The 57,671-nt window shown below is 40.2% G+C and carries 54 protein-coding genes (1 of these 54 running past the window's edge); 14 read left to right on the top strand and 40 right to left on the bottom strand.

What is annotated here, in order from left to right:
• Nucleotides 1-447 precede the first annotated feature (447 nt).
• The 3 genes from J1G40_RS16090 to moaC all read left to right on the top strand — a co-directional run bounded on the left by J1G40_RS16090 (nucleotide 448) and on the right by moaC (nucleotide 2,236).
• On the top strand, nucleotides 448-1,125 hold the full coding sequence (locus J1G40_RS16090; RefSeq protein ID WP_265243686.1) for a class I SAM-dependent methyltransferase: 678 nt from the start codon (nucleotides 448-450) through the stop codon (nucleotides 1,123-1,125).
• Between the two features lie 228 nt (nucleotides 1,126-1,353).
• On the top strand, nucleotides 1,354-1,797 hold the full coding sequence (locus tag J1G40_RS16095) for a molybdenum cofactor biosynthesis protein MoaE (protein ID WP_265243687.1): 444 nt from the start codon (nucleotides 1,354-1,356) through the stop codon (nucleotides 1,795-1,797).
• A 1-nt stretch (nucleotide 1,798) separates the two neighbouring features.
• Complete coding sequence (gene moaC, locus J1G40_RS16100; RefSeq protein WP_265243688.1) at nucleotides 1,799-2,236, top strand: cyclic pyranopterin monophosphate synthase MoaC; 438 nt, start codon at nucleotides 1,799-1,801, stop codon at nucleotides 2,234-2,236.
• On the opposite strand, the gene J1G40_RS16105 is transcribed toward moaC, so the two are convergent.
• Together J1G40_RS16105 and J1G40_RS16110 are read right to left on the bottom strand one after the other, a co-directional pair.
• Nucleotides 2,233-2,946 (bottom strand): hypothetical protein, encoded by a 714-nt coding sequence (locus tag J1G40_RS16105; protein ID WP_265243689.1) that lies wholly within the window; start codon nucleotides 2,944-2,946, stop codon nucleotides 2,233-2,235. The two genes, moaC and J1G40_RS16105, sit on opposite strands and share 4 nt — an antisense overlap.
• A 147-nt stretch (nucleotides 2,947-3,093) precedes the next feature.
• On the bottom strand, nucleotides 3,094-4,032 hold the full coding sequence (locus J1G40_RS16110; RefSeq protein WP_265243690.1) for an NAD-dependent epimerase/dehydratase family protein: 939 nt from the start codon (nucleotides 4,030-4,032) through the stop codon (nucleotides 3,094-3,096).
• Between the two features lie 64 nt (nucleotides 4,033-4,096).
• Between J1G40_RS16110 and J1G40_RS16115 the strand changes: the two genes are divergently transcribed.
• Together J1G40_RS16115 and J1G40_RS16120 are read left to right on the top strand one after the other, a co-directional pair.
• Entirely contained in the window at nucleotides 4,097-4,591 is a 495-nt protein-coding gene (locus J1G40_RS16115; protein ID WP_265243691.1) for a hypothetical protein, read from the top strand.
• 27 nt (nucleotides 4,592-4,618) lie between these two features.
• The gene (locus tag J1G40_RS16120) at nucleotides 4,619-5,710 is read left to right on the top strand and encodes a DUF2652 domain-containing protein (protein ID WP_265243692.1); all 1,092 of its coding nucleotides are present in this window, start codon (nucleotides 4,619-4,621) and stop codon (nucleotides 5,708-5,710) included.
• 122 nt (nucleotides 5,711-5,832) lie between these two features.
• On the opposite strand, the gene J1G40_RS16125 is transcribed toward J1G40_RS16120, so the two are convergent.
• The 4 genes from J1G40_RS16125 to J1G40_RS16140 all read right to left on the bottom strand — a co-directional run bounded on the left by J1G40_RS16125 (nucleotide 5,833) and on the right by J1G40_RS16140 (nucleotide 10,254).
• The gene (locus J1G40_RS16125) at nucleotides 5,833-6,531 is read right to left on the bottom strand and encodes a hypothetical protein (protein ID WP_265243693.1); all 699 of its coding nucleotides are present in this window, start codon (nucleotides 6,529-6,531) and stop codon (nucleotides 5,833-5,835) included.
• Between the two features lie 137 nt (nucleotides 6,532-6,668).
• The gene (locus J1G40_RS16130) at nucleotides 6,669-7,043 is read right to left on the bottom strand and encodes a hypothetical protein (protein ID WP_265243694.1); all 375 of its coding nucleotides are present in this window, start codon (nucleotides 7,041-7,043) and stop codon (nucleotides 6,669-6,671) included.
• Between the two features lie 123 nt (nucleotides 7,044-7,166).
• On the bottom strand, nucleotides 7,167-7,976 hold the full coding sequence (locus J1G40_RS16135; RefSeq protein WP_265243695.1) for an SDR family oxidoreductase: 810 nt from the start codon (nucleotides 7,974-7,976) through the stop codon (nucleotides 7,167-7,169).
• Nucleotides 7,969-10,254, bottom strand: coding sequence for a M28 family peptidase (locus tag J1G40_RS16140; RefSeq protein WP_265243696.1), 2,286 nt, complete (start codon nucleotides 10,252-10,254; stop codon nucleotides 7,969-7,971). The genes J1G40_RS16135 and J1G40_RS16140 overlap by 8 nt, the downstream gene beginning before the upstream one ends.
• Before the next feature lie 116 nt (nucleotides 10,255-10,370).
• On the opposite strand from J1G40_RS16140, the gene J1G40_RS16145 reads away from it, so the two are divergent.
• The gene (locus tag J1G40_RS16145) at nucleotides 10,371-10,841 is read left to right on the top strand and encodes a CBS domain-containing protein (RefSeq protein WP_265243697.1); all 471 of its coding nucleotides are present in this window, start codon (nucleotides 10,371-10,373) and stop codon (nucleotides 10,839-10,841) included.
• A gap of 60 nt (nucleotides 10,842-10,901) precedes the next feature.
• Here J1G40_RS16145 and J1G40_RS16150 read toward each other — a convergent pair whose 3' ends face one another.
• From J1G40_RS16150 to J1G40_RS16180, 7 genes are all read right to left on the bottom strand, one after another.
• Nucleotides 10,902-11,255 carry a hypothetical protein gene (locus tag J1G40_RS16150; RefSeq protein WP_265243698.1) on the bottom strand — a complete coding sequence of 118 codons (354 nt, stop codon included), beginning with the start codon at nucleotides 11,253-11,255 and terminating at the stop codon, nucleotides 10,902-10,904.
• 2 nt (nucleotides 11,256-11,257) lie between these two features.
• Complete coding sequence (locus tag J1G40_RS16155; protein WP_265243699.1) at nucleotides 11,258-11,746, bottom strand: DUF6265 family protein; 489 nt, start codon at nucleotides 11,744-11,746, stop codon at nucleotides 11,258-11,260.
• A 264-nt stretch (nucleotides 11,747-12,010) separates the two neighbouring features.
• The gene (locus tag J1G40_RS16160) at nucleotides 12,011-15,163 is read right to left on the bottom strand and encodes a VPS10 domain-containing protein (protein WP_265243700.1); all 3,153 of its coding nucleotides are present in this window, start codon (nucleotides 15,161-15,163) and stop codon (nucleotides 12,011-12,013) included.
• A 25-nt stretch (nucleotides 15,164-15,188) separates the two neighbouring features.
• Nucleotides 15,189-16,478: a Zn-dependent hydrolase gene (locus J1G40_RS16165; RefSeq protein WP_265243701.1), complete on the bottom strand. Its 1,290-nt coding sequence runs from the start codon at nucleotides 16,476-16,478 to the stop codon at nucleotides 15,189-15,191.
• A 99-nt stretch (nucleotides 16,479-16,577) separates the two neighbouring features.
• Nucleotides 16,578-17,867: a serine hydrolase domain-containing protein gene (locus J1G40_RS16170; protein ID WP_265243702.1), complete on the bottom strand. Its 1,290-nt coding sequence runs from the start codon at nucleotides 17,865-17,867 to the stop codon at nucleotides 16,578-16,580.
• Nucleotides 17,868-17,877: 10 nt separating this feature from the next.
• A complete protein-coding gene (locus J1G40_RS16175; RefSeq protein ID WP_265243703.1) occupies nucleotides 17,878-19,431 on the bottom strand; it encodes a M20/M25/M40 family metallo-hydrolase in 1,554 nt (517 codons plus the stop codon).
• Nucleotides 19,432-19,503: 72 nt separating this feature from the next.
• Nucleotides 19,504-20,061, bottom strand: coding sequence for a GNAT family N-acetyltransferase (locus J1G40_RS16180; RefSeq protein WP_265243704.1), 558 nt, complete (start codon nucleotides 20,059-20,061; stop codon nucleotides 19,504-19,506).
• Nucleotides 20,062-20,324: 263 nt separating this feature from the next.
• Between J1G40_RS16180 and J1G40_RS16185 the strand changes: the two genes are divergently transcribed.
• Together J1G40_RS16185 and J1G40_RS16190 are read left to right on the top strand one after the other, a co-directional pair.
• Entirely contained in the window at nucleotides 20,325-20,657 is a 333-nt protein-coding gene (locus J1G40_RS16185) for a single-stranded DNA-binding protein (RefSeq protein ID WP_265243705.1), read from the top strand.
• Nucleotides 20,658-20,789: 132 nt separating this feature from the next.
• A complete protein-coding gene (locus J1G40_RS16190) occupies nucleotides 20,790-21,203 on the top strand; it encodes a hypothetical protein (RefSeq protein WP_265243706.1) in 414 nt (137 codons plus the stop codon).
• 41 nt (nucleotides 21,204-21,244) lie between these two features.
• Here the strand turns inward: J1G40_RS16190 and J1G40_RS16195 are convergent, their stop codons facing one another.
• From J1G40_RS16195 to J1G40_RS16230, 8 genes are all read right to left on the bottom strand, one after another.
• A complete protein-coding gene (locus tag J1G40_RS16195) occupies nucleotides 21,245-22,240 on the bottom strand; it encodes a GRP family sugar transporter (RefSeq protein WP_265243707.1) in 996 nt (331 codons plus the stop codon).
• Nucleotides 22,241-22,251: 11 nt separating this feature from the next.
• Nucleotides 22,252-23,151 carry a ribokinase gene (rbsK, locus tag J1G40_RS16200; RefSeq protein WP_265243708.1) on the bottom strand — a complete coding sequence of 300 codons (900 nt, stop codon included), beginning with the start codon at nucleotides 23,149-23,151 and terminating at the stop codon, nucleotides 22,252-22,254.
• Nucleotides 23,152-23,155: 4 nt separating this feature from the next.
• Nucleotides 23,156-24,214, bottom strand: a complete 1,059-nt coding sequence (locus J1G40_RS16205) for a nucleoside hydrolase (protein WP_265243709.1) — start codon at nucleotides 24,212-24,214, stop codon at nucleotides 23,156-23,158.
• A 71-nt stretch (nucleotides 24,215-24,285) separates the two neighbouring features.
• Nucleotides 24,286-26,772 (bottom strand): hypothetical protein, encoded by a 2,487-nt coding sequence (locus J1G40_RS16210; RefSeq protein ID WP_265243710.1) that lies wholly within the window; start codon nucleotides 26,770-26,772, stop codon nucleotides 24,286-24,288.
• 9 nt (nucleotides 26,773-26,781) lie between these two features.
• Entirely contained in the window at nucleotides 26,782-28,350 is a 1,569-nt protein-coding gene (locus J1G40_RS16215; RefSeq protein ID WP_265243711.1) for a carboxypeptidase-like regulatory domain-containing protein, read from the bottom strand.
• Between the two features lie 253 nt (nucleotides 28,351-28,603).
• Nucleotides 28,604-30,673 carry a methionine--tRNA ligase gene (gene metG / locus J1G40_RS16220; protein WP_265243712.1) on the bottom strand — a complete coding sequence of 690 codons (2,070 nt, stop codon included), beginning with the start codon at nucleotides 30,671-30,673 and terminating at the stop codon, nucleotides 28,604-28,606.
• A 145-nt stretch (nucleotides 30,674-30,818) separates the two neighbouring features.
• The gene (locus tag J1G40_RS16225; protein ID WP_265243713.1) at nucleotides 30,819-32,513 is read right to left on the bottom strand and encodes a DUF1501 domain-containing protein; all 1,695 of its coding nucleotides are present in this window, start codon (nucleotides 32,511-32,513) and stop codon (nucleotides 30,819-30,821) included.
• A gap of 11 nt (nucleotides 32,514-32,524) precedes the next feature.
• Nucleotides 32,525-34,033 carry a DUF1800 domain-containing protein gene (locus J1G40_RS16230; protein WP_265243714.1) on the bottom strand — a complete coding sequence of 503 codons (1,509 nt, stop codon included), beginning with the start codon at nucleotides 34,031-34,033 and terminating at the stop codon, nucleotides 32,525-32,527.
• Nucleotides 34,034-34,226: 193 nt separating this feature from the next.
• Between J1G40_RS16230 and J1G40_RS16235 the strand changes: the two genes are divergently transcribed.
• Nucleotides 34,227-34,586 (top strand): YraN family protein, encoded by a 360-nt coding sequence (locus J1G40_RS16235; protein ID WP_265243715.1) that lies wholly within the window; start codon nucleotides 34,227-34,229, stop codon nucleotides 34,584-34,586.
• A gap of 100 nt (nucleotides 34,587-34,686) precedes the next feature.
• Complete coding sequence (locus tag J1G40_RS16240) at nucleotides 34,687-35,346, top strand: aspartate kinase (protein WP_265243716.1); 660 nt, start codon at nucleotides 34,687-34,689, stop codon at nucleotides 35,344-35,346.
• 41 nt (nucleotides 35,347-35,387) lie between these two features.
• Here J1G40_RS16240 and J1G40_RS16245 read toward each other — a convergent pair whose 3' ends face one another.
• From J1G40_RS16245 to J1G40_RS16260, 4 genes are all read right to left on the bottom strand, one after another.
• Nucleotides 35,388-36,722, bottom strand: coding sequence for a TlpA family protein disulfide reductase (locus J1G40_RS16245; protein ID WP_265243717.1), 1,335 nt, complete (start codon nucleotides 36,720-36,722; stop codon nucleotides 35,388-35,390).
• A gap of 44 nt (nucleotides 36,723-36,766) precedes the next feature.
• On the bottom strand, nucleotides 36,767-40,198 hold the full coding sequence (gene mfd / locus J1G40_RS16250; protein ID WP_265243718.1) for a transcription-repair coupling factor: 3,432 nt from the start codon (nucleotides 40,196-40,198) through the stop codon (nucleotides 36,767-36,769).
• Nucleotides 40,199-40,253: 55 nt separating this feature from the next.
• Nucleotides 40,254-40,886, bottom strand: a complete 633-nt coding sequence (gene pdeM, locus J1G40_RS16255) for a ligase-associated DNA damage response endonuclease PdeM (protein WP_265243719.1) — start codon at nucleotides 40,884-40,886, stop codon at nucleotides 40,254-40,256.
• Between the two features lie 118 nt (nucleotides 40,887-41,004).
• A complete protein-coding gene (locus J1G40_RS16260; RefSeq protein ID WP_265243720.1) occupies nucleotides 41,005-43,470 on the bottom strand; it encodes a ligase-associated DNA damage response DEXH box helicase in 2,466 nt (821 codons plus the stop codon).
• 173 nt (nucleotides 43,471-43,643) lie between these two features.
• Here J1G40_RS16260 and J1G40_RS16265 point away from each other — a divergent pair, with 173 nt between their 5' ends.
• A complete protein-coding gene (locus J1G40_RS16265; protein ID WP_265243721.1) occupies nucleotides 43,644-44,066 on the top strand; it encodes a TerB family tellurite resistance protein in 423 nt (140 codons plus the stop codon).
• Nucleotides 44,067-44,097: 31 nt separating this feature from the next.
• Here J1G40_RS16265 and fbp read toward each other — a convergent pair whose 3' ends face one another.
• Nucleotides 44,098-45,105, bottom strand: a complete 1,008-nt coding sequence (gene fbp / locus J1G40_RS16270; protein ID WP_265243722.1) for a class 1 fructose-bisphosphatase — start codon at nucleotides 45,103-45,105, stop codon at nucleotides 44,098-44,100.
• Between the two features lie 114 nt (nucleotides 45,106-45,219).
• Here fbp and J1G40_RS16275 point away from each other — a divergent pair, with 114 nt between their 5' ends.
• From J1G40_RS16275 to J1G40_RS16285, 3 genes are all read left to right on the top strand, one after another.
• Nucleotides 45,220-45,699, top strand: a complete 480-nt coding sequence (locus J1G40_RS16275) for a GNAT family N-acetyltransferase (protein WP_265243723.1) — start codon at nucleotides 45,220-45,222, stop codon at nucleotides 45,697-45,699.
• Complete coding sequence (locus tag J1G40_RS16280) at nucleotides 45,696-46,946, top strand: aspartate kinase (RefSeq protein WP_265243724.1); 1,251 nt, start codon at nucleotides 45,696-45,698, stop codon at nucleotides 46,944-46,946. Before J1G40_RS16275 ends, J1G40_RS16280 begins: the two co-directional genes overlap by 4 nt.
• Before the next feature lie 87 nt (nucleotides 46,947-47,033).
• Nucleotides 47,034-48,845, top strand: coding sequence for a lysophospholipid acyltransferase family protein (locus J1G40_RS16285; RefSeq protein ID WP_265243725.1), 1,812 nt, complete (start codon nucleotides 47,034-47,036; stop codon nucleotides 48,843-48,845).
• On the opposite strand, the gene J1G40_RS16290 is transcribed toward J1G40_RS16285, so the two are convergent.
• The 14 genes from J1G40_RS16290 to J1G40_RS18335 form a co-directional block, all read right to left on the bottom strand.
• On the bottom strand, nucleotides 48,842-49,342 hold the full coding sequence (locus tag J1G40_RS16290) for a GNAT family N-acetyltransferase (RefSeq protein WP_265243726.1): 501 nt from the start codon (nucleotides 49,340-49,342) through the stop codon (nucleotides 48,842-48,844). The two genes, J1G40_RS16285 and J1G40_RS16290, sit on opposite strands and share 4 nt — an antisense overlap.
• A 13-nt stretch (nucleotides 49,343-49,355) precedes the next feature.
• Entirely contained in the window at nucleotides 49,356-49,844 is a 489-nt protein-coding gene (locus J1G40_RS16295) for a DUF6428 family protein (protein ID WP_265243727.1), read from the bottom strand.
• 15 nt (nucleotides 49,845-49,859) lie between these two features.
• Nucleotides 49,860-50,183 carry an ArsR/SmtB family transcription factor gene (locus J1G40_RS16300; protein WP_265243728.1) on the bottom strand — a complete coding sequence of 108 codons (324 nt, stop codon included), beginning with the start codon at nucleotides 50,181-50,183 and terminating at the stop codon, nucleotides 49,860-49,862.
• 79 nt (nucleotides 50,184-50,262) lie between these two features.
• Complete coding sequence (locus tag J1G40_RS16305) at nucleotides 50,263-50,700, bottom strand: TM2 domain-containing protein (protein WP_265243729.1); 438 nt, start codon at nucleotides 50,698-50,700, stop codon at nucleotides 50,263-50,265.
• 53 nt (nucleotides 50,701-50,753) lie between these two features.
• Nucleotides 50,754-51,140, bottom strand: coding sequence for a VOC family protein (locus J1G40_RS16310; RefSeq protein ID WP_265243730.1), 387 nt, complete (start codon nucleotides 51,138-51,140; stop codon nucleotides 50,754-50,756).
• Between the two features lie 155 nt (nucleotides 51,141-51,295).
• On the bottom strand, nucleotides 51,296-51,751 hold the full coding sequence (locus J1G40_RS16315) for a DUF1801 domain-containing protein (RefSeq protein ID WP_265243731.1): 456 nt from the start codon (nucleotides 51,749-51,751) through the stop codon (nucleotides 51,296-51,298).
• A gap of 5 nt (nucleotides 51,752-51,756) precedes the next feature.
• Entirely contained in the window at nucleotides 51,757-52,266 is a 510-nt protein-coding gene (locus tag J1G40_RS16320) for a DUF4199 domain-containing protein (protein ID WP_265243732.1), read from the bottom strand.
• Between the two features lie 99 nt (nucleotides 52,267-52,365).
• A complete protein-coding gene (locus J1G40_RS18330; RefSeq protein ID WP_321160207.1) occupies nucleotides 52,366-52,782 on the bottom strand; it encodes a response regulator transcription factor in 417 nt (138 codons plus the stop codon).
• Between the two features lie 9 nt (nucleotides 52,783-52,791).
• Nucleotides 52,792-53,730 (bottom strand): 2-hydroxyacid dehydrogenase, encoded by a 939-nt coding sequence (locus J1G40_RS16330; RefSeq protein WP_265243733.1) that lies wholly within the window; start codon nucleotides 53,728-53,730, stop codon nucleotides 52,792-52,794.
• A 6-nt stretch (nucleotides 53,731-53,736) separates the two neighbouring features.
• Entirely contained in the window at nucleotides 53,737-54,102 is a 366-nt protein-coding gene (locus tag J1G40_RS16335; protein ID WP_265243734.1) for a cupin domain-containing protein, read from the bottom strand.
• A 2-nt stretch (nucleotides 54,103-54,104) separates the two neighbouring features.
• Nucleotides 54,105-55,070, bottom strand: coding sequence for a TolB family protein (locus J1G40_RS16340; protein WP_265243735.1), 966 nt, complete (start codon nucleotides 55,068-55,070; stop codon nucleotides 54,105-54,107).
• 137 nt (nucleotides 55,071-55,207) lie between these two features.
• Nucleotides 55,208-56,560 (bottom strand): magnesium transporter, encoded by a 1,353-nt coding sequence (mgtE, locus tag J1G40_RS16345; RefSeq protein WP_265243736.1) that lies wholly within the window; start codon nucleotides 56,558-56,560, stop codon nucleotides 55,208-55,210.
• Nucleotides 56,547-57,416, bottom strand: coding sequence for a 16S rRNA (adenine(1518)-N(6)/adenine(1519)-N(6))-dimethyltransferase RsmA (gene rsmA / locus J1G40_RS16350; RefSeq protein WP_265243737.1), 870 nt, complete (start codon nucleotides 57,414-57,416; stop codon nucleotides 56,547-56,549). The genes mgtE and rsmA overlap by 14 nt, the downstream gene beginning before the upstream one ends.
• Nucleotides 57,417-57,425: 9 nt before the next feature.
• A protein-coding gene (locus J1G40_RS18335) for a DUF4286 family protein (RefSeq protein ID WP_321160208.1) crosses the window boundary here: on the bottom strand, nucleotides 57,426-57,671 show its 3' end. It continues 402 nt past the right edge of the window; 246 of the gene's 648 nt are visible here — the last part of the coding sequence; its start codon lies off the right edge, out of view; it ends in the stop codon at nucleotides 57,426-57,428.

A 57,671-nucleotide genomic window follows, 5' to 3' on the forward strand; every position in this document is an offset into this window, starting at 1 on the left:
CAGAACGTGCCTCATTCAAGAACAGCGTAGCTATCTCTTGCCACGGCCAAAGCTGCTGACAGCTTTGAGTCTGGTGTAAAAATAATACCAGCTGTTTAGCAGCTTTGTTTAGGTATTTTCAGAACGTGCCTCAATCAAGAACAGCGCAGCTATCTCTTGCCATGGGTATTTTTTAACATGTAAAGAGGCCTAAAAAAGATCAAAAGTAATTGGCTTACAGAGATATACATTTTCTTGGTTTCAAATGATTTCAATTTAAATCATTCATTCGAATTCACAAATCATCAACATTTTTAACTAAATGTTTTCGTAACTTAAAGCGGCTCGTTTTAGTACTGTTAAACCAACGATTTGCAGTTGATCTGACTTTCGTCCTTAACTAAGTTCAGTTTAAAAATGTATAAAATGAAATTGAAGATTCACGAATACCAAAAAACATATTTAGCTATGAGTACAACAAAAAATCTTTTTCTTTTGGCAACTTTGATGGTCTCATGCTTAGCATTTTCTCAGCATAAGCATCATGGTAAAAGCGATAGTACGAATACCGCTAATGAATATATGCACCGATCATCTGTCGACGACTTGATCATGCGATTTGAATCACCGGAGCGTGATGCCTACCAAAAACCGGATATGGTTCTTGAATATCTTGGTGAACTAAAGGGCAAACAAATAATGGATATTGGAGCCGGTTCGGGATATTTTTCGGTAAAACTGGCAGAAAAAGGGGCGCAGGTAATTGCGGCTGATGTCAACGATGAATTTCAAGGGGCATTGAAAATGCGTATTGATGAAAACAAACTTGAAAATATAGAACTTCGAAAAATACCTTACGACAGTCCAAACCTGGAGGACAATGAGGTAGATATGGTGTTGATCGTAAACACCTATCATCATATCGAAAACAGAAGTGACTATTTTTCAAAAGTGAAAAAAGGAATTAAACCGGAAGGAGAATTAGTCATCATCGATTTCTTTAAAAAAGAAATTCCAGTAGGTCCCCCGGTAGACCATAAAGTTTCTTTGGTCACCGTAAAAAAAGAACTAAAAGAAGCTGGCTATACCCAGTTGGATGTAAATGTTGATTTATTGCCTTATCAATTTATAATAAGAGCGAAGTAGGGTATAAGGGGTTTTTTGGAACAAAAGATATAAGCAAAAAGAATTTGTTTCCGGCTGAAGGAGAAGTTAGGAATGCTGTTTACGCGGGGCATCCCTTTGAAAAATAAAAACAACCCCATCCCCAAATACGAGGAGCTAGAATTGTAACTTCACCTTTGCCTGCCAGCTTCGGCGTATTTGGTTCTCGTTTCGCAAATCTTCTTTACCTTAGCAGTCTACATTGCTCAGATGGAAAAACAAAAAATAAAAAACGTATTTATTAAGGGAGCAATTACTCCTGAGTTTATAGCGGAGTCTATTGCTAAGCACCAATCAAAGATTCAGATTGGAGCTCACGATATTTTCCTCGGACAGGTTAGAGCAGATGATATTCAGGGTAAGACTGTTACGGGCATAGAGTATAGTGCTTATGAGGAGATGGCCAACCTTAAGTTTCACGAGATTAAGGAGGCTACGTTTAATAAGTACGAACTCAGTTGCCTGCATATATACCATAGCATGGGAGTGGTTCAAACGGGAGAGATCTGTTTATTTGTATTTGTTTCATCTCCTCACAGAAAAGCAGTTTTTGAAGCTCTTCACACCGTGGTTGAAGAAATTAAGAAAGAAGTCCCGGTTTTTGGGAAAGAACTATTCGGGGACGATTCGTATCAATGGAAGGTAAATAAATAAAATGGTAGACATTACACATAAATCAGTAACATTGAGAACTGCTGTCGCTCAGGCTATAGTGCGAGTGAGTTCTGATGATACTATCACTGCTATCCGGCAAAATACCGTACCCAAAGGGGATGTCTTTGCAATGAGTAAGGCAGCGGGTTTATTGGGGGTAAAGAAAACTCCGGATTTATTGCCAGATTGCCACCCATTACCCATTGAGTATACAGACATTACTTATGAAATTGACGAACTCGAAATAAAAATTCTTATCACTGTAAAGACTAATTATAAGACAGGGGTGGAGGTAGAGGCCATGCACGGGGCCAGTGTTGTAGCATTAAATATGTACGACATGCTAAAGCCCATAGATAAAGGCATAGAAATTCTACAAATTAAATTGTTGAAAAAAACTGGAGGTAAATCCGACATTTCAGCAGCCGGAACCGTCTAATCCCGTCTGGCCCAGATTTCGTACATCGGTGCTCCTTTGCTGTTTTTTCCGGTATGGTGCCAATCCGCTCCTTTTACCTCATAGTTGAAATCTAACTTGGCACCCACTCTATTGTTGTCTCTGGAGAAATAGCCAATATTTTCTATATACTTGCCATCTTTAGAGCTGAATGCACCTCCTCCGGTTCCTGAAAACCTGAAGGTCTCTGTATGATATGCTATCCATTGGAAATGTCCGTTAAGCAGGAATTTTAGTGTTTTTCTGGCCTGGGCTTCCCCTCGTCTTTCCTGGCCTGTGTCCGGACCCCTGGTAGCAAAGAGCCACTGTCCGTCAAGATCCTGTTTTTGCTGAGGGACAGCTTTAAAAGTATTGCCATTAAGGGTCAAATCATCGCCCATCGCAGTATAACCCATCGCAACATTGGTTATCGTGTTTTTCTCATAATCCGAATTGAATTCTAATTTTACTTTTATAGAATCGTTTTCTAAGGTGTAAAACCCACCAACGGTGCTTATAAATTCAGGGGGTTGCTGCTTGAATTTAGTATAAATTAAATACCCGCTGTCAACCTTCAATTCATGGGTAATTGTGGCATCTTCGGTCTGCTCTTCATAGAGAAACACATTGGGTTCTATTTGACCCAATGCCATCTTGGTACAGAAAAGTAGTAGCAGTGGAATTACTGTTTTAAGTGATGAAAAGGCTTTCATAAGACTAGTTTTGATACTTAAAAATAGCCTTTTATCTGATAACTATCCAAGATAAAGGTAGGGACATCGGAAATTTGTTTTTATCCCCTATGAGTTGCAGATATTTTTAGTAAGAGCTGAAATGAATAATTCATCCCCTTTAATAATTCAACTCAAATTATTCAACATCTCTCTGGTGGTAGCTTCCAGATCAAAATCTGGTTGCCAACCCCAATCTTCCCTGGCCCTTGAATCATCAATACTTTTTGGCCAGGAATCTGCTATGGCCTGCCTGAAATCCGGATCATAAGTGATCTCAAAATCTGGTATTTGATCTTTAATTTTTTGAGCAATTTCCTTAGGCGAAAAACTCATAGCAGACAGATTATACGAAGATCTTACACTAATGTTTTTAGGATCACTACTCATAAGGTTTATGGTAGCTCTTATAGCATCATCCATAAACATCATAGGGAGTTTTGTATCCTCTTTTAGAAAGCAACTGTAAGTTTTGTTGGCAATGGCCTCGTGAAAAATTTCAATAGCGTAGTCTGTCGTCCCCCCACCCGGCATTGTTTTCCAACTTATTAAACCAGGGTAACGAATACTGCGCACGTCTACATCGTATTTTTTGTGGTAATAGGCACACCAACGCTCACCGGCTTGTTTGCTAATTCCGTATACCGTGCTGGGTTCCATAATTGTATTTTGAGGTGTTTTTTCGTCCGGGGTGTTAGGGCCGAAAACTGCAATGCTGGAAGGCCAGAATACTTTGGCAATTTGTTTTTCTTTAGCTAGATTGAGAACATTAAAAAGCGAATTCATATTAAGATTCCAGGCGCGCATTGGAAACTTTTCTGCTGTTGCACTAAGCATGGCGGCCATAAGGTACACTTCCTCTATTTCATAATGCATTACAACATCCTCTATGGCTTCGTAGTTTGTTGCGTCTAGTAGTTCAAAAGGGCCCGAAGACATCAGGTTTTCAGCCCCTTCTCTTATGTCACTTGCAATTACCGTTTCACTTCCGAAACGCTCTCTGAGACTCAATGTAAGTTCTGTACCAATCTGCCCGCAGGCACCTAAAATGAGAACGGATTTTTGCATTAAAATGAAGTTAAATGGATATCTGTGTAAATATAACTGATTCTAAAATTTGTACATTCGTCCTATGAATAAAATATGCTGCATATTCATTTTTATAGGACTAGTTGTTTCGTGTAAACAACAACCGCCCGTCCTTGAAATTAATGAGGATGATACCGCAGAATGGTCTGTAGATTCTATACCGAAACGAGCGGCTATGAATTCCAAGGTGTTAGAGATACTAAAGGAATGGCCAGAGTTTAATTCGCTCGATTTAAGCTTTGATGCACTTTATAAGGCCGAAAACAGGGAGGATCTTATTCTGATAGTTGAAGAATTTGTAGAAAAGCAAAATGTAATGGCCGCTTCTGAATATCCTGAAACATTTAACACCCCTCAGATCAAAAGCAGGCAAAAGGTACTAAAGACATATATATTAAAAACAAAGGCAGCCCTGGAGTATCGCACAGATCTTTATGAGCCAGCAAGCGAGTTGATAGTGGCCTACAATGCCATGCGCGAGCAATTTAATGTTACCGTTAATAATACCCTGGAGAAAAATCTTATTTTACTGGAATAAGGTTGAGCTTTTTTGTTAAATATATTCATGATGCCGAATTCCTTACTCTTTATTCCCGACATATCGGGTTTCACCAAATTTATTCAAACTACAGAGGTGGAACACAGTCAGCATGTAATTGCCGAATTGTTAGAGGTACTTATTGAGGCCAATACGGAGGAGTTGCGTTTAGCCGAAATTGAGGGTGATGCCCTGTTCTTTTATAAGGAAGGAGAAGTGCTTTCCCAGGAGCGCTTATTGGCTCAGATGGAAACCATGTTCACCGCATTTCATTCTCATTTAAAGATGTTGGAAAAGAATAGAATTTGCCCGTGTAATGCCTGTTCTTCTGCTCCGGATCTTCAATTGAAAATTGTAGCGCATTGTGGGGAGCTACAGTATATAGAAGTCCAAGGAAGAAGAAAGCCGTTTGGGCAGCAGGTAATTGAAGCACATAGATTACTTAAAAATTCTATCGACAGTGAAAACTATGTCCTGGTCAGCCAAAAACTTGCTGCGATGATAGAACTGCCTGCAGACTATGTTAGCAAAGTATACCAATTTAATGAAGGTACTGACCACTATGATGGAAATGAAGTGGGGTATATGTATGCCATTATCAATAATGATAAACTCAGTCTTAATACAGTACCTAAAGGACATAAAGTACAATTTAATAAATCTCCGAACCTGGTATTGGAAGAGCATATAAAAATACCCGCTGCACTACTCTTAGAATATGTCTCTAACTATGGTTATCGACATTTATGGGTAAAGGGAGTAGATGAATTTATTTATAGCGACAATGAAGTCACAAGGCTGGGGAGCGCGCATTTATGCGTTATAAATGGGAAACACCTAAATTTTGTTGCGGTAACTAAAGACACAGAACCGGGGCAGTATATCTACGGGGAAATGACTACAAGTATACCTATAATGGATGAAGCATATCAGTTTTACATTATTACTCCAACCTCAGAAAAGGGTTGTAGGCTCCAAATAGAGAATTACTGGATGGCGAAATCACCATTTAAAAAATTGTTCATTTTCTTATTTGCGAAAAAACTCTTTAGAAAAAATACCGAGGAAGCTATCAAAGGATTGGCAAAATTTGCTGTCAATAACCCTGTTATCCAATGAATGCCATTTAGAGCTCTTTATCCAGTTAGGTGCCCAAATTGCCTATAGCATCAACCCAGACTTGTAAGGAACAAAAAAAGAGGCATATAATGCCCCTTTTTATTTATATAAATTGGTGTATTCTATTCCTCGGTTTCAGCCGGAGTTGTTTTGCGCGATTCCAGTGCTTGTTTGCTTAAACTCGCAAGGTTAAAGTTTGGATCAATTTTCAACGCCTCGTCAATAGTGGCGACAGCTTCGTCTATATTGTCCTTATTCATATTGTAAATTACCAGTCCTTTTAAATGAATAAAAGCAGCTTTAATAGGCACTTCATAGGGCTGTTGACGCTCGTAAAAGGCATATTTCATCTCGTCATTTGCATTGGCAATGCCGTATTCAATATTTGTAGACGCTCCCTCATTGTCCCCCATTTGTATTTTAAGATCGGCCAATTCGTATGCCAGATAGGGATTTGGAGTTCTTGTGAAAAGAACTTCAAATTGTTCTAAAGCTCTCTTTGGCTGGTTTAGGGCCTTTAAAGAAATTGCTTTTACCTGCACTGCCAGATCAGAATCGGAATCCTTCTTTTCTATACCGATAGTGTTTAACGCCTGCAAATGTTGATTATTATTGGCATATACGTAGGCCAGAGTATCCCTGAGTTCCTGAGAGGGTCTTAGGACATTTAAATGAGTTAGTGCATTGATTAACCCATTTATATCGCCCTGTAACCGCATTTGCTTGTAAAAGGCATCATAGTGTTCTTGTAATTGGGAATTGGTCTGAGCATTCGAAATTGTGCCCAGAGCAAAAAATATCAGTATTACTATCTTTCTCATCTCCATTAATTTAAGTGCGGCAAAACTACTACATTTTTTTCTGTATTATGTAATTGAAAATCTTAAAATGATTGAAGATGCAAAAAAGGATGCCAAACGGCATCCTTTTTTTATGTTGGTTGTCGGTTGTTGATTCTTCAGACGGCGGTCAGCCTGACATCTCTATTGGCATACGATCTCAGTATTCCGGCATAAAATGCCAGACTCTTGTTGTCTGTATCCAGGCAGGATTTTAGAAAATCCTTAAGATTCCCAAACAACAAATTAGCATGAAGTGTCGGGACATTCAGATTAACCGTTCCTGGATCATAAGAGTTGTCATCAATTACAATATCCATGGCTACCCTCTTTCTGTGATAATCTATAGATACATCCGCGGCATTGTAATGTTTCTTTACAATAAGTTGATGAAGGTGCTGAAAACTTTTGGTCATTTTACCTTTGGCACAACTGCGGGAGATGAGACTCTCTATTTCCATTAAGACCATCCCCCTAATACTTGAATTTTCCATGATATTTTGGGATTTAATGTTTAGACAAAGATAAGGTGATGGGTCTAAAAAGCTGTAAATCAACGATATAATTTAACCGTTTATCGATATTTTTGTTGTGAAAATGAAGTTTTGTGTGGTGAATTATTGGGTTATTGGGGTTGAAAAAACATAATTTTTATTAAGAATATTCTTACTTTTAATCAATTTCCCATGTTTTTCTGATTTTTTTAACACATATTCCGGTGCAGGAAGCCCTCTTTTTAGTGCTTCAGAAGTATAATATTCACTTTTTAAAGGGTGGTCCGGAAATACCCCGTTAAAGGTGTCGTTCCAGTAATTATTCTGCAGAACAAATACGATCATCCCAATACAGTCATTCAAATGAATAAGGTTCACATAATCTGAGCCATTCTCCAGGCCTTTTCTCCCGGCTAAAAAGCTAATCGGATGTCTCCCTGGCCCGGTTAATCCACCGAATCGTAATATAGTAACCTTAATATTTTTCGCTTTTCTAAATAGTTCCTCTGCCATCAACAGCTGTTTACCTGATGCTGTAGTTGGAATTGCGGGGGTATCTTCTGTAACTTCACCCTGTATATCGCCATAGACCGAGGTGCTGCTTATAAACACAATTTTTTTTATCCCCGTACTCATTATCGCTGCATATAGCAGTTCCATTTTGCGCACGTAGTTCTCTTTGTGCTTTCCTCTTAATTTAGGGGGTACATTTATAATCAAAATTTCCAGCGGGGCCAAAAATTTGCTTATTGAACCCTCAATATTGTCTTCCCCTAATACAATTCTGAAAGGGATTATACCTTGCTTTTTTATTTCTGCCAGCTTTCCTTCTGAAGTTGTACTGCCATAAATCTGATAGTCTTTTTCTAGCAGTACCCTGGCCAGCGGTAAGCCCAGCCATCCGCATCCGATAATCCCAATTGCGCTACTCAAATCGTATTGTTTTGGTTACCAATACGGCATCATTCAGAACGAAGGGCATCGGTATGTTATTTGCTGGTCTTCTGGGGATAGTAAAGTCCGGATGGTTTAAGAGGTCATTAGAAGCTTCGTATACGGTAATTTCCAAAGGAGTACCTTTTGGGATTTCCACATTAAGTTCGGTAAACTCGTTATCGCTTATATAATGGGTTACCAGTTTCCCGCCTCTTCTATTTTTCAAATAGTAAGGTGAAAGAGCAACTTGATTAATCTTTGCTTTTTTAAGGTTGTTGGTATTAGTAAATATTTCCAGTCTATTTACATTCCTTTTTGGCGTTATTCGAATTTCCAGGATTCGGTTCTCTCCGATTACAGTATCCCGGACTTTTTGAATATCCGGTGGTGGAATCTCTTTTAATGGTGCTTCTGAGGTATAGGTAAACCCGGTGCTGTATTTGCTGCTAATAGTTTTGCCCGAGGCAGTTACAGCTGCTCTGGTGGTAACTTCAACATACTGGCTGGTCCACTCTGCCGGGACATGTTCATAAGTTGCCCACATTGCGCTTTTTTTGTCTGCATCCAGAACATATAAAAGGCTGGTGGGTTTTGCATTGTTTTGATCGAAATCGGAATCAAAATGAGCCGAAACCATAAACCCTATAAAAAGTAGTACACCTAAATATGATAACCGATTTTTATGTTTATAAAAGCCAAACAAGGGAAGTAATAGTAGAAAAATAAGGCTGCTCAGAAGGGTAACCCCAATCATCATTTTTAGGCCTAAGCCAACGGGGAACATTTTAACAAAGGGGGCCAGCATCCAGATAGCCGGGAGGCTAAGCAACACCAGCAAGTAAGGGTTGGGTTCCTCCTGGTTGATTAACACAAAAAATGCTGAGAGCAGTGCAATCAGTGGAATCACAAAAAAGCTTGCGCCCGGGAGATACATAGCCAGTCCTCCACATATGATCAGCCATATTATAATAGGCGCTACCAGCAAATTAGCGGTACTAATTTTCCTCCATTTGTGATAGCTCCAGAAACAGATAGCAACAGACAGGCATACAAATGCAAATATATAGGCGTGTCCGTTATAGGTAAATCCATGCAGAATATCCTTGTATTGAGGATACCACCACTTTAATATCGACCAGCCAAAATATCCGATTATTCCGGTTAGCCCTAATGCTAGTAACATAGGGAGGCTTCCCTTGGCAATTTCTTTAAGATGCAACACCTTTTTTCGAAATCCATGGACCAATAAAACGATAAAAATAAGCAGCACAAATCCAAATATTGGCCAGATCCATTCAAAGGGGTAGCTAACCAATTTGAACAATGGCACATTAAAATAGATATAGTCATTCAGGCTTTTAAGGTTATTGAGATCCGCATCACTAAAGTGCTTCAGCAGCGGCATCAAATAACTCCCCTGATGGGTCAGTGTTTTTTTGTCTAATCGCTCATAACTATCTTTTGCGGTATGATAATCAAAGTGGTCATCGATAAAGGCAAAATTAAATCCTTCAATATCTCCTTCTTCCCTAAATACTGTAAGATCGGTATCGTTTGGCAGCATTTTGTATATGCTATAGGCCAGGGAGTTCGCCACAGGATAGTTTGGATTAGCTTTGGTAAATTCCTTAATTAAGTTTCCGTTTCCCCTGTTAGTTTCAATCAGCATATATCCGGGTCCCCCGCTTCCCCTTGCTTCAAAATTTAAAACAAGGCCAACATCTTTGGCCCAGGGATGCTTATTGACAAAAAGATCAGCGCCGTTAAGTCCTAGTTCTTCTGCATCGGTAATTAAAATAATAATATCATTACCCGGCGTTTTGCCTTCAGACAGGTAGGCTCTCAAACCCTCTAATATTGTTGCGACACCGCTGCCGGCATCACTGGCACCAAGGGATGAATGAGGGCTACTGTCGTAGTGTGTTAGTAGCATCAGAGCTTTTCCCTGCTTTGTGCCTTTAATTCTGGCCAAAATATTGGTTGCCCTGCTAAAATTTGCCCAATCCCCGGCCGTATAACCTTGCTGAATTGTAGGGCGCAGACCTAATTTTCCAAGTTCGCCCATAATATATTCCCTTACTTCTTGATGGGCAGGAAAACCCACTCCATGGGGCTTTTGAGATAATTGTTTAACATGAGATAACGCTCTGTCTGTAGAAAATGAGGTAGCTGTCTGGTTATTATCAGGACGGTATGAGGGCATAAGAGCGCTGAAGCTCCAGTAGACAGCCAAAATAACTAATAAAAGTGTGGTAATGGGGGCAAATTTTTTCATGTAATTATCTTAAACCATAAATGTATAAAATTCCCGGGGATAGTACGTTTAAACGATTTTATTTAAATAATTGCCCGAAAAGCCTTATATTTCATATTAACCAAAACTGAACGGATATGGGTATTAAGAGTTTTATGGGCCGTAGGGCAAAGGCATCTTCGAAGAAAGAATACGATGCTCCAATTCTCGTAGAAGACTATATGACCAGAAAGTTAACCACTTTTAGTCCGGAGCAGTCGATTCTTGAGGTGATGGAATCTTTTGCAAAAAACCGGATTTCCGGGGGCCCGGTTTTAGATGACAATGGTTTTTTGGTAGGCATTATCTCCGAAGCAGATTGTATGAAACAGATATCTGAAAGCCGTTATTTTAACCAGCCTATACTAGACAAAAGCGTAGAGAAATATATGACCAAGAATGTGGAAACTATTCCTCACGATATAAGCATTTTCGACGCTGCGGGCATTTTCGACAAACATAACAGGAGAAGGCTTCCAGTGATGAAAAATGATTTACTGGTAGGTCAGATTAGCCGCAAGGATATTGTGGTTGCTGCTTTAAAACTCTCCGCTCAGAATTGGAAATAAATGTGTTCATCAGGAGCATATTTCATATAAATTGTCATTAGGTAAAGTATACTTAATGCCTTATTCCCTTTTCACTATCATATAATAGTCATTATCCAGGGGCAAATATCCAAGATCGTATACAAAATAGTAGGTTGATCCTTTCTTGGTGGTATATAGATTGGTGATAAACTCAAAATCGAACCCCTTGTCCAATAATCTGGTTTTGGTTGTGCGCGTTTTACCTTCTTTTAAAGGAAAGCTATCCAGAATTCGGTAATTCTTGCGTAACCTGTTATTAATATTCCTGACGAGGTTTTTACTGTCTTTATTGAGCTTGTTATTATAGGCATTGCGGCAATAATCGGAGCAGTATTTTTTATCTATACGACCCCTTATTGTTGTGCCACATTCCAAGCATTTTTTTTCCTCCACTACTATTTCTTATAATTAAACTTCACCTCATTAGTACTCCCTTCTTCATCGCCGATTACGACATAGATATTCATCTCATTTTCGCTGACCTTCTCAAATGTAAAATCGCTAAAATAGATGCGATCTTTTTCTACTTTAACCAACTTAAAATCTACAGTTTCATCCTTTTTTTCCCATCCTTTAAAATTGCCATGAAAATGCTTTAGTTGCAGTAAGAGCGTTTCATTTATTTCTTGTATATGGCCCGCTTCATAGAATTGCACCTTTCCATCTGCAACCAATTTAAATACAAACATCATAGAACCACCTAAGGGAGGGCTCCATATTTCCTCGGTAATGCCTCCGAAGGCCTCTCCTTTCCAATGACCTTCAATCCACTCTACCTCAGAAAGTGAAGCTTTCGGGGAACTACTTCCTTCCTTCAGGGCCAATGTATTCTGGGCAGAAAGGTTAGCAGCAATTAAAAAGAAAACTGAAAGTAAGTATTTCATAGACGAATTACAGATATAAGCTGAAGATACAAATTATCCTATTATACGCCTTGTATGTACTCTGGCAGAAAGTTAGATTTAGCCGGTAATATCCGCAGCTGATTATTCTATCTTTATGTCGTATTTCAGTAACAAACCCTGGATATTCTCTGAGGAGAACCGTGCCTTCTTAAGCCGGTTCATTTCAGGATCAATTTCTAAGATAATTGCGGTTCTGAAGTCGATATTTTAAATGTCTTATCGGCTACAAATGCCTTATCCATGCTATTGTTTGTCATCAAGTATTAATGCCGGTATTCCAAGTTGAGAATACAAGGAATTGTAAGCTTTCATTTCATTATCTACAATTTCGTTTCGTTCTTCTGAAAATGTCTTCCACATTGCCAGGAGATCCCTTAGGCGTTCTTTAGCACCTTCGGTCACTACAGGATCTGCGGTATCTACATAGCCTTTTAAATGCATCAACTGGGCATTGAGTTTATTATTAAAATTAATAACATCCTGGAAGGTTTTTTGCTTGGGTTGTATTAGATGCTGTTCCCAGGTATCAATCCGCTCTATGAGCTCTTTTCCTTTTTCGATGAGCGATGTTGTATTCTCATTATCCTTGAGTAATCTGCCGTAATTTTCCAATTGTGATTTTGCAGATCGCATTTCATTCACGGCTTCATGAATAGCAGTAATAGTACGCTCTATTTGCCCCAGGATCAATTGCTGAGCTTCAAAATCTTTTATAGAGGCCGCTACTTTGGGGTTAGGAAGAATTTGCACCTGTGTTTCAGAGGTTAATCCTTCCAGGGTTAGTCGAAGCATATATGTTCCGGGGCCAACTCTTGATCCGGCGTAATTGCCATAAACGAAAACCTTATCTATTGCGGGGATATTTTCTTTTCTAAAATCCCATGTAAATCGGTTAAATCCCTTTTTTGAAGGAAGCACCTGCGGCTTAGACGGCCCGCCAGGCCAGGATTTAAAGTCTTTGGGTTTCTTATTACTAATAGATCGTATTAACTTGCCATTGTGCATTACCTCTAATTCCAGATCCAAACTGTCGGCTGATTTATCCAGGTAATAATCAAATGTCACCCCTTGTTTGGGATTTTGGCCCAGCCCGGGTATGGGTTTGTCACTACTTCCTCCAAATATTAAATAAGTGTCTTTTGGTGTAAAAATAGCAACGGGCGCTTTGGGGCCCGGACTGTTCTGTATGGCAGCAACATCATCCAATATCCAAAATGACCTCCCGGCGGTTGCGGCAACAAGATCATTATCCTGAAAAATTAAGTCATTAATTGGAACAACGGGTAGATTTAATTGAAACTTCTGCCAGTTTTGTCCGTCGTCAAAAGAAATATACAAACCAGTTTCTGTGCCTGCATAAAGAAGACCTTTTCTCTTTGGGTCTTCCCTAACCACTCTGGCGAACGTATGCGGTCCTGAAATACCATTGACAATTTTTGTCCAGCTTTTCCCGTAATCGTTTGTTTTAAAAATATAAGAATTCATGTCCATGTATTTGTACCTCATGACTACCGCATAGGCTGTGGCAGCATCGTGGGGAGAAAGTTCTATGCTATTAACAATGCCATGGGGCAGATTTGGCGGGGTAATATTCTCCCAATTTGCTCCTCCATCTTTGGTAATATGAATAAGGCCATCATCACTTCCGGCCCATAAGACTCCTTTTTCATGTGGGGACGCTACTAATGCCATCAGGGTATTGTAGTTTTCACCTCCTGCTGCTTCGTTGGTATAGGGGCCGCCACCGGGGCCTTGCTTGTCCTTTTCATCCCTGGTGAGATCCGGACTTACAACATCCCAGCTAATTCCTCCATCAGTGCTTTTAAATACTACATTACCAGCATGATAAATGGTATTTCTGTCGAAAGGAGAACTAATTATGGGCGCATTCCAATTGTACCTGAATTTAAAATCTTTTGGGGCTATACTAAGACCAAGTTCGGGATATTCTTTTATGGCTTTACCTTCCCTTGATGCCCTGACCCATTTTTCTATGATCCCCTGATAACAACCACCATAGACTACTTCCGGATTGTCCGGGTCAAAGGCCAGAAAGGCACTTTCACATCCGGCTACAGAATACCAATCTTTCCAATCTATCCCCTGATCATTAGTTCTGCTTGCAATTGCTATGGCCGAATTATCTTGTTGACCTCCGTAAACATTATAAGGCACTAAATTGTCTGTTATAACTCTGTAAAATTGGGCAGTAGCCTGATTTTGCTGACTGCTCCAGCTTTTTCCGCCATTATTTGAAATGTTGGCTCCACCATCATTAGAATTGATCATTTTTTGATTGTCATATGGATTGATCCATAAATGATGGTTATCTCCGTGGGGAGTAGGCAGGGGTTTAAAGGTTTTGCCACCGTCTATAGATTTAGTGACAGGGGCATTTAAAACATAAACTACATTTTGGTTTTGCGGATCTGCAAGTATCTCCATATAATACCAGGAGCGTGCAATATTGATCCTGTCTTTGTTTATCTGAGTCCATTTTTTACCTGCATCATCGGACCGATAAACACCGCCTTTTGTCCCTTCGGCCTCTATTACCGCGAATACCAGTTCCCCGTTAGCGCGGGACACAGAAATTCCGGCCTTACCAAACGCTTCAGGCAAGCCTTTTTTCATTTTTTCCCAACTACTGCCTCCATCGGTAGATTTATAGAGACCAGAATTCTCGCCTCCGGATTCCATCGTCCACGGATAGCGTCTGTGTTGCCACATTGCAGCATACAGGATCAGCGGGTTATTCATGTCCATTGACAGAGAAGAAGCACCCGTAGTACTATTCAGATACAGTACTTTCTCCCAACTGCCTCCGCCATTTATACTGCGATAAATTCCGCGGTCTTCTGAGGGGCCATATTGTGCTCCCTGTGCTGCGATAAAAATGATATCCGGGTTGGTTGGGTCTATTACTACATCCGAAATATGTCTTGTAAAATCTAAACCAATATGCTTCCAGGTTTTTCCCGCATCAGTAGATTTGTAGACCCCGTCTCCCATAGAAGTCATAACTCCCCTGGCAGCGTGTTCTCCCATCCCGGCAACCACAATATTAGGGTTACTTTCAGATACTGCTATGGCGCCCACGGTACCTGTTTTCAGAAATTTGTCTGACACATTTTTCCAGTTGATACCGTCGTCCGTAGTTTTCCAGATACCACCGCCGGTGGTGCCCATATAATAGGTCATGGGTTGCCCCAGAACACCGCTGGAGGCTACGCTTCGACCTCCTCTGAAAGGCCCGATATTTCTCCATTTTAAGCCATTGTAATTAGAGTCCTGAACCACAATGGGTGACTGATTTTTTTTCTTGCTGCGCTTTTGAGACTGGCCATTTATGGGAATTAATAATAATCCCAAAAAAAGGAGTTGTATTATTTTCATAGGGTTGGTTTTATTGTTCTTTACTTTAATTAAGTTTTTTGTCTAATTCTAGAATGGTATTTAGCAATACGTTGGTGCCGTTGGCCATGTCTTCTGCCGTTGTAAATTCTTTTGGCGAATGGCTTATCCCATCTTTGCTCGGCACAAAGATCATTCCTGTCGGCGCAATTAGTGCTATGTCCTGCGCATCATGCCCTGCACCACTTTGCATTTTTTTAATTGAAAGACCTAGTTTTGCTGATGTTTTTGCAATTTGTTGTTGAATAGCAATATCTGTGAGAGCCGGATCGGCAGTCGTATCGAGTAGCTCAAAGGAAATACCTACATTGGCAGCTTTGGCTATTTCTTCACCTTTCTGACGGATTTTGTCAAATAAGTTGGTTATGACCTCTGAAGATAGATCTCTTATCTCGAGGCTGGTCACCACCTTTCCCGGGATAACATTGGGCGCCCCCGGAAAGGCTTTAATTCTGCCCACTGTGCCCACTTGTTTGCCATCCATACTATTGGTTAGCTCGTTGACCGCTACTATGAACTTTGCTGCCGTAAGGAGGGCATCTTGCCTCAGATTCATCGGAGTGGTGCCGGCATGGTTGGCAAAACCTGTAAATGTAACATTCCACCATTTGAGACCAACAATACCTTCAACGATTCCAATATCGAGGTTTTCCCGATCCAGGATACCTCCTTGTTCTATATGGAGTTCAAGAAAAGCCGCAATTTCACCTGGCATTCTTTGTACTTGTTTCAGTTTAGTAGTATCGCCACCGAGGCGGATTATTCCTTCCCCCATAGAAAACCCTGTACTGTTGACTACGCTTAATGCATTTTTTCCAAGATGCCCGGCCATTGCGCGGCTGCCCATAACGCCTCCTTCTTCATTTGAAAAAATGATTACTTCCAGAGGGTGTCTGGTGCTTATGTTTTTTTCGTTTAACGACAGCATTACTTCAAGAGCGGCCATAGCACCTACACAACCATCATAGTTGCCACCATTAGGCACACGGTCTATATGAGAACCAAAGGCAATTGGCTTCATATTGGCATCTGTTCCTTTTCTGGTTCCAATGATATTTCCCGCAAAATCTATTTTGGTTTCCAAATTCATTTTCTTCATCTCCTCTATCACCCATTCTCTGGCAGCTATATCAGCATCACTGAATGCAACGCGTTCCGTTTCACCATTGTCCTGAAGACCAAATTTGGCGAGGTCAAAGATTAGTTGCTCCAGGCGGTCCTGGTCAACTTTTAACTGAGCTGGTGCAACCAGGGGGAGCATTAATATCCCCAAGAAGATCAATCGTATTTTTTTCATTTATGAATTTATTGGAATTAAATTATTGCGCACTCGTTCCTGCCAAAAGCATTTAAATATTGATGTAAAGTGCAAATCCTGCCTTTAACAGCTGCAACTTCAGTCATCCACCGCCGCAAAAACCATTTGTCTGAATTTCCAGCCGGTGGCATCATTAGTTGTTTGCTGTGTTTGCTTCATTAGTACGCCAATGATTTGTTCCTGGGGGTCCGCAAAATACTGTGTATTAAAATAACCTCCCCAATCAAAGGTTCCCGTACTGCCCTGACCACCCATATCCTGACCTATTGGAGTTACTACCCCAAATGCAAGGCCGTAATGTTTTGGTCCGTTTCCCCAAATATCACCAATTTGGTTGCCCATAATACTCTGAACAGTAGTTCTGCTTAGGATTCTGACCCCATTTAGCTCTCCTCCATTGAGATACATTTGTAGAAATGTAGCATAATCTTTTGCGGTACTTGAGAGTCCGGCACCCCCGGAGAAAAATCTTTTAGCCCCTTTTATCGGGTAATCAGTGTCATAAAAAGTTACCGGGTATTTTTTCCATTTCCCTGAATCAAAATGCTGCACAGTAACCAGACGAGAGTGTTTTTCTTCAGGCAGGTAGAACCAGGTATCGTCCATTCCTAATGGATCAAATAGTCGGGTTCTAAGAAAGTCATCAAAGGGCATCCCGGATACCACTTCAATAAAATATCCCAGTACGTCCAAACCTTCACTATAGGTAAATTTTTCGCCTGGAGTGTGGTGCAACGGGAGCCCCGCCAATTTCTTAACACTTTCACCAATTGAGATATTTTCTGTGGTAAACAGGTCTGTTATACCAGCTTTTTGATATATTTTTTTAAACCTGGGATCGCCATCAATTACACCATAACCAATACCGGAAGTATGAGAAATAAGATGTCTTATAGTAATCTCTTTTTCAGAAGGAACTGTGGTATAACTAGAATCTGCCTCATTAAAGGTATCCAGGACCTGTGCCTCTTTAAATTCCGGAATATATTTAGATATGGGATCATCCAGGCCAAACCTTCCTTCTTCCCAGAGCATCATGACAGCGGTTGATGTTATGGCTTTGGTCTGAGAGGCAATTCTGAATATATCGTCTTTCGCTAGAGCACGCTTTGAAGTATTATCTGCCATGCCATATGTATTGTGAAAGACAATTTTACCATTTCTGGCAATCAGGGCAACCGCACCCGGTATATTATCCTCTTTTACCGCAGCCTCGAGCATGGCATCTATTTTGGCAAGCCGCTCTTCGGACATGGCAACTGCAGATGCACTATCAGCAGTCAGGGGCGTAGATTTTTGGATCGATTTGGTCTGTGCTCCTGCAAAGGCAGTAAAGCATAAGAATAGAATAAATGAAATTTTTCTCATATCTCTTGATTTAGTTTTGGCCGCCACTTCTGTTTGGAGATCTGGTGGATGGCCAGGTACGTTGATTTCCGGTTCGTGTATCCAGGGGTAGACTAGCCTTCTCTCTTGATGTCTTTTCAGGATCCTCACTTGCCATATAGGCAAGGATGGCTGTTAGAATAGCGTTGTTCCTCACATCATCAAAAACAATTTTATCGTAGGTGTCCAGATTGGTATGCCAGGTATAGCTCCCATAACTCCAGCTAAGCGAACTTAACGAAAACGCAGGTGCGCCGGCTGCTACGAAGGAAGCATAGTCAGATCCCCCTCCTCCGGGGGTTCCTGGAAAAGTAGTGGTAATATGTTCCGTAATTTTGTCAGGCACCGCCTCGAGCCAGCTACCCAGGTAGTCATAAGCATGTAAAAACCCTTGTCCGGACAGGCGCACCACGCGCCCTGTTCCATTATCCTGATTAAACAATGCTTGCAGGCCTTTAACTACCTCGGGACGATCTTCCACAAATGCTCTGGAGCCATTTAACCCCTGTTCTTCACTGCCCCAATGCCCAATTATTATGGTTCTTTTAGGATTGGGATATACCTTTTTCAAAATACGGGCAGCTTCCATCATCGTAATTGTTCCTGTGCCGTTATCTGTAGCTCCTGTAGCGCCATCCCATGAATCGAAATGTGCAGATAAAACAACATATTCATCCGGGAGCTCGGTGCCGGGGATGGTAGCAATGGTATTAAAGGTAGGGACAACACCCAGTTCTTTGGATAATGCTACTACTTTAATTCTTGGCCTATTATTGTGTTCCGCCAATCTGTACAACATCCCGTAATCTTCCAAAGAGAGGTCCACCACAGGTATTTTTTTAGTTTCGGCGCTAAATATTTTATTGGCCCCGAACCCATTAGACCATCTGGATTGGATTATGCCGGCTGCACCGGCTTTTTCAAAAGCACTTTTAATATTTCTGGATGTATACCCTGTATTGCGGATACGTTGCCGCCATTCGTCCGCATGTTTTGCTCGGTCTGACTTCATTTTTTCAAATGAGGTTTTGGTAGCAAATTCCTCCCAGTTGTAGTCTGGTCTGCCTGTAAGTTGAAGCATAGAAACCATAACAAACTTGCCTTTGACATTAGGCAGCCATTTTGAGAAGGCCAATGAATCTTCTACTTCAGGGATGATGACTACTTCGGCGGTTATTCCTTCTGGTGGAGTACTTGGGTTCCAGGCCAGTTGGGTGCCACTTAGACTAACATTGCGCGGAGCCACCAGATCTATATGCGTTATGCCGCGCTCCCATCCCCTCCAGGTACCCCATTCTTCCATTTTGGCGTTTATGCCCCATTTTTTATAGGTAGCAATGGCCCATTCATGAGCATTTTTCATTTGAGGTGTGCCTACCAGGCGTGGTCCTATACCATCCAAAAGTTCGTGGGCCAGTAGTTCTAGTTGGGAATTTTCTGTGGCTTCTTTGACAATTTGATCTGCCACTTCTTTATGGCTTTGTGCATTGCTCAAAAAACTGCTTAGACATAGTGCTAAAGCTATTGCACTAAATGCATTTCTCATTCTATTTCTTGTTATTTAATTAGCCTAACGAATATATGTTTTTTAACCTTGCCTTGAAAGTTGTTTTAAGAACTAAAGGGGGCTTGGTGGCTGTGATTCAAAATCTTCTTTTAAAATGGCAAACTCATAATTATCGGACCATCCCGACTGTAGGGGGAGTACTTTCCGTTTCCTGCCTTCGCGTTGCATTCCAAGTTTTTCAAGGACCCTGATAGATGCCAGATTATCTACCGCACAGCCCGCTTCTATCCTGTGTAAATTAAGTTCTTCAAAGCAATATTTAATCAACCCTAATGCCGCTTCGGTAGCATACCCTTTTCCCCAGTACCTGGGAAGAATACTATAATGCAAGGTGGCAAGTCTGTAGCGCGGTGGGGCAAGAGAAAAGCCTAGCTCCCCCATAAAGGTATTAGTGTGCTGGTCTCTGATGGTCCATGAAAAATCGGTTTTGTTATTATCATCGGTTTCTTCCAAAAGGGGCGCTATTACTTTTCGTGTAATATCGATGTCCATAGGGATGCCAATAGTATTAAATTTTGCCACCTCTTCGTTAGAATGCAATAAGTACATATCATGGAGATCATCTTGGCTAAGGGTTAATAGATTAAGGCGCTCAGTTTTTATTATCATGCCATAATTTAATGATTTATTTGAACCGATTTCTTTTATTAAAATAAGTCGGAATTCCTTCTTTTTGACTTTGCATTTAAGTAATTGATATACAACAATATAAACACATACAAATGACAACAAACGTTTACAAGCGAAAATAAATACTTCCTAACCGAGTAGGGTGTTATCCTCAGATTATGTTTGCAGTGTCGGTGGATGGTCTGCCGATAGTATTAACTGTTTAACGCGCCAGTTTATCTACTGGCATTAAAATTAAAATTATGAACGCACTTAGAAACAAAGTACAGTTGATTGGACATTTGGGGCAAGACCCTGAGATTGTAAACCTTGAAAGTGGTAGTAAATTGGCCAAATTTTCCATTGCAACCAATGAAACCTATCGCAACGCCAAAGGAGAAAAAATTGAGGATACCCAGTGGCACAATGTAGTGGCATGGGGAAAAACAGCAGAAATTATTGAAAACTATCTGGCTAAGGGAAAGGAAGTTGCTGTGGAAGGAAAGCTAATTCATCGCTCATATGAGACAAAAGAAGGTGAAAAGAGGTATGTTACAGAGGTTAAATGCAACGAACTTTTGATGTTGGGTAAATGATATAAAACCACTATTTAACGAAAAAGGGGGCTTTTTGCCCCTTTTTCTATGAATTCTTATCTGCTCTTATTAACTTATATAAGCATTAAATAGGGTTATGTCCCATTATTTTTGTGCGTTAAACCTCATAAAATGAGCAATATAGCTAAAATAGGACTGTTTATATTTACAGCGGCATTTTGTTGCCAGGGGTTACTATATGCACAAGAGAAGGATGAAAAACAAAGAGCCCTGACCTTTTTTATGGAAAAAGCGCTGGAGGACGCTATTTATGAACAAAACATTCAAATGCAATTTGCAGAGGATGAAGTAGATTTCTGGAAAGACCAAAGAAACTTTGAACGCGCTCTTAAGAAGAAAAGCTACACTGCCTATCAGGTTTACGTAAATACAAAATTAGAAGCCTATGATAGCCATAGACTGGAATGCAAAACACCACAAAATCACAGTCTGCACTATCTAAAGCAAGGTGCTTTTTATTCCAAACACGGGAAAAGGGTTAAAATTACTGACAATATCACTGCACAACATACGAAAAGTCATTAAGTTAAATCCGTATACTTTGGCAGCTACTCCAAATATTCGTCTTACCTCGCTAAAATAATCAGTGCCAACCCCAGGATATACACCAACAGCATTATATTGAGTAGCCTAGGCACTCCTTTTGGAGCTCCTTTAAATTCTTTCCATACATATATTCCCCAGAGGGCTGCAACTACGGTTGCACCCTGACCCAGACCATAAGAGATGGCCGGTCCGGCTTTGTCCGAAGCCAGTATGCTGAAAGACATCCCAATACACCAGATAATACCACCCAAAATTCCCATTAGATGGTTCTTTGAACCTCCTTTAAAATAATCTCCAAAACTTACTGGAGGACCATCAAAAGGTTTTCTCATGAGGACCGTATTAAACAAAAAATTACTGGCCAATATTCCCAGAGCAAATATGAATACTGCCGTATATGGACTTAATTTACCATCAATAGGGATGGTAAAATCAGGAAACATGGAATTAGCCACATATTTATAAAATAACCCCATTAAACAACCGGCAACAATCGCCAGTACGAGTCCTTTTGTCGGGACTTTATTCTGACTGGCAGATAATTTCTTATAGGCGTTCGCATTTAGTACCATGGCCAATACAATTAGAGCAACCCCTCCAAAAAGCAAACCGGAATTGCCTACGGGTGCATCAATATAATTTACAATTACCCCTATCACCAAGGCCAATCCAATACCCACCGGAAATGCTACAGACATCCCTGCCAGGGTAATGGCAGCTACCAAAAGTATATTGGCTCCATTAAAAAGTACCCCTCCTAAAAAGGCCGAACCTAAATTGGCATTACTGCCCTGGGCAAGATCTTCTAAAAAAGGACGTCCGCCATCGCCCATACTTCCGGCAGAAAAGGCCAAAAGCAATGAAAAAATGACAATTCCAATTACATAATCCCAGTAAAAAAGTTCGAACCGCCAGGTAGAGGAAGCCAGTTTTTGGGTGTTTGCCCAGGAGCCCCAGGCCATCATTGTGATAATACAGAAAATTACAGCAATGGGGTAAGATTCAATAATAAACATAGGTATATGAGTTAGTTAATTTCACTTTTAAAAGGGGCCGATGCCTGGGCTCCCATTTTAGTAACAGAAACGGCTGCTGCCTTATTGGCCTGTTCAATACTTTCTTTCCATCCCTGTCCTTCTGCCAGAAATACGGCAAGGGTGCCATTAAAGACATCACCGGCGGCCGTAGTATCTACTGCGGTTACCTTAGGAGGTTTTATCAGCATTTTTTGGGTTTTATTCATAAAGAAAGCTCCCCGGCTGCCCATGGTAATAATTACATTTTGCACTCCTTTGTCAAAGAAACCTTCACAAGCCATTGCCGCACTTTCCTCGTCGTTAACTTCTATTCCGGTAAGCAGTTTAGACTCCGTTTCGTTAGGTGTGATAAGAAATAGTCCGTCAAGAATGGCATCCGACAGGGGTTGGGCAGGAGCCGGATTCACTATAAAACGCTGGCCAGAGTTTTTACAGATATTTGCCAATTGCGATACAACTTCCATAGGGGTCTCTAATTGTGTAAGTAAAACCTCAGCAGAATTCAGGAGCTCTTTATGCTCCAGGATATGGCTTTCAGATAAGAGATTATTAGCGCCGGATGCGACTACGATTTCGTTTTCGCCTTCTTTGTTAACGGTAATCAGGGCAACTCCGGACGGTGTTCCTTCTGCTTTCAAACAACCTTCTACATTTATGCCTTCCTTCTTGTAGCCTTTAAGGGCGTTTTGGCCAAAAATATCGTCTCCCACACAGCAAATAAAACTTACATCTCCGCCCATACGGGCTGCAGCCACAGCCTGGTTGGCCCCCTTTCCTCCAGGAAACATAAAAAAATCACCTCCTAATATGGTCTCGCCAGGTTCTGGAAATCTTGGGGTTTTCACCACCATATCTGTATTGGAACTACCGACTACTAATATTTTTGTCATTGTTTTAGGGATTTGAAACCAGGATAGGATTTTTCATCGTATTATAAAAATCGGTCAACAGCGCCTCTTTATCAAAATTCTCCCATAGCGTTATTTTTCTATTATTATCCGGACGTTCTACCCATGCATTGTCTATTAGAATTGGCGCCGGTATTTCCTTTTGCTCTCCCCAATTACTATTCTTTAAAATGGCAACGGCAACCATGTCAAACAAGGGGCGCGTCTTCTTATCACCCGGATGTTCTACATGATCAAATATATGTTGAAAAAGGCTAACGGAATAGTCTCCGAAGTTGGCGAATTCTCCTCCATGCCTACCTTTAATAGGCATTTTAGCTATAGGTCCCAGGCCTGGCATTTTTTGGTTGATTTCGTCCTGGGTAACGCTCACAGCATCTGTTCCAGAAGGATCTCCGTAGCGGACGGTAACCATTTCAAAAGGGATACTGCTATTGAGAACGTAATTCATGGCAATGGTATCATTGTCCTGATTATACTCTCCTGGTTGCGGATAGTTAGATCCAAGCCAAACAATTTTTGTGCGCTCAGCAAACCCCGGATCTTTTTTAAGGGCCAGAGCAATGTTAGTTAGTTTGCCGACAGCTACTATTATTACAGCGTCTTTTTTGGTGGTTTCTATAAGAAAATCAACCCCATCTTGCCCGTCATAGTCTTCGGGATTAAAATCTTCTGAAATTTCCTGATAGTTGCCATTGGCACCTTTTAAAAGAGGGATATCTCCTTTTAGATTGGAGAGCTGTAATACCCTTTCTGCCTCGTCAAAATGCCCTTGTATTTCCCCTCCGTTATAGGTGGCATTTACTGTTATTCCGGGAACTTCAAAAGTGTCTCCATTGAACAAAAGATAGGCCAGGGCATGTTGATCGTCTAATTCGTTATTGGCATCAGTGTCAAAAATCACCTTAATTTTATGGGTCTGTACAGCAGTGATAGTTGCTTCTTTTTTATCCGGCTTTTTTTCTGCACAATTGGTGCAAAATAATACAGCTATTAGGGCATACGTCAGCGAAGACCATCTTGCGACAGAAATTGAAGGGATCATATTTGGCAGATTATTTTGTGATTGCTGAATATACAAAAAATTTGATGTTGAAAGATGCCATTTACCGGGACCTAATTAACCACTACTTCCAGGATTTCAGAAACTGTTGTGCCATTATTGACCAGGCCTTCAATTCCCAACTGCAATACCTCAGCACCGGTATCGGGAATTTTAAATATTAACTCCCCAAGGGCATTAAAATGAAGTTGGGGAAACCAACCAACAACCCCATAATCTCTAAAGAAATTACTGGTATATGAATTGTACTTGGGAGTATAGTATCGGCTGGGTTTACTAAAGGTCAACGGTAAGGCATATTCTTCATAGGTCTTATCAAATTTAAATGAAGCTCTATGCACCTTAGAAGGGTCAGTAAATATCTTTATAATTCCTCCGCCACCTCTCATGCCTCCACCCAGGCCATATCGATCTACTTCAATATAATCTACCTGCGACATCTCAAACCTATATAGAATACTTAAGTCTGCCAGTAAAATGCCATCTAAATAAATAGTGGGGATCATACCCGAGGTTATCTGATCCCGAGTTCCTAAAGGGGTAGCAGCTTCGTCATTGTTAGCATATTGAGTATTTGAAACATTACCGGCACCCCCTCTTGTTAATGTTGACTGGATACGGTTGACTATTCTGAACATGCCACTTCCCAAACCACCAATATCTATTTGTTCATAATAACCTTCGTCCACTATATAACCTCTCTGACTTATATAATTGGAGAAGTAGCGGTATTTTACCCTGGTGTCTTCATCAAAGACTTCCACTTTTCCCGAGGTGGCATTTCTGAGTTTTTCTATTCTGGTGTAGGCTTTCTTTTCCGTAAGAATTACTTCGTCAAGTTTTTCTACTCTTTCAAAGCTGGCATCGGGAATAATTTGCGAGTTCAATGAAAAGTTATCCTCTTTGATGAACAGTGATTCCATGCCCACATTTAAGGCCGGAATAGCAGAGGGATTAAAAAGAACATTCAGGCTTGGTTTAACAACTTTACCATCCGGGAGAATTTCACCAATCCTAATCTTGTCTCCGTCTATTGGAAATATTGCACTCCTCTGAAAGGCAGTTTCATCGGTTGATAAGTTAATGATCTCCGTGGCACCCCCTTGATTGGGATAGCGCAATAGCTGAGCGCCTTTCCTATCTCTCAGGTTGGCGGTAAACCCTATCCCATTTTCAAAGTCATAGTTATAATCCGGAGGATCATTGAACACCGTCCTCCAGTTATAACTGCTCCATCCCTGATTCATAAGTAAAAGATCTAAATCGTAATTTCTTTTGGGTGTAATCTCCTCAAAATAATATCTGGCATTTTCTATATATCCACGAACATAAGGTTGTAAACTGGTGTAAGACCTTAAACTATGATGTGCAGTATAACTTTGTGTATTTTTGGGCAAAACAGAAATGCTGACAGCATTTAATGCGGTAGTATCTATTTGCTGATAGCCCAAACGGACCACTAATGAATCTCCCTCTTTTGTAACTTGATGCTTATTGGCCTTTAAGGCCAAAAGCCCGTCATGTTTAAAGAACAGGCGTTCCAGAATAGGTTCATTATACTGGTCCAGGAGTGTAAAAATATTCAGTCCGGGATCCAGGTCGTTATATGGGATTACTTTTAACACTTCCAGTGCATTTTTAGCGAATGCCACTTCAGTAATTTTTAGATTGGCGCCATTGTGAATGGCTAACTGATACCCCCTTCTCCTATCTATGGCAGTTGCTTCATTGGTTCTGAAAGCCAGGGCAACTTTAGTTCTCAAATCCTGAAGTTCTACAACTATTCCTTGGTTTTCTGGCTTATCCAATTGTATCTCATGCTCCTTACCATTTATAGAAATTACTGCATAGTAATTCTTATTTGTTGCCGGCGAAAGATAAAATTTAGAGAAACCCAAATCATTGGTTTTAAATGTGGTAATTAACTGCTTATTTTCGTCGACCACTTTCCCTTTAATTCCGGAAAGACCAAAACCTTTGGCATCCTTTAGAGTTACTCCTACTGTATTTTTAATATTCGCGACCATATGTCCACCCACTGGAAGAAATTGGGCATCAATCTCCTTGTCACTGGTTGCGCCTATTATGGAGCGATTGTCTTCCGGATCCAAAACTTTGAAGTTCTGGATGTAAAAATTCTGTTCCTTGAAATTTCTCATCCAGTTAGTGTAGGCCTTAATTACGTATTGCCCCCCTGTGAAGAGACTGTCAATTTCAAAACTTCCATGGCTACTCCCTTGATATACACGAAATAGCTTTTTCTTTATTTGATGTCCAAGTGTATCGCTAATAGTTATGTACAAATTAGCAGTTTCCGAGGAGAGTTCTCTGGTGTTTTTATCAAGAACATATGCCTGAAATGCCATTAATTCTCCTTTGACATATACGGATTTATTGAGATGTACAAAGGCCACCTCTCTTGGTAGTTCTGTATAATTTTCATACATATCCAAAAGCTGTGCTTCTTTGTAATTCTCCTGGGAAAAAGCTGCCAGCGTAAGACAGCAAAACAGCATTGTAGTTAATTTGAATTTATTCATAGTAATTCTTTATTTAGTCAGCTTTAAAGGCGTGTTTACCCAATAATCTGATTTAGCTTTAAATTTTACTTTTTCTGTATTTGAAAGTGAACTGTTCTTGTTTATAAACTGCCCGTGTAAAGGAAGAGCTTTACCAATAAAAACTTTTTGTACGAACATCTCCCGGAATTGATTAATGGTATTTAGGCTGAGCTTTCCTAATTTTCTTCCCAGCATATCTTCAATGTTCTTAATCTTGTAATTTACATTAGCCATGACTGTCTTATCCATGCTCCCCAATTCTGGGATAGCCCCATTGACCAAGGATACCTTTATGCTTTTGGGTCCTGCACTGCTTACATTGCTGATCTTCAACTTTCTTTTCTTATAGATAAATCTGTAGTTTCGGATATTATTGATTGTTGAGGGTTTTATCGTATTGTTAAAAGTGATAAAAAAAGCATTCTTATCCTGGTCTAGTAAGATCGATTGAATTCTAAAGTTGTCTTTACTTCTCACCTGAAAATTATTGTTGAACGAAATATAATTCAGCACCATTTTGCCGCCTTTTGGCAGGTATTCTAATTCCAGGCTATAGAGAGGATCATATGCATGACGTTCATAACCTCTATAGCTAAACTTGTAAATGCCATAGTTATCTTTTGCTATATAAATTACCCCTTCGGCGGCATACCTGCTTTTTATTTTTTCATACTTGGTCTTAAAACTAAGACGATATATAGGAACGTCATCTCTGTAGGTGATTCCTTCGAGTTTAAAGCTGTGATTTTCCAGAAAATCAGTTTTAAAGATGTGAACAAAGGAGAAACTATTGCGGCTTCTGTTTCTAATGGGATCGTGTAGGTTCAGAATTCCCAGCTCATTACCTCCAAGGCCTGCAATTTTTGCATCTTTTATAAACTTTTCACCAGTTCCGTCATAGTTAGAAGACCAGATCGTATCTCTACTGAAGTCATTGTTTTCTTTGTATTCGAATAAGGTAGTTTGATTATAGGCATCAGAGAATTTATCAGAATTATAACCAGCGTCATAGACTTCTACCAAGGCTTCATTTAAATTGATATAATCGTCTTTAAATAGTTGATAATCCCTGTAATATGCTATATATGAGTAGGGGTTTGTTGGGCAATTGGCAGGGATTCTTTGAATAGCTTTTCTGACAATTTCTTCTGGTTTTAGTGCCGATTTGCCAGAAGGGGAATTGGCCGAGAGTACTACCCCCTGGAGTTCTTCGGTCTTAGGGGTCAACAATATGGTATTGATGATGCCAGATTTTAAGTCGGAAACAGCTAAAGTTTTCGAGCTATATCCAATTGAAGAAACACTAATGAATTCATCTTGATATTTGTACGGTAGTCGAAAATATCCGTCTCTGTCCGCGACTACACCATTGCCATTGTTCTTTAATACTATTGTGGCAAATACGATGGGTATATTGGTTTTACTGTTGAGCACTCGTGCCAGTAATTCGTTACTCTGTACTTCCTGAGAATAAACCCGATGCAGTGAAATAAGAGTAAAGCACATGAAAAAGAAGAAAGCAAGCCTATTTGCTTTAATAAAACGGGAATTCATCATTTAACTCTTAGATTTGACTTAAGTGGCGAATTTCCATTTTAAAATAGTACAGTGCAGGACCGAATACCAAATAAATGTAATTCACGGAAGGCATAGCAATTGTCTCAAAGTAAATATACCGATTTCGGATAAATTTTCCCAGACTGCTCTTTTATTGCTATTCAGAGGTATTGAATAACATCACTAGGAAGGAATAACAAGTTATTTAAGGATGAATTAGAAAATTATCAGAACTACTTTGATCTTTTTAACATTAACTGATGGTCTCCCCATTTCCCACCTGGTCTTCATCCGGGTTTAAGAAAACCAGCTTACCCTCTTTATTTTCGGTCATCAGTATCATGCCTTCACTATCGACACCTCGAAGGGGTCTCGGGGCCAAATTTACCAGGACAGTGACTTTCTTGCCGATAATTTCATCAGCGGTAAAACTTTCAGCAATTCCAGAAACTATTGTTCGCGTATCAAGTCCGGTATCTACCTTTAGGACCATTAACTTCTTGGTTTTGGGCATTTTTTCTGCTTCCAGGATGGTGCCTACCCTCATGTCCATTTTGGTAAAGTCTTCAAAACTGATGGTCTCTTTCTGTGGCATAAGTGTTCTGTTTTCTGATTCGTTATCTTTTTTGGTGGCTGCTAATTTATCTAACTGTTTTTGTATTTCCTCATCCTCAATTTTGCGAAATAACAGTTGGGCAGCTCCTATCTGATGCCCGGCTAAGAGCAACTGTTCTTTGCTTTGAACATCGGTCCATTTAGTATCCGAACTTAAATTCAGCATCTGGCGAAGCTTTGCCGCGGTAAAAGGGAGAAATGGTTCGCTAAGAATGGCGAGTCCGGCAGCAATCTGCTGCGCAACATACATTATGGTTTTTACCCTTTGTTCGTCTTCTTTAATTACTTTCCAGGGTTCCTCATCCGCAAGGTATTTGTTGCCCAGACGGGCCAGATTCATGACTTCTTGCCCGGCCTCCCTAAAACGGTATCGCTCCAGGGAAGAAGAAATGCGCTCCGGGTATTTATGTAAATCTGATAAGGTCTCATTATCGGACTCGGTAAAATCTATGGGTTCCTGAACAACACCATTGTAATACTTATTGGTAAGTACCACCACCCTATTGATAAAATTTCCGAAAATGGCAACCAGTTCGTTGTTGTTTCTGGCCTGGAAATCTTTCCAGGTAAAATCGTTATCCTTGGTTTCCGGAGCATTGGCTGTTAAAGTATAACGCAAGACATCTTGCATGTCCGGGAACTCTTCCAAATATTCGTGAAGCCAGACCGCCCAATTCTTGGAGGTAGATAATTTGTTCCCTTCCAGGTTTAGAAATTCATTGGCCGGAACGTTTTCAGGCAGCACAAATTCCCCATGAGCTTTAAGCATGCAGGGAAATATTATGCAGTGAAAAACAATATTGTCTTTGCCAATAAAATGCAACAATTTTGTGTCTTGGGATTTCCAGTAAGGCTCCCAATTTTTTCCTTCGCGCTCTGCCCATTCTTTTGTTGAAGAGATGTAGCCAATTGGAGCATCGAACCATACATATAGCACTTTTCCTTCAGCATTTTTTACCGGTACGGGAATTCCCCAATCCAGGTCGCGAGTCACCGCCCTTGGTTTCAGGCCGTCATCTATCCAGGATTTACATTGTCCATAAACATTGGGTTTCCAATCTTGTTTATGCCCTTCTAATATCCACTCTTTTAAAAAGTTTTCGTACTTATCTAAGGGAAGAAACCAGTGTTTGGTTTCCCTCATACTCGGAACCGCCCCGGAGATAGTGGATTTAGGGTTAATAAGATCTGTTGCATTTAGAGAAGAGCCGCAATTCTCGCATTGATCCCCATATGCCTCCTCATTACCACATACCGGGCAAGTACCTGTCACAAAACGGTCTGCCAGAAATTGCTGAGCCTCCTCATCGTAAAGTTGGGCAGTAGTTTCTTCCAAGAAATCATCTTGCTCATACATTTTTACAAAAAAATCTGAAGCTGTTTTATGATGTACAGCAGCAGAGGTTCTTGAGTAATTGTCAAAGGTGATTCCAAATTCCTGAAACGACTTTTTAATAATGCCATGGTATTTGTCTATCAATTCTTTTGGGGAAACACCTTCCTTTTTTGCTTTCATAGGAATAGCCACCCCATGCTCATCACTACCACATACAAATACAACATCTTTTCCTGTTAACCTGAGGTATCTGGTATATATATCTGCAGGAACGTAAACTCCCGCCAAATGGCCAATATGCAGAGGGCCATTGGTATAAGGCAATGCCGCAGTGATAGTATATCGGGCCGGGTTTTTAGGAGATTGTGACATCAGGAATTAAATTAAGCCACAAAAGTAACCATTTTTTCAGGCGAGACACCACGGGCTTATGAAAAAGAAAGCCCTCGAGACACTGAACTAACATAAATGTTGAACGTTCAGTGTCCGAGGGCAATTATTGATAAGTAGGATTGGCTTATGCCACCATAATTGATTTAGACATTTTTTTGTCTGAAACCTGAATTCTATAGATATACTTTCCGGTAGATAATTGCATTGGCATTCTGTCGCGAATATTAATTTCAACAGACCCTTCGGAAGTTATTTCATTGTAAATTGTACCTACATTTTGTCCGAGGATATTAAAGAGCTGAATATCCACGTGGGCCGTCAACGGCATTTCTAAATAGATATGCGGTGTATCCTTGGTAGGATAAAACGGCTTATGGACAATCGCATCCAAAAGGTCCGGGGTAGGAACATCCGGAGTAGGGTCGCTACCATCTGGTAGTGTTGGAGGTTCATCACTGTAGGCGATATCCGGAAATTCTGTGCCACTACATTCAAAGCCCAGATTAACCGGGGTATATGGATGATCTAATAAATGCTGTTCTACCAGAGGGATGGGGACACAAAGCCATTCTGCTAAAACAGTGGCGTAAAGATCCCTGAAGTCCATGGTATATTCTAAGTTTCCTCTACCGTTTGGACTGTCGAGAGAAGGGTGATCCCCTACAAAGGCACTTCCGTTTAACCCTGATCCAAAGAACAGGGTAGGGGCAGCCTTACCGTGGTCCGTACCGTTAGATCCATTTTCAAAAATACGTCTTCCGAATTCCGAAAAGGTCATACTTAGTACCTTGTCATCCTGTTGGGTAAAAGCAACATCTTCATAAAAGTTATTGATAGCAATTGAAAGGTTAGACATCAGTCTTTCATGAGCCAGTGGCTGGTTCCCGTGAGTATCAAAACCTCCCATAGAAATCATATACACCTTAGTTCCTAAATTACCTTTAATTAACCTTGCTAAAAGGGCCAATTGCCTTGCAAAACCATTATCCTGGTACTCCACCTGGTTCTGTCCTCTTTCGTAGGCTTCATGAATCAGGCCTGAATATTCATAAGTTGTATTAGCGACTCCCCTCAAAAACTTGAGTTGGTCCCCGTACATACATGGGTCGAATAAATTATCATCCAGCCCGTATACTACTCCTGATTCCGCTATTTCTTCAAGCTGATCAATATTGGAAGTAACAAAAGCGTAATTGGTTTCTTCTCCCTGGAACACCAGACTTCCGAATTGCCCAATTTGTATCGCCGCCGGAGCTGCTGGTGGGTTCACCAGGTAGTCCGGGTAAATATTTTCAAAATAACGACCCATCCAACCTGTATTTAATCCGTCGAATCCGGTAGTTGTCAGATCTGTGTTGGCATAGATATCAGAACCGGTAAAATGGGAAAGACTCTGATTTTCATAACCTACACCGTGCACTGCCTTGAACTGTCCTTCGCCCCACATGGGTTCCAAAGCGTTCATATAAGTCGGCACTCCAAAATCATCTGTAAGCTTCAGAATCTTACTTTCAGGAATATAGATATTGGGCCTCGCATTTGCATATTGGTCGTATTGCTGAATCGGAATAACCGTACTCAATCCGTCGTTACCACCAGAAAGGCGAATAAGAATCAGAATAGCATCCGTAGGGGCATTGGCAATGGCCGCAGTCAGTGGGGATGGTGCCGATGCGCTAAGCATATTACTGCCCAGCATCATGGAACCCGACCCGGCTATGCCCAATGCCTGTAGGAATGAACGTCTACTCCATTGTTTGTGTTCTTCGTCGTGCTCTTGATTGTTCTTTATATTAATAGGGATATGATTATTACACATAGTAGTAGGTTTTATTTTAGTTGAAATTCAGGTTGTCTGGATAGGTGCATTAATAGTAGAAATACCTGTAGAGGTGGTTCCTGGCTAACTGCCAACATCCACAATCCACTACCACCAGGGTAGTAATCCGGACTGTAATAATCTTCCGGAACATCCTCAATTTTAAAGGCGTCCATGGCATTGTCAAAGTCTTGCTGTGTAAGCAATCCTTTAGGAGTTAGCTTATCTACTATTGCACGGACAACTGTTTCAGGGTTACTGGTATTGCTATCAGCAGGTCCTACTGCGTCCATGGCAAGTGTTCTGAATTGTTCGGGATCTGATTGATAAAAAGCTTCCAGGAAGACTTCTGATGTCAACCACCTGCCAATCATGAAATTAGTGTTGATCCACTGCCGGTCTCTTTGCCATCCTGCAACATCTGTAGGATCAAAAAGCGTTTGTCCCAGCAGATTAGAAGAACTCATGACAAAATTCAAAGTATCATCGTTGAAGGTAAACCCACTTTCGTTGAGTAGGTTTAAATACATATCGAACGGACTTTTAATGATAACCCCTATGGCATCCTCGTCAAAAAAGTGCTGACTTTTAAACAATTGGGATAACACGGGTGCCAGTTCAAAATTATTTGCAACAAAGGTACTGGCCATTCCGCTTATAATTGCCTGGGCATTCCCTGCATCATCATCGGAATCTGGGTGAACAAAAAATTCGTATAGTTTCTGGCAGATAAAACCTGCTATTTCATTGGGTCTTTCCTGAAAAAGAATGTCCATCACTTCATCATAACCCCAATTCCCCGTCTGACCTAAGATCGTTTTGGTTCCGGCGTCGTGTCTTGTAGCATCAAAAGCAACAGGTTCACAGCCTAGTTCTCCTCTTTCAACATAACCTGAAAGAGCTCTGGCCGTTTCAATAATATCTTGTTCGGTATATCCATTTCCTTCGCCCAATGTAAATAACTCGTATAATTCCCGGGCATAATTTTCATTAGGGTTATTTCCATTATTATAGACACCATCCAAATAATACAGCATGGCGCTGGTAAGTCCCATTTCACTGACAAAGGTTTTAAAGTTTCCAAGGGAATTCCGCTGCAGACAGTTTACATAATAATAGAGGAATGAATTACAATCATATATGTCTAATTCTGTAACTAAATGGTTGCTCCAGAAAAAGCTCAGGCGGTCCCGAAGATTATTGGTTACAAGACCGTTTGTATATGCTAAACGCCATTCAGCTCTTTGAGCGTTTCTCATTTGCCTTGCAAGATCGTCATCAGCCGGATAGTTGCTGTTGTTCCAATCTGCCCATACGGGCGGGGCAAGAGCTGGCATAGCCAGTGCTTCATTGATTAAGTTGTCTACCAGGGTTCCGGCTGTTTGGCCTACCGCCTGGTCAATAGTCTGAACGGAGGCACTAAACCCCAGTCTTCTGTACAAATGCGCTGCCCTTAGTTTATCCAAGGGAGTTGTGTACGGCGCTAATGTAGAGGTGTTACAATTAACGAAGTATTCCATAGTTTTTTTAGGCTTTAAGAACGTTCATGTGTGTAGGGGCAAATTCTTAACGCTTAAAGGATAACGATATTATGGATATGCCAATATTTTCGTTATACTGCAGCCGAAATTACAATCTTAATATCGAATTCGCCGACTAAATGCCCATATTTTCGATGAAATGCAGCATTTGTGTAGGATATTACTGAGACCGATGAGTATACAGAATGAACATGGAAGGGCAGGGGAGCAGATGGCGGTAGATTACTTAAAATCTAAAGGATATACCATCCTTCACAGGAATTACAGGTATCTAAAAGCGGAAATAGATATCGTAGCAAGTAAGGACGATATTTTGGCAATTATTGAGGTTAAATACAGAAGCTCTACCAGCCTCGGAAGTATTGCCGAGACGGTAACTAAGAAAAAAATTAAGCTTTTAGTAATGGCCACTGATCAGCTGGTGAGGGAACAAAATATAAATCTGGATGTGCGGTTCGACATTATTACCATCTTCAAAACAAGGGATATTGAACGTATTGAACATTTGAAAGACGCTTTTTATCACTTTTGAGAGCGAATTTGAATAAATGTTATCGTTCAAGATCTATTAAACTACAACTATTTGTTTTATTTATAACAATTTGTTATTTTTGATTAATAATCCAATCAAAATGAAAACGATATCTGCAGTTGTTGAGCATTATATTAAGAAAAAACCCTTTTTACAAAGTGCATTATCACAAGGAATCATCAACCTGACGTCACTTTCCAGAATAGTTAAGCCGGAAATTGAAGAAGAGCTGGGGAAAGATATCAGAAATGGTGCTATTGTTATGGCATTAAAGCGTCTTTCCGATGACATGGAGTTCAGGGCGACCCATAGAATTATCAAAGTGCTCAAGAACATAGGAGAGATTACAGTAAGGTCTTCTCTGACCGACTTTACTTTCCTGGTATCTTCATCCATACTGGAGAACCAAACCAAATTGCTAAAAGAAGTTAATAAGTTCAAGGACGTATTTTACACTTCTTCCAGGGGGGTAAACGAATTAAATATTGTAGTGAGTAATGTTTTGGATGATACAGTAGAAACCCTATTTAAAGGTGAAAAATGTACACAAAAGGCCGAAAATTTATCTTCAATTACGGTGAAATTACCAGCAGAAAATGTTTCGGTACCCGGGATATATTATTTTATTTTTCAGCGACTTGCCTGGGAAGGGATAGTGCTTTATGAAGTGATCTCTACAACAAACGAGTTTACAATTCTGGTAAATGATGACCAGGTAGATAGTGCATTTAGAACTATTAAAGACCTCAAAACACTATAGTAAGGAGAGTGAGATTTTGTCATGTACCTTAAAAACAATGATTAAGGGTTGCTCTTTTTATTCAGGAATTGCAGCACTTCTTTATAACCTTCGGGTTTGGAGATGATTCTTTTGTCTCTATCAAGAACATAGTAGGTTGGGGTTTGCTGAATAGCGTACAGCAAGGCATATTCGCTTTCCCATTTACCCAATGAAATGGCGTGTTTAAATAATGATAAACTGGCTGCCTCCTGCTTCCAGGTGATATCGTCGTCTTCCAGCCCTACCGCAAGGACGGTAATTCCTGGGTTGGGCAATAAGGCCTGGTGTAATTTTGGCAGTTCTTCCAGGCAATGCGGACAGCCACTGCTCCAAAAGACAAGCACGTAGAATTCCGAAGGCGGAAGCGTACTTAATTTTTCTAAATCGGCACCAGATTTCCAGGTAATTTCGGGTGCAGTTGCTCCTATTCTGAGCCGATTGTGGGCCTCAATTTTCTCGATGAGATCCCTATTACCCATTTCAGAAGCCTGGGGCCTTAGGAGGTTATTAAAGATATAATCAGAGGTTCGGTTAAAATTCCGATTTACGGCCTGTGTCCACAAGGTGTTAAATACAGACAATTTGTACTTTTCAGGTGCTGTGTTAAGCAGATTATTTACTTTGGATATATTTTCATTTACTGCCAATTGCTCCTCTAGATTACTAGTGGCTTCCAGGGGTAATGCGGTAAATACATAATTGATTAATTTATTGGTTAAATAACCCGAGCTTTGCAGGAGCGGATCAGCAAAGTCTATTTCATCAAAATAGACTTTTTTCTTATTTGTAATATATTCCTGAAAAGGCTCATATGATCTGGGCAAATATGGTCTGTTCGACTTAATAAATGTATTGGCCATTAACCCGAAAGCCTGCTCTTCGTACTTTTGCTGGGTAGCTTCCAATGCTTTAATTAAAGCTCTGAATTCTCTTTTATCTCCGTCGGCAGAAGCGTAATAAGACATTATTTGTTGCTCTATAGCATTGATGTCCCGGAAATACGCATCGTAGGTACTATTATCTGGTGAATTATGGAAAATTATGCCTTCATCTAATGAAAAGCTGAGATCAATATTTTCTTTTCCATTAAACAAGACGTCTATATAGTATTCATCCTGGGGAACAGCATAAACCAGACGAAATGTTCCCGGACTACTGTTCTCGGGAAGCTCCAAACTGAACCTGCCCTCCGTAATCTGGTCATCTGCTGCGTAATACTGCTCTCCTGCCTCTAATTTGTACGCCAGCACCCATGTAAATTCACTGGCCGGTGAAAAGGTTCCGGAAATAGTATACTGAGCTTTTATGGTCATAGCCATCAATATGAACAATGGAAATAATACTTTTTTCATCATTAGCGAAAATTTCATTGTGCTATACCGTCTTTTTGCTAAAATTATTATTGCACTTGTACTTCCTTATTTAAAATGGACTTAAAAGGATGCAGGACATTTAGCGCTTGGTTAACTGAATTAATTTTATCGAAAGTCAGCAACAAACGCAGTCCGTTTCGTGTTTGTTTTTCTTTAACCCTACACAAATCAGGATATTTTTGGGCAAACTGCAGTACCCTGGTAAAGATATCACTTTGGTAAAAGCCCGACTCTTGATCTGCGATAAAATATCCAATGAACTTTCCTTTTTTCATTACTACTTTTTCAAGGCCAATGCCATTGGCAATCCATTTAACACGAACAGAATTCAGGAGATCTTCCACCTGTGATGGAAGTTCCCCAAACCTGTCAATCAATTGTGTTTCAAATTTTAGGAGTCCTTCCTCTTCATTTATGTTATTTAATTCGGTGTAAAGACTTAGTCGTTCTGAAATATTATTCACATAGTCATCCGGAAAGAGTAGTTCAAAATCAGCATCAATTTGAGTCTCTTTTACATAAACTTTGGAGGAATGCCCTTCTACTTCATCATATAATTCTTTGAACTCATTCTCTTTGAGTTCTTCTATAGCCTCGTTTAAAATTTTCTGATATGCTTCAAAACCAATTTCATTTATAAAGCCACTTTGTTCTCCGCCTAACAGGTCGCCGGCGCCTCTGATTTCCAGGTCTTTCATAGCAATATTAAAACCACTTCCCAATTCTGTAAACTGTTCCAGGGCCTGAATTCTTTTACGTGCATCCGGGGTCATTACTTCATAGGGCGGTGTAATAAAGTAGCAGAAGGCTTTCTTGTTACTTCTTCCAACTCTGCCTCTCATTTGATGCAGATCGCTCAGCCCAAAATTATTGGCATTATTAATATATATAGTATTGGCATTGGTAACGTCCAACCCACTTTCCACAATGGTTGTTGAAACCAGCACATCGAACTCCCCATTCATAAATGCCAACATTAATGCCTCTAGTTTTTTGCCTTCCATCTGGCCGTGGCCTATACCAATTTTGGCGTCGGGAACCAAACGTTGAATCAGGCCTGCCACTTCCTTGATATTTTCTATTCTGTTATGAATAAAGAACACCTGCCCTCCGCGTTGAATTTCATGAGAAATGCCATCTCTGATAATTTCTTTTGAGAACCTTATGACTCTGCTTTCAATAGGGTATCTGTTCGGCGGCGGGGTATTTATTACTGAGAGGTCCCTGGCGGCCATAAGACTAAATTGAAGGGTTCTTGGGATTGGGGTAGCAGTTAGCGTAAGTACATCGACATTTTCCTTGATGGCCTTGAGTTTATCCTTAACCGCAACCCCAAATTTTTGTTCCTCATCTACAATCAGGAGTCCAAGATCCCTGAATTTTACATTCTTATTGACCAATTGATGGGTGCCGATTATGATATCTATTTTCCCAGAAGCCAGCCCTTCCAATATTTCTCTTTTCTCTTTTGCAGTTCGGAACCTGTTGAGATAATCTACCGTTACCGGCATTTCTTTGAGTCGCTCTTTAAAAGTTCTCTGGTGTTGAAAGGCCAAAATAGTAGTTGGCACTAAAACCGCTACTTGTTTTCCATTATCTACGGCTTTAAAGGCAGCACGAATTGCCACTTCGGTTTTCCCAAAACCGACATCTCCACAGATTAATCTATCCATGGGCCTTTCACTTTCCATGTCTTTTTTTATGTCGGCGGTAGCAGTGCTTTGGTCCGGAGTGTCTTCATACAGGAAAGAAGCTTCCAACTCGTGTTGTAAATAACTGTCCGGGTCGTACCGGAAACCTTTTTCCAATCTTCTTTTTGCGTATAGCTTAATAAGGTCAAAGGCTATTTTCTTTACCCTGGATTTGGTTTTCTGCTTTAGTTTCTTCCAGGCCGCAGAACCCAACTTGTATATTTTGGGAACCGCACCATCTTTACCATTAAATTTTGAGATTTTGTGCAAAGAATGAATGCTGACATAGAGGATGTCCCTGTCCCCATACATCAATTTTATGGCTTCCTGCTTTTTCCCGTCAACATCTATTTTTTGAAGCCCCCCGAATTTACCAATGCCGTGATCAATGTGCGTAACATAATCTCCAACTTCCAGTTTATTAAGTTCTTTTAAGGAAATGGCCTGTTTCTTGGCATACCCAGTTCTCAGGTGAAACTTATGGTAGCGTTCAAAAATCTGGTGATCCGTATAGCAAACCAATTTAAGATCTTCCTCAATAAATCCTTGATACAGAGGAAAAACAACGGTTTTATAATGCACGTCTTTATCTACTTCATCAAAAATATCATGAAAGCGCTGGGCTTGCTGTTCTGAGGCGCAAAAAATAAAATTAGTATAGCCCTGTGCCCCATTTTTATTTAGGTTTTCAATCAGTAAATCGAATTTCTTATTGAAAGAAGGTTGAGGCTTAGTTTTAAAATCTACTACTACGCTCTCATTGGAAGTTACACCTCCGGAAGTATTGATCTCCCCGGAAATTTCTTCGTGCGACAACTCCGTTTCTGAAGCAAACCCCCCAAATGAAACATGGCTAAAATCGTGCAATTGCTTTTTCAGTAGTGGGGCATTCGTGAATAATTCCTGGGGTTCGGCATGTTTTATTTCTTCTGATAAAGTTTTAAATGCCTCTATTGCCTTTTCATAAAAGGAAGTGATTCTAATAAGAAGGAAATTCCTGTTTTTAGTGAATATTATCGTTTTGGGTGAAATATATTTCAGGAAACTTTCCCTGGTTTCATTGAGGTATTTGTTCTCAACATTCGGAATAATGGTAATCTTTTTAACCTTTTCTGTTGAAAGCTGTGTGGCCACATCAAAGGTTCTGATGCTATCTACCTCATCACCATAAAATTCTAATCTGTAGGGCTCATCATGAGAAAATGAAAAGACGTCAACGATACCTCCCCTAACAGAAAATTCACCAGGTTCGGTTACAAAATCTACCCGTTTAAATTGATATTCGAATAAAACTTCATTAAGAAAGTCTAATGACAGTTTATCTTCAGTACTTATTTTAAGGGTATTCTTGTTTAGTTCTTTTCTAGTCACCACTTTCTCAAAGAGGGCATCGGGATAGGTAACAATAACAGCCGGTTTTTTTCTGGAATTGATCCTATTAAGCACTTCAGCCCTTAATAGGACATTGGCATTATCTGTTTCTTCAATCTGATAGGGCCTTCTATAGCTCCCGGGATAGAAAAGCACATCTTTCTGACCTATTAGTTGTTCCAGATCATTGAGATGATATGCCGCTTCTTCTTTGTCATTTAATATCAACAGAAATGGCAAGTTGGCCTGCTCAAAGGTTTCTGCAATAGCAAAGGACAGGGCAGAGCCTGTAAGGTTTTTTAGTACAATGTTCTTTTCAGAAGAGGCAATAGCCTGCCGCAGTTTCTGTACTTGCAGAGACTGTGAAAACAGTTGCTTAATAGTAGTAGTGGTCAACCGTTAAAATTTCTGCAAATATACTCCTTGACCTATACAGCAGCCAAAGAATGGGCTAAATTTTTACGATACTCGAATCAGCAATGGCGTAGACTTCATGGCCTTTTTCTTTTTTTAGTACATGACTCCCGGTGAACTCTCCAAAGGCAGGTAAAATCAGCTGATTTTTACTTTTAAAAAAACAGGGTAACCTCAGGCTTTGTCTCCCGCTTCCTTTAAGACGAACAGCAGGGTGAATGTGTCCCGAAAAATTAAAAAGTCCTTCCCGTTCTTCAGGATGATGTGTTAACAAAAAACCGTCTAACAGAATTTCTGCCACTACCTGCACTCCTATATTTTCATACTTTAAGGGGGAGATTATGTCGTGGTTCCCCGAAACGAGTATTATCTCCTCGTTCCTATCCTGAACCCAATGTTCAAAGAGGCGCCATTCGGCGTTGATGTAACTATGGAACAGGTCTCCAAGGAAGCAAATAATTTTTGGACGGAAATGACTTATAGCCGTATCGAGTAATTCAAAATTCTTTTCAATTGCCTTAACAGGTACCGCGGCTCCGTACTTTCTGAAATGCGAAACTTTACCCAAATGCACGTCACTGATCAAAACTGCTGATTTTTCCTTCCAAAACAGAGCGCCACTGGGATGCATTACAAAATTCTGATGTTTTATTTCAATAGTGGTTGTCATAATCGTGATCTATAGCGAATGTATAGAGTGGCTTCTTCTGAATTCATAACAAATATAAATGAATTTATAGGGGGGAGTTTTTACAGGGGAAATACTTTACATCTCAAAAATTTGGCAGCTAATTACGTGTTAATTTAGCCGTCATGCGTTTAATGCGATCTGCCAGCCCTTCATTGGTGAGCTTCTCACGTAACCGATCTGTAATTATGGGAAAGGAGAAAGGTGTGGGTCCCGAACAGGCCTGCCAAATAATCTTTTGATTGGCAATACGTTCCAGGGCCATTCTTAATCTACCTTCCTCGAGCTGATGTTCAAAGGTTTCTCTGTAGGCTTGCTGAAATAAGAGATTATCTGGTTCGTAGTCCTTGAAGACATCAAATAGCAGTGAAGAATTGCCTTGTAAATGTTTCATTTTGATGCCTTTGTGAGGATATCCGGTAAAAACCAGGCCGCTAATCACCGCTATGTCCCTGAATTTTCTACGAGCCATTTCAGTATCATTGAGACTTTTCTGTAAATCTTCTCGCAAATAGTCAGTACTGAACAGGTTATTGTCTACCAGTAGTTGAATGTCTATTTGCTTATCGGATAGCAATTCAAAACCGTAATCGTTAAATGCCAGGGAGAAGGTTATTGGACCTAGTAAACTTATGCGATATCCCAGGAGGCTGCCCATGGCTTCATGGACAAATCTCCCTTCAAAAGGATAGAAAATATGGTGAAATCCGTCCTGGGTCTCAAAAGTTTCTATCAAAAATTGATCAGGATTTGGCACTATACTTTCTATTCGTTGCCTGTCGAACAAAGAAGTAAGGGCAATAATCTCTTCAGATTGCTCCTTGGTATTTCTCCCTGCGGTATATAATTCTTCCCTTAATATTTTAGACATTTCGGAAGAGAGTGTCAGCCGGCCCCCCATCCAGGCGGGGACCTTGCTTGTCTTTTTCGAAGAGGGTCTAACCTTGGCCTGCATTCCCTTAACACTTATAAACTCCAGGTTTCTCCCTGCGAAAGTAAAAACATCACCGGGGTTTAACTTCGAAATAAAAGACTCTTCAATGGTGCCGATATAGCCCCCTTTTTGATATCTGACAGTAATATTAGCATCACCGACAATGGTTCCTATTTGAAATCTGTGGCGCATGGCAATTCCTCTATTATTTACTTTAAATCTACCGTCTTCTTCCCTTTCTACTTTTTTGTATTCATCATAAGTGTGGAGGCTTTGACTTCCAAGTACCAGAAAATTAAGGAGCCAGTGCCATTGATCCTTTGTCATTCCCTGATAACAAAAGGTCTCTTTTATTTCGGGGTAAATTTCCTCGGGATAAAAACCGTCAGAAACTGCAAGGGTGGTAAGGTATTGAACCAGTACGTCAAAGCTATTTAGATAAGGTATCCGGTCTTCTACAGCCTTTTTTTTAACTGCCTGCTGCAATGCTGAGGCTTCTATCAACTCTATTGCATGGGTGGGAAGAAAATAGATTACACTTTCTTTACCTGGCTTGTGACCACTTCGTCCTGCACGCTGTAAAAACCTGGCCACCCCTTTAGGCCCCCCTATCTGAACCACGGTTTCTACGGGAGCAAAGTCGACACCAAGATCAAGGCTCGAGGTGCATACCACAGCTTTCAGGCTTTCATTTCTAATAGCCTGTTCTACCCAGACCCTTGTCTTTTTGTCAATACTTCCATGATGCATAGCTATTTCTCCCGCAAATTCCGGATGTTTTTCCAGGATTTTCTGAAACCATATTTCGCACTGACTTCTGGTATTCGTGAAAAGTAAGGTTGTTCTGCTGTTATTGATTATTGGGATAACATCCGGGAGTAGTCGCAGCCCTAAATGCCCTCGCCAGGGATAGGTCTCTATCTCTTTGGGGATGATGCTTTTCACGGTAATTTTCTTGTTGAGATTGGCACGAATCAAAACGGAATTCTCATAAGCGTCAGAATTTGGTCCTAATAACACTTCACGTGCCTGTTCAAGATTCCCAATGGTGGCGGAAATGCCCCATATGCGCAAATCTTTTGCTACAGTTTTAAGTCGGGAAAGACCCAATTCCATCTGAACCCCCCGCTTAGTTCCCAGGAGTTCGTGCCATTCATCTACTACTATAGCAGAACAGGATTTGAATATTTTATCATATCCCTTGGCAGACAAGAGTAGCTGAAGACTCTCCGGTGTAGTAATGAGCAGGTCTGGCATCATTTTTTTCTGCCTGGCGCGCTCAGTGGTAGAAGTGTCACCCGTTCTGATTCCTACGGTGAGTTGAGTTTCCAGATCGTTGATCACTCTCTCTGCAGATTGTTTTATTTCTAATGAAAGTGCTCTCAGTGGGGTAATCCAGATAGCTTTCAATCCTTTTTTATGTTTTACTTTAAAATCAGGATTTTGTTGAATGTAGTTCAGTACAATCGGAAACCAAAGAGCATATGTCTTCCCGCTGCCAGTAGGAGCATTTAAAAGGCCGTTCTTTTGCGCTAAGAATGCAGCCCATGTTTTTTTTTGAAAAGGGAAAGGTTGCCAGTTTTGATCCAGGAACCACTTTTCTGCAATTTTATAAAGTTGTTCTCTTGTCATATTTAAGGGCATCTCACGGCTGGTTGAAATTACAAATTAATTTGAGGAAAATGATTTGGAGGTGATTTAGATCATGGCAGATCTTTTTTGATTGGCAAACGCCAAAATAAAATGTAAACTTTTAAAATAATCACCTTTAAAAAATTTATATTTGCAGTCCTAAAATTAGTGTTATGTCTGTTAATGATTTGTATAGTTCCGACTCGGCCAATAACAATCTGGCGCACTTTGCCAGTATAGCAAGTTTGGCTGCCGTAGATGGAGTAATTGATGATGATGAAATGAAATTGTTAGTTCGGTTTGCAGACAGGTTGCAAATCACAAAAGAACAATTTAAAGAGGTGATGAAGAAGGAAAACAAATACTCTATTAGACCTCAAGTAAGTTTCAAGAAGCGTTTAGAGCGTTTTTATGATCTGTTGCGTATCGTTTTTACAGATGGTCATATTGAAGATGCCGAGGAACTCCTGCTGACGAAGTATGCTATAGGACTTGGATTCTCTGTTGATAAGGCCGAAGAAATCCTTAAAAGGTCTATTGCTATTTTTACGGGTAAAATAGATTTCGAGGATTATTCGTCTCTGATTAAGAAGTAAGGAGGATCTAAGGGCATTAATTGCTGGGCAATCAGATATATTTTGCCATAAATTCCTCCGCCTTATCCACCATTAATGAGCTGCCACAAAAGAAAGGGACACGCTGGTGCAGTTCAGTAGGTTCAACTTCCATGATTCTGCCATAACCATCGCTGGCCTTGCCATTTGCCTGCTCCGCCAAAAAAGCCATTGGATTGCATTCGTAAAGTAAACGCAACTTCCCATTAGAAGCCATGCTGCTTTTGGGATACATATAGATACCACCTTTTATCATATTTCTATGAAAATCTGATACCAGGGAACCGATATACCTGGAGGTATAGGGCCGATCTCCTTCTTCTTTTTGGCAATACTTAATGTAATCTTTTACCCCCTGAGGAAAATGGATATAATTTCCTTCGTTTACAGAGTAAATTTTACCTGTTTCCGGGAATTGCATGTTGGGGTGAGACAAATAAAAGGTGCCTATGGCGGGGTTTAAAGTGAAGCCATTTACACCGTGCCCAGTGGTATACACCAACATTGTAGAAGTGCCGTAAATTATATAGCCGGCAGCAACCTGATTGATGCCCGGCTGTAAAAAATCTCCCAGGGTAACCGGAGTTCCCACAGGAGTAATTCTTCGATAAATAGAAAAAATGGTCCCAACAGATACATTAACATCAATATTAGAAGAGCCATCCAGAGGATCAATTAACACCACGTATTTGTTCTGGTGTTTTTCATCATTGCTATTAATACTTATAAAATCATCTTCTTCTTCAGAGGCTATCCCACAAACGATTTCCCTGTTTTTAAGTGTTTGGATGAATTTTTCGTTGGCAAGCACGTCTAGTTTTTGCTGATCTTCCCCCTGAATATTTGTATCGCCAATGGCTCCTAAAATATCTATTAGTCCCGCTTTATTTACCTCGTGATTAACCACTTTGGCAGCCAGGCGGATGGCATTTATCAACTTTGAAAGTTCTCCTGAAGAATATTGAAATTCCGACTGATTTTCGATAATAAATTCACCTAGAGTCGTATTTTTTTGAGTCATGAAGGGCAGCTAGATTTATTTAGGCACAAATATCGGTTATTTTGTTAAACTACAACGATTTCGCTGCGCTGTAGTTTTTTAAATTTATAACTTTGTGTTTTATTTGTAACAAGTATGAAATATTCAATTAGAGCTGCACAGCCAGTAGATATGGATCAGGTATTGGGCCTGGTAAAGGAGTTGGCTAAATTTGAGAAAGAAGATAATGCGGTGGAGATAAGCGCTGAAGACCTGCTTAGAGATGGTTTTGGTACGGAAAAGCGTTTTCAGTGTTTTGTAGCTGAGGTTGCTGAAAAAATTGTTGGAATGGCTCTGGTCTACGACAGATATTCTACCTGGAAGGGGCCAGTTGTTCACCTCGAGGACTTAATTGTCAGTGAAAGTATGCGGGGTACAGGCCTGGGAACGGCCCTTTTGAATGAGGTTGTAAAATATGGTCGGCAACTGGGCGTTAAACGTATTAGTTGGGAAGTTCTGGATTGGAATGAACCAGCTATCAGTTTTTATGAAAAAAAGGGGGCAATTGTAATGAGAGACTGGGATGTGGTGCATTTAGATGAAAGGGGTATTGATAATTATTTGGAAAAAATATGAGAGTTTTCAAATTTGGGGGCGCTTCTGTTAAGGACGCCGAAGGAGTAAAGAACCTGGCTGCAGTATTAAATGCAGCCGGCCATGAGAATACTTTTCTGATTGTTTCGGCAATGGGTAAAATTACCAATGCCATGGAAAAGGTGGTAGATTGTTATTTTGAAGATAAGAGTGCACTCGGTCTGGCAATTGAGGAGGTAAAGGAGTATCACCACGAAATTTTAGGGGAACTTTTCGCCAGCAAACAACATCCGATATATGCAAGAGTGGCCGATTTGTTTGATGAGGTAAAGGGTTTTTTAGCCTGGAATAAATCACCGAAGTATAATTTTGTCTATGACCAGGTGGTGGGGTATGGAGAATTGTTATCTACTGCTATTGTAAGTGCATATCTTAATGATTCCGGGATAAAAAATACCTGGATAGATGTAAGAAATTTGATCAAAACCGATGACAATTACAGAGATGTCAAAGTAAATTGGGAAAAGACACAGGAACGGGTTAGCACTCAAGTTGAAAAAGGAAAGTTATATATAACTCAGGGGTTTTTGGGGAGTGATGAAAATAATTTTACTACCACTTTAGGAAGAGAAGGTTCGGATTATACAGCAGCTATTTTAGCTTACTGCCTTAATGCCAACTCGGTAACTATATGGAAAGATGTTCCGGGAGTTTTAAATGCAGATCCAAGATATTTTGAAAAAACTCAGCTTTTAAACAAGATTTCTTATCGGGAGGCTATTGAACTTGCTTTTTATGGAGCTTCGGTCATTCATCCCAAAACATTACAGCCATTACAGCGCAAGGAAATACCTTTGCATGTGAAATCTTTTATACACCCAAATGATCCGGGAACCACAGTAGGAAAAGGCATTGGGATAGAGCCCGAGGTGCCTTGTTTTATAGTGAAGAAAGATCAGGTACTGATGAAATTGTCTTCACTCGACTTTTCATTTATTGTTGAAGACAGCATTAGTGATCTGTTTAAATTACTTCATGACCACAAAATGAAAGTAGATCTGATCCAGAATTCTGCCATTAGTTTCTCTGTTTGTGTTGACAACAAATTTGGTAAGTTAGAAGAACTTTTGAACCACTTAAAGGGCAAGTTCAAGGTGGTGCACCATGAAGGGGTATCGCTTTACACCATTCGGCACTTTAACTCTGCTGCAATTAAATCCTTGCAAAATGGCAGGGAAGTAATTTTGGAACAGCGGGGTAGGGAAACCGTACAGCTGGTGGTAAAATAATCTACTTCGGCTAAATATTCCAATGTTAAAATGGGTGTCTCCTATATCGATTTCCCTATATTTACCCTTGCAACACTGTGAGAATTTATGGGATTAGTAACTGCAAAGGAAGTGGCAAAAGCGATCAATCTGGATCGCTACGGTTTCTTGGGAACATTTATGGGATGGTTCCTGATGAAGATCACCAAAATTTCTTCCATCAACAGGTTTTATAACAAGCACAAGCACCTGGAAGGGGTTGCCTTTTTGGAGGCAATTCTTGAACATTATGAGATAGATTTTGAAATTCCTCAGGACGATTTCAGGCGGCTCCCTAAAGATGGGGCATATATTACTATAAGTAATCATCCCTTAGGTGGTATAGACGGCGTATTGCTTTTAAAGTTGATGTTGCAACAGCGTTCTGACTTTAAGATTATCGCTAATTTTTTACTACATAGAATTGCACCCATAGCTCCTTATATTATGCCCGTTAACCCATTTGAGGAGCGGAAGGATGTAAAGAGTAGTATTGCCGGATTTAAAAGTGCAATTGAACATATAAAAGAAGGGCATCCACTTGGGATTTTTCCGGCAGGAGAGGTCTCTACCTATAAAGATGGAAAGCTTATAGTAGACAGACCCTGGGAGGAAGCGGCGATAAAACTTATTCGTAAAGCCAACGTGCCGGTTGTCCCAATATACTTTCATGCCAAAAATAGTCCCCTTTTTTACCGGCTGTCAAAAATCAACGATATTTTCAGGACGGCCAAATTGCCTTCTGAAATTACCTCGCAAAGAAATCGGGCTATAAAAGTTAGGATAGGGCAACCAATTTCAGTAGAAAATCAAAAGGAACAAGAGACTTTGGAAGAGTTTACTGAACTCTTGAGAATAAAAACCTATATGCTTGCCCATGCCTATGAAAAAGAACGTTTAATAGATCAAATCCCAACATCACTCAAAATACCCAAACCTCCGAAAAAGATTGCCTCAGCAGTACGAACAGAAGTGATACAGGGAGAAATAGAAAAGCTACGCGAAAAGGATTGCAGATTGTTACAGAGCAAGAATTATGAAGTGTTTCTGGCGCAAAAAAAGGATATGCCTTTTATTTTAAATGAGATAGGCAGACAGAGAGAAGTAACTTTCAGAGCGATAGGAGAGGGGACAAATAATGCCATTGACCTTGATAGGTTTGACGACTATTACCATCATTTATTTCTTTGGGATGATGCCGAGAAAGCTATTGTAGGCGCCTACAGAATGGGAATGGGTTCGGAGATATTTGAAAAACACGGAATTGATGGTTTTTATCTCCAGGACCTCTTTGGATTTGAACCCGAGCTTTATGGTATGATGAGGCAATCTATTGAAATGGGAAGGGCCTATATTGTTAAAGAATATCAACAAAAACCGATGCCATTGTTTCTGCTATGGAAAGGGATTGTGCATACCACCCTGAGGCATCCGGAACATAAGTATCTGATTGGGGGAGTAAGTATCAGTAATCAATTCTCCAATTTCTCTAAATCCCTGATGATAGAATTTATGAAATCTAACTATTGGGATCCTTATGTTGCTCAGTATATAAGACCAAAAAAGGAGTTTAAGGTAAAACTTAACGATGCTGACAAGGAGTTTGTATTTGATGAAACCGAAGCAGATCTAAACAAGTTCGATAAACTAATTGAGGAAGTTGAACCTGGAAGTCTCAGGCTTCCCGTTTTGATCAAGAAGTATATTAAGCAAAATGCCAAGGTTGTGGCTTTTAATGTTGATCCGCTTTTTAATAATTCTGTGGACGGGCTAATGTATATTAAGATTGCAGATCTGCCCGAGAGCACTGTGAAGCCTGTAATGGAAGAATTCCAGGCGGAATTGGAGCGCAAACTTACAGAAGGTAACGATGCCTCTTAATTCATACCAACCACCTTGCTTCTTCTTTCAAAAATCACATTGTCTTTCCAGACACCATCTAATTTGCCCACACGTTCCCTATGGCCGATTCTTCTGAAACCCATATTTTCGTGCAACCTAATGCTCCCGGTGTTTTCAGGAAATATGCCGGATTGAAGCGTCCAGATCCCTTCTTTCTCACTAAGATGTATTAGCTCGGTCATCAGCAATTTTCCAATTCCTGAACCTCTGTGTTCCTTCCCGACATACACACTTATCTCTGCCACTCCTCCATAAACACAACGACTGGAAACAGGAGATAACGCTGCCCAACCCATTACCCGGGCTCCCTCTTCTGCAAGTATTCTACAGGAAGGCAGATGGGCTTTATCCCAATTTTCGAAAGAAGGGACCTCTTTTTCAAAGGTGGCAAAACCAGTGGCAATGCCCTCTTTATAAATTTTGGAAACAGCGGGCCAATCTGATGATTTAAATGATCTTAGTCTTATGTTATCCATAGGCTTCGAGGATTTAACAGCAACCACTTGCCGGATCGCAACTGGCTACCTCATCAACAGCCGTTGCAACGGGTACCCCACATTCATCTTTGGCTTTACAATCTGTCTTTTCTACTCCCATCCGGATTAAAATCCGGCTATTATCTACTTCAACTTCATTGACAAATAATTGTGCCGTATGGAATTCGGCATTGCTGTATTCAAATTTAACTTCTGCGTTTAATTCCATAGGGCGCATTTTGTGTACCTTGTTTAAAATAGCATTTGCTTTGTAGGCAGACATATACTCTGTTTTGTCTAGTTCTGCCGGGCTTTCCCATAATTGTATGATGGTTTCTTTCCAAAAGTCGGTCCTGGCACCACAGTCTACAGCATCTATGGTTATGTTTTTTACTTCCGTAATATGGTAATTAGCGCCCACTAATGCTCCTTTATGGTATTCAAAAACGAGACTTTTATTCTGATTGTCTTTAAGAAGGTCTAAAAATTCCTGAGTCTTCATGAAATATTTATTTAGTTAACAACAATTGATTTTGGTTTTATCAAAGAAGGCATTTAATACCTCCTGAATTTCTTTCCATTGATTTAAATTAATACAGTAGCAAACTTTTTTCCCGTCAATTTCTCCTTTGATCAGGTTGATGCTCTTAAGCTCTTTTAGGTGCTGAGAGATGGTAGGTTGTGCCAGTCCAATTTCATCAACAATATCATTACAAATACAGGCTTTCTGTCTGCTTATATATTGCAATATGGCAATACGCGCAGGATGAGCAAGCACCTTGAATATGGAGGCAAGTTCGTTCTGCTGTACATCAAATATCTGAGTTTTCGTAAGTCCCATATCATATTATTATATTGCAATATTACGATAATAAAAATTAAAATAAAAGCCAGACCTGAAAAATCTGACTTTATTTATTTTAGAACCATGGTTTTTTACCGACCTGATAAGTATTATAAAACTCCTCATCAGACTTGGTAAGGTAAATGATACCTTCAATTAAACCGATAAGTCCAGGAATCCAAAAGAAAAATGCTCCTATTACAAAGCAGGTTGTGGCGTATCCAATCAGGGTAACTGCCAAAAGGATAAAACCTTCCTTGTTATATCCTAACAAAAATTTGTGAACCCCAAGGGAACCCAAAATAATGGCTAGAATACCAACTAATAGTTTCTTATTTTCTCCTTCAGTGGCACCTTTAATTCCTTCAGAAAATTCGCTGGCGGTTTTCTTAGCCTCTTCGGCAAAGTCTCCTGCGGCTTCTTTTGCTTCTTCTGCAAATTCACCGGCTTTTTCTTTGGCACTATCGAAAGCGTCTTCCGCCTTGTCGCCTAAATCTTTATCGTCTTCTGACATGGTCTTTATTTTGTTGGTTAATAGTTAGCTAAATGTAATAATAATTTTCCAAATTATTGGAATGCGGCATCTACTGGTTCCCACAATTCCAATTTGTTCCCTTCCGGGTCTAAAATCCAACCAAATTTCCCATAATCATATTCCTCAATTTCTCCCACAACAGTTACCCCTTCCTTTTTTAATTCGGCTAATAATTCAACAAGATTCTCAACGCGAAAATTCATCATAAACTGTTTTTCACTAGGCTTAAAATAGGCAGTGTCTTCCTTAAATGGGCTCCATTGTGTGCTACAGTCATTTCCCTCCTTATCTTTCCACCAAAAAGTACATCCGTATTGATCTGTATTTAATCCCAGATGCTTGTTATACCATGTTTTTATAGCGTTGGGGTCCTTTGTCTTAAAAAAGAAACCTCCTAATCCTGTAACTCTGTTTTTCATTTGTTGTAGTTTTTAGTATACGATTAAAATAGAGGGTGTATTGAGCTAGTTAAAATTTGCCACCTGAGGTTTTATTCGCTGCATCTCTTGTTTTGACTCCTAAAGTCAGCTGCCTTTATGCCATAGTTGCCCTTATAGTTTTAAAGTTTATTATACTATTTCTTAACTACATCTTCATAAATGGTAATCCATTCTTGCACCGTCATCTTCTGGCAGAGTTCTTCAATAAGGGGATAGGGGATGGTTTCAGGTTTTTTGAATCTGATGCAGCTTTTTCCCATATCCAGTTTTGTTTTCACGTATTTGGGATATTCCTTTACAAACCAGTCGTGCAGCTCAGTGTTGGCATAGATGCCGGCATGATATAGCGCTATAAAGTTTTTTTGAGAAGCTATATTCATAAAAGGCAGCGGCAGTTCTGGCGTGCAATGGTAACCAGAAGGATAAATACTATGTGGAACCACATAACCAATCATGCCGTAACTCATGGTTTCCTGAAAACCCTGAGGTATATTCTTTAGAATGGTTGTTCTGAGCTGGGACATTGGCTTCTTCCTTTCTTCAGGTAATTCTGCAATGTACTCTTCGGGTGAATTTGCGTTAGAAGTCATGTTGTTTAATTTTTACGCTGAAGCACTAAAGCGGAGATTAAGGAAATAATAAAACCGATAACAAATACCGTCACTGACATAAGTAGAAAGCTGAACCATGGATTCATAAAAAGTGCCTTTTGTGATTCCAATTCTGCGCGTTTCTCTTCAAATTCAGCGGTGGGAAGTGATGCTTCCAGATCAGCGATTGTTCTGCTGTAATATTCTGCGGTAAAATCGGGATTTACATATTTTATATAGATCAAATCCAGAACCCCAAATGCCAGGGAGGCTAATAATGATATAAGGACACCTATCAGAAGCGCCTGTCCAAAACGAACAACACCATTATTTTCTTTGTCTCTAAAATGCTTAATCCCCAGGTAGACAAATCCCAGGGAAACTACCATAGAGGCATAACCGATAATTTCCTGAGTCGTATAATCTAACTCACCCCCAAGAGTCATAGATAGGATAAACAAAAGGCAAATAGTGATTGCCCCGTAAATGCCGAAACGAAGTACTGTTTTTTTCATTGCTTTAGGTTTAATAACTTACCTCAAATTTAACTTGCTGAATCCCAACTCCTTTCATACTAAAGTACTAAAATGCTCCTACTTTAGTTCCAAATACAGTTAATTGGGCAGAATCCCCATAGTTTTCGCCTTTTGAATAGCCTGGGTACGGCGTTTGGCATCCAGTTTAACCAGGAGGTTGGAGACATGTGTTTTAATGGTGCTTTCGGAGACAAAAAGCTTGGTTGCTATTTCCTTATTGGATAGCCCTTGCGATATTTCCAACAATACTTCGTATTCTCGCCTACTCAGCCCCAGTTGTTCTAAGCTTTTTTTATTTACCTGAGGTGCGTTATCTATAGCTGGTGTTCTACTTTTCTTATTGATGTAAATTCCGATAAAAAAGAAAATAACGGCAATGAAGGCAATGATAATTTCAATAGAGGCATCTCCGGAGGCATAAGAATATTTGCTCAATTGAAAAAGAATCAATAAGGCTGCAATCAGGGCTGCAAAGATTAAGATAGTGCGCTTCACACACTAAATTTAACAAAATCTTTCTTTGATCTTATCTACAATGGTTTGTGCCAATTTCTCCTTGCTCTCAACGGTCCATCCGGCCACATGTGGACTAAGCAGTACATTTTCGGCATTTAAAAGGAACTGAAAGGCCTCGGGAGTATCTTCTGCTGTAAATAACTGTTCAAAGGAGGTCTTTTCATATTCCAGAACGTCCAGACCAGCCCCCAGTATTTTACCAGACTGGAGTGCGCCAACCAGATCAGTGGTGAGTACACATTTACCCCTGGCGGTATTCAACAACCAGAAAGGTTTATGAAATTTTGCAATGAATTCTGAATTGATCATGTATTTCGTCAACGGCGTTTCCGGAACATGAAGACTAAGGACATCTGTCCTTTGTTGAAGTTCCTTGATCTCTACCTGCCGGGCGTTCTCATCTCCAACCCCTTCTTTAATGTCAAAACACAATACCTCGACATCAAAACCGGATAATTTTTTGGCAAAGGCTTTCCCCATATTTCCATATCCGATAATACCTACTGTTTTACCCTCGAGTTCCAGTCCTCTATTTCCTTCGCGGTCCCATTTTCCCAGTCTTACTTCTCTGTCCGCTTTGTTTAATTTGTTAAAAAGGGATAATAGCATTCCCAGACTATGTTCCCCTACGGCGTTGCGATTTCCTTCCGGGGCCGAGGCCAAAAAAATCCCTTTTTCCCCGGCGTATTGAACATCTATATTTTCTAATCCTGCTCCTACACGGCCAATGAATTTTAGATTAACAGCCTTGTCTATGAATGCTTTGTCAATGGCAAATCTACTCCTTAGAATAATGCCTTCATATTGGTGGATGATGGCTTCTATTTCGGATTTGGAAGAATTATAATCCTCGTGATTCTCGTAGCCAAGTGCGTTCAATTGATCTATCAATAGCGGATGGTTACTATCGAGGTGTAGAATTTTCACTTGACTTTATATTTTAGGATATTCGGATTGGGTCATTTCGTGCTGCACCTCACCTGTATGTGCGGTCTGTTGCTTTTCAAAAAGAAGTAAATGTACTTCTTCATCATTTTTGGTAGCCGGGCAATGTTCTACCCCTTTCGGGACCACTATTATTTCACCCTCTTTAACTATTTCTGTCCTATCTCTGAACTGCATATAAAGCGTCCCTTTTAATACCTGAAAGAGTTCATCTTCATTTTGGTGAGCATGCCATACAAATTCGCCTTTTATTTTAGCGAGGATCACCTGCATATCATCAACAGTGGCTATTTGATGTGGATGCCAGTGTTTGTTGAATAGTGCATGTTTATCTTTTAGGTTGATGGGCTTCATTTCTATTCGTTTAGTTTAAGGCTTTCCAAATTTACCATATAAATATTTCCCATGCCATTTAATGTGGTTCGGGCATTATCAATAAATTCTTCCACGGATTTGTGATCCCTGGCGGTAGTTTCCGCCCTATCGCTCGTGAAATAAAACTTTTTTCTAGGGAGATCAACAAATGGACAGTAATCCAGTTTTTCCGAGTTCACCAATTCGCCCATATTTTTTGCAGATGTCCATTTTCCATTTTCATCCTTTTTGCTAAAATAAAGGTCACCACCACCCAGACCGTCCTTTCTTCCAAAGGAGCTAAAAACCAATAGGTCTTCGTCCGGACTTACGTAGGCATTAAATTCAAAGACAGCGGTATTTATAGTACTATCCAGCGGAGTAGCAGCCTGGTATTTCCCGTCGGTATATTTACTCAAAAAAATATCCTCCCTCCCAATTCCGTTTTCACGGGTAGCTGTAAAATACAGATTGCCATTACTGCTAACAGCAGGATAAAATTCATCTTTTGCACTGTTAATCAGGGTGTCCAAGGGAGCAGGGGCCTCCCAGCCATTACCCTTTCTCGAAGTCATCCAAATATTGTAATCTGTCCTTGTTGTATCATTATCCATTGGTCTTGTCGAGGCAAAAAACAAACGTTGGCCATCTACTGATAAAAAGGGTTCAATATCATTGTATTTACCGGAAAAAGGGAGTATCTCCTTTTTACCCCACTGTCCTCCTTCTTTTTTTATGCTAACCAAACATCTGGATGTTTGTTTATAATTACCCAGAGTAAAGATAATTTCTTTACCATCATTGGAAATAGCCACGTCTCTTTCGTAAAGATCAGTAGAGATAATACCTTCTCCGAATAAAGCAGGTTTATCCGAATTTAAATCCAGGTCCAGTGTATTGGTTTTTTTATCCTGGCAGCAGACAAATAAAGCAACAACAACTATGGAAAATATTTTAATGTTAGTCATGCGTATAGAGTTAAGTTTTTCTAATTACCAAAAATTTCGGAATAGTTCCGTATCTCCCTATATACTTTTACTCTTTCCTGAATTTAGCCGGGTGTTTTCTTCGAAATATATTCCGTTTCTGGAAATATACCTTATGTCTAGATCCCTAAAATTAATTTGGCAATCCAAAAGTAGATCAGGATCCCGAATATGTCATTACTTGTGGTAATAAAAGGGCCGGTTGCTATAGCCGGATCTATTCCTCTTTTATTCAAAAATAATGGAACAAAGGTGCCGATGATACCTGCCACAATGATTACTACAACCAGAGATAAGGATATGGCCAGCGCAGTATAAAAGCTGCCATTAAACCACCAGGAGAATAACAATAAAATGGCGGCAAGTATAAGTCCGTTAAGGGTAGCAAGCATCATTTCCTTGAACAGCCGGTTACTTATACTACCCTTGAGATCATCATTAGCAATACCCTGAACAATAATTGCACTCGATTGAACGCCTACATTACCTGCCATGGCCGCAATAAGCGGTGTAAAGTAAAAAAGGATGGCATGTTCACTTATAAGTTCTTCAAATCCGCCCATGATAGCCGCGGCGCCTACCCCTCCAATCAATCCGAGAAATAGCCAGGGGAGACGGGCCCGTGTAAGTTCCCAGATACTATCATCTGCTTCAACATCAGCCGAGATACCGGCTGCTAACTGATAGTCTCTCTCAGCCTCTTCCTTTATTACATCAACAATATCATCAATAGTAATCCTCCCTACCAAACGTCCAATTTCGTCCACGACCGGTATGGCTTCCAAATCGTATTTCGACATTATTTTAGCAACTTCCTCTGCATCTTCATGAACGTTAACGGCATCTACTTTTGGAATATAAACGTTCTTAATCGGGGCGGTTGTAGAGGTAGTCAGTAAATCCTTTAAGGAGAGTCTGCCTTTTAACATTCCATCATCATCCACAACGTAAATAGAGTGTACTCTTGTTACATTTTCTGCCTGAGCCCGCATTTCTTTAACGCAGGTGAGAACGTTCCAATTTTCGTTAACCTGCACCAATTCTTTCGCCATTAAACCCCCGGCAGAATTTTCATTGTATTGCAGTAGATCGACGATGTCTTTTGCATGCTCCCTGTCTTCGATCTCGGAGATAACCTCCTCCACAATTTCATCGGGCAGTTCTGCAATTATATCAGCTGCATCATCTGTGTCCAATTCTTCTATTTCTTCTGCGATTTCTTTTGAAGAAAGATTGTTAAGAATGGCTTCCCTGATGTCTTCATCTAATTCGGTGAGAACATCGGAGGTTTTATCACTATCTAGTAGTTTTATGAGGTAGGTTGCATTTTCATCATTCAGTTCGTTGATGATCTCCGCAACATCGGCATAATGCACCTCCTCCAGAATAGAAACCAATTCGGAATCTGCCCGATTTTCTATGAGCTGTTCAATATCAGCAACAAGTTCTTCTGTGAGTTTAAACGGTGTCATTTGCTATCTTCTTTGTAAGCCATATAAAATCGGCTACTGCCATTTGTTCAGGACGGCGATCAAAGATAGCATCTTCTTTTAAATTATTGGAAAGCTCAAAGGTTTTTAGACTATTGCGAAGCGTCTTTCGCCTTTGATTAAAAGCTGCCTTCACCACTTTTACGAATAGTTTTTCATCACAATCCAGGGTAAATATTTCTTTTCTTCTAAGGCGCAAAACCCCTGAATCTACCTTGGGAGGAGGATCAAAAACATTAGGAGGAACGGTAAAAAGATATTCCGCATTGTAAAAAGCCTGGACCAGAACAGATAAAATCCCATACGTCTTGCTCCCTGGGCCAGCACATATACGTTGGGCAACTTCTTTTTGAAACATCCCGGAGAATTCGGGCACTGATGTCTTGATGTCCAATAATTTAAATACAATTTGTGTGGAAATATTATAAGGAAAATTACCGGTAATCGCAAAAGATTCATTTTCAAAAAGTGCACTGATATCGTATTTGAGGAAGTCAGCTTCAATCACCCTAAAGCTACCTTGCCGGTGCATAATACCGGCATTTTCCAAAGGAAAACTATGATTGAGGTAAATAACAGATTCTGCATCGAGCTCCAGGGCCACAAGATTCAAATTCCGAGATAGTAAGTATTTGGTTAGAATTCCAGTGCCCGGACCTATCTCTATTACATTTTTATAACCTTTAAGGCTTAATGTATTGGCTATCTTAGCAGCAATTTCCTCATCTTTTAGGAAATGTTGCCCCAGGTATTTTTTTGCCTTTACCGGACTTTTTTCCTGCCATGTTGAAGGCTTACTTCTTTTTTTCGCAAATCTCGATGCTTTTCCTTTTCCCATATTTGAAGACTACTGCGGATTCATTTGCTTGCCTAAGTAAACCCACGCACTTTTCCCAGATGCCAAACTGACCTTCTTTCTAAAGTAAGCCTCTCCTTCATAGGTGTCTGCTACAAAAAGATCGGCACCACTAATGGCAAAAACCTGGCCGGTAACGGAATGCTCTTGCTTATTGGTGTGTGTTAATGATGGATAAAGACCCGCTACTAAACTGTCTGAAGTTTTGAAGCCCAAAAGCTGGTCCTGAGTTCCTTC

This window comes from Muriicola sp. Z0-33 (genome assembly GCF_026126425.1).
Classification (GTDB): Bacteria; Bacteroidota; Bacteroidia; order Flavobacteriales; family Flavobacteriaceae; genus JAFMPW01.

Bases quoted from the DNA above. Each gene is read 5' to 3' on its own strand.
- J1G40_RS16300 (WP_265243728.1), bottom strand. From the start codon at position 50,183: ATGGGACTTACGAAAACTCAGATATTTGATGTACAGCAGAACGAACTT.
- J1G40_RS16245 (WP_265243717.1), bottom strand. From the start codon at position 36,722: ATGATGAAAAAAGTATTATTTCCATTGTTCATATTGATGGCTATGACC.
- J1G40_RS16095 (WP_265243687.1), top strand. From the start codon at position 1,354: ATGGAAAAACAAAAAATAAAAAACGTATTTATTAAGGGAGCAATTACT.
- J1G40_RS16125 (WP_265243693.1), bottom strand. From the start codon at position 6,531: ATGAGAAAGATAGTAATACTGATATTTTTTGCTCTGGGCACAATTTCG.
- J1G40_RS16185 (WP_265243705.1), top strand. From the start codon at position 20,325: ATGAACGCACTTAGAAACAAAGTACAGTTGATTGGACATTTGGGGCAA.
- rbsK (WP_265243708.1), bottom strand. From the start codon at position 23,151: ATGACAAAAATATTAGTAGTCGGTAGTTCCAATACAGATATGGTGGTG.
- J1G40_RS16215 (WP_265243711.1), bottom strand. From the start codon at position 28,350: ATGATGAATTCCCGTTTTATTAAAGCAAATAGGCTTGCTTTCTTCTTT.
- moaC (WP_265243688.1), top strand. From the start codon at position 1,799: ATGGTAGACATTACACATAAATCAGTAACATTGAGAACTGCTGTCGCT.
- J1G40_RS16155 (WP_265243699.1), bottom strand. From the start codon at position 11,746: ATGAAATACTTACTTTCAGTTTTCTTTTTAATTGCTGCTAACCTTTCT.
- J1G40_RS16335 (WP_265243734.1), bottom strand. From the start codon at position 54,102: ATGAAGCCCATCAACCTAAAAGATAAACATGCACTATTCAACAAACAC.
- J1G40_RS16305 (WP_265243729.1), bottom strand. From the start codon at position 50,700: ATGTCAGAAGACGATAAAGATTTAGGCGACAAGGCGGAAGACGCTTTC.
- J1G40_RS16175 (WP_265243703.1), bottom strand. From the start codon at position 19,431: ATGAGAAATGCATTTAGTGCAATAGCTTTAGCACTATGTCTAAGCAGT.
- J1G40_RS16225 (WP_265243713.1), bottom strand. From the start codon at position 32,513: ATGTGTAATAATCATATCCCTATTAATATAAAGAACAATCAAGAGCAC.
- mgtE (WP_265243736.1), bottom strand. From the start codon at position 56,560: ATGACACCGTTTAAACTCACAGAAGAACTTGTTGCTGATATTGAACAG.
- J1G40_RS16285 (WP_265243725.1), top strand. From the start codon at position 47,034: ATGGGATTAGTAACTGCAAAGGAAGTGGCAAAAGCGATCAATCTGGAT.
- metG (WP_265243712.1), bottom strand. From the start codon at position 30,673: ATGTCACAATCTCCTAAAAACCCGGCCCGATATACTATCACTGCGGCA.
- J1G40_RS16180 (WP_265243704.1), bottom strand. From the start codon at position 20,061: ATGATAATAAAAACTGAGCGCCTTAATCTATTAACCCTTAGCCAAGAT.
- J1G40_RS16315 (WP_265243731.1), bottom strand. From the start codon at position 51,751: ATGACTTCTAACGCAAATTCACCCGAAGAGTACATTGCAGAATTACCT.
- pdeM (WP_265243719.1), bottom strand. From the start codon at position 40,886: ATGACAACCACTATTGAAATAAAACATCAGAATTTTGTAATGCATCCC.
- J1G40_RS16260 (WP_265243720.1), bottom strand. From the start codon at position 43,470: ATGACAAGAGAACAACTTTATAAAATTGCAGAAAAGTGGTTCCTGGAT.
- J1G40_RS16205 (WP_265243709.1), bottom strand. From the start codon at position 24,214: ATGATCCCTTCAATTTCTGTCGCAAGATGGTCTTCGCTGACGTATGCC.
- J1G40_RS16230 (WP_265243714.1), bottom strand. From the start codon at position 34,033: ATGGAATACTTCGTTAATTGTAACACCTCTACATTAGCGCCGTACACA.
- J1G40_RS16145 (WP_265243697.1), top strand. From the start codon at position 10,371: ATGGGTATTAAGAGTTTTATGGGCCGTAGGGCAAAGGCATCTTCGAAG.
- J1G40_RS16165 (WP_265243701.1), bottom strand. From the start codon at position 16,478: ATGAAAAAAATACGATTGATCTTCTTGGGGATATTAATGCTCCCCCTG.
- J1G40_RS16115 (WP_265243691.1), top strand. From the start codon at position 4,097: ATGAATAAAATATGCTGCATATTCATTTTTATAGGACTAGTTGTTTCG.
- J1G40_RS16310 (WP_265243730.1), bottom strand. From the start codon at position 51,140: ATGAAAAACAGAGTTACAGGATTAGGAGGTTTCTTTTTTAAGACAAAG.
- J1G40_RS16235 (WP_265243715.1), top strand. From the start codon at position 34,227: ATGAGTATACAGAATGAACATGGAAGGGCAGGGGAGCAGATGGCGGTA.
- J1G40_RS16275 (WP_265243723.1), top strand. From the start codon at position 45,220: ATGAAATATTCAATTAGAGCTGCACAGCCAGTAGATATGGATCAGGTA.
- J1G40_RS16170 (WP_265243702.1), bottom strand. From the start codon at position 17,867: ATGAGAAAAATTTCATTTATTCTATTCTTATGCTTTACTGCCTTTGCA.
- J1G40_RS16190 (WP_265243706.1), top strand. From the start codon at position 20,790: ATGAGCAATATAGCTAAAATAGGACTGTTTATATTTACAGCGGCATTT.
- J1G40_RS16280 (WP_265243724.1), top strand. From the start codon at position 45,696: ATGAGAGTTTTCAAATTTGGGGGCGCTTCTGTTAAGGACGCCGAAGGA.
- J1G40_RS16130 (WP_265243694.1), bottom strand. From the start codon at position 7,043: ATGGAAAATTCAAGTATTAGGGGGATGGTCTTAATGGAAATAGAGAGT.
- J1G40_RS16290 (WP_265243726.1), bottom strand. From the start codon at position 49,342: ATGGATAACATAAGACTAAGATCATTTAAATCATCAGATTGGCCCGCT.
- J1G40_RS16090 (WP_265243686.1), top strand. From the start codon at position 448: ATGAGTACAACAAAAAATCTTTTTCTTTTGGCAACTTTGATGGTCTCA.
- J1G40_RS16320 (WP_265243732.1), bottom strand. From the start codon at position 52,266: ATGAAAAAAACAGTACTTCGTTTCGGCATTTACGGGGCAATCACTATT.
- J1G40_RS16120 (WP_265243692.1), top strand. From the start codon at position 4,619: ATGATGCCGAATTCCTTACTCTTTATTCCCGACATATCGGGTTTCACC.
- J1G40_RS16195 (WP_265243707.1), bottom strand. From the start codon at position 22,240: ATGTTTATTATTGAATCTTACCCCATTGCTGTAATTTTCTGTATTATC.
- J1G40_RS16240 (WP_265243716.1), top strand. From the start codon at position 34,687: ATGAAAACGATATCTGCAGTTGTTGAGCATTATATTAAGAAAAAACCC.
- J1G40_RS16265 (WP_265243721.1), top strand. From the start codon at position 43,644: ATGTCTGTTAATGATTTGTATAGTTCCGACTCGGCCAATAACAATCTG.
- J1G40_RS16340 (WP_265243735.1), bottom strand. From the start codon at position 55,070: ATGACTAACATTAAAATATTTTCCATAGTTGTTGTTGCTTTATTTGTC.
- J1G40_RS16110 (WP_265243690.1), bottom strand. From the start codon at position 4,032: ATGCAAAAATCCGTTCTCATTTTAGGTGCCTGCGGGCAGATTGGTACA.
- rsmA (WP_265243737.1), bottom strand. From the start codon at position 57,416: ATGGGAAAAGGAAAAGCATCGAGATTTGCGAAAAAAAGAAGTAAGCCT.
- J1G40_RS16295 (WP_265243727.1), bottom strand. From the start codon at position 49,844: ATGAAGACTCAGGAATTTTTAGACCTTCTTAAAGACAATCAGAATAAA.
- J1G40_RS16210 (WP_265243710.1), bottom strand. From the start codon at position 26,772: ATGAATAAATTCAAATTAACTACAATGCTGTTTTGCTGTCTTACGCTG.
- J1G40_RS16140 (WP_265243696.1), bottom strand. From the start codon at position 10,254: ATGAAAAAATTTGCCCCCATTACCACACTTTTATTAGTTATTTTGGCT.
- J1G40_RS16105 (WP_265243689.1), bottom strand. From the start codon at position 2,946: ATGAAAGCCTTTTCATCACTTAAAACAGTAATTCCACTGCTACTACTT.
- fbp (WP_265243722.1), bottom strand. From the start codon at position 45,105: ATGACTCAAAAAAATACGACTCTAGGTGAATTTATTATCGAAAATCAG.
- J1G40_RS16160 (WP_265243700.1), bottom strand. From the start codon at position 15,163: ATGAAAATAATACAACTCCTTTTTTTGGGATTATTATTAATTCCCATA.